Here is a 57,671-nt window from a genome sequence, read left to right on the forward strand (position 1 = left end):
AAAATGGACCATGCCCATCAAAGACTGGAAACAGGCCCTCAATCGCTTCGCCATTCAATTCGAGGGCCGCTTGCCACTCTCACTCCACTAACCAAAACTGCATTTACACAAAAAATTTGACAGACTCGGGACTGGCACGCCAAGGGTCGTACCAACGTCATCGGCGCCCTCCTGGGCTTGCAGCTCCTGGCCGTCGGTTTGTTTGAATCCAGTGTTAACGCTGATGTCTTCCTCGCCTGGGTCCACCAGGTTCTCCTCCCCCAGTTGCCACCGGCCGCCGTGATCGTCATGGATAACGCCGCCTTCCACAAACGCGCCGACATTCAAAACACCCTCCGTCAGGCTGGCCACACCCTCGAATACCTCCCACCCTATTCCCCTGATCTCAACCCCATCGAACACCAGTGGGCACAGGCCAAAGCTGTCCGCAGGCAAACCCACTGCTCCGTCGATGATCTCTTTCGCTCCAAGGCAGCCAGAACATGGCGCTGATTGCACAAGCCACCCGCGCGGCGGGCGGTGAACTGGCCATGCTGGATGAGGAGGACTTATCGGGGCTGCAAAGCGCGCTGGATGAGGCCAAGCAAAAACTCCAGGAACCCCAAGACGAAGCCAACGCGGCACGGGATCGGCTCTCCGAACTCAATGCCGAACTAGCGCGTGAGCAGGGCGATACCGACACCGCCGATCAACTGGAACTCGAACTAGCCAAGCGCCAAGCCCTGGCTGAGGTCGAAGCCAATCTTGCCAAAGCCCGCGCTGAAAACAACCGCGAACTGATCGCCCTCTACGAAGCACATCTGGCCAAAGAGCAGCAACTGTACGACCTGAAAGAAAAGAACCTCAAGCGCGATCAGGAAGAGGCTCGCAGCAGCTGATTTCATCGTGTCAGTTACCCCACAAAGTTACCCCAATGTTACCCCGGATGGCCTTGGAACGCTATGGACGACGACGGAAACAAAGGCGTGAAAAAACCCGCACTTGGCGGGCTTCAGATTCCGTAGTGGACGACTACGGAAGGCTATTTGGCGGAGAGAGAGGGATTCGAACCCTCGTTAGAGTTACCCCTAAACAGCATTTCCAGTGCTGCGCCTTCGACCGCTCGGCCACCTCTCCAAAGCATTACATAACGTCTCAACGAAAAAAGGCGGGTCAATATACTCGAACAGCCATACCGAGGCAAACTCGGTATGACCTGTGTTTCAGTTCAAGCCCCGCATACTTAAGCGGACTCGACCTTGTTTGTCGATTTCCAATACCTTGACCTTGACCACATCACCCACTGCGAGTTTGTCGCTGACGTTTTGCACCCGTTCCTCACAAATCTGCGAGATATGCACCATACCGTCGCGGCCGGGCAAAATCGCTACGAATGCGCCGAAATCCATGATACGCACCACCTTACCCTCGTAGATCTGACCGACTTCCACATCGGCGGTAATCTGCTCAATGCGGCGGCGCGCTTCGTCGCCAGCGGCTTTATCAACCGCAGCAATTTTGATGACGCCATCGTCATTGATGTCGATGGTGGTGCCGGTTTCTTCGGTAATCGCGCGGATCGTGACGCCACCCTTACCGATCACATCGCGGATCTTCTCAGGATTGATCCGTAAAGTGGTATAGCGCGGCGCGTGTTCGGACAATTCTGCGCGCGGTTGGGTAATGACTTCAGCCATCTTGCCCAGAATGTGCAAGCGCCCATCACGGGCTTGCGCCAGCGCCTGCTCCATGATCTCACGGGTAATACCATCGATTTTGATATCCATTTGCAAGGCGGTAACGCCATCGGCGGTCCCTGCCACCTTGAAATCCATATCACCCAAATGATCCTCGTCACCGATGATATCGGTCAGCACTGCAAACCGATCCACATCTTTGATCAGACCCATGGCGATGCCAGCCACCGGCGCTTTGATCGGTACGCCGGCGTCCATCAACGACAGGCTGGCGCCGCAAACCGAAGCCATTGAGCTGGAGCCATTGGATTCAGTAATTTCCGACACCACCCGCACCGTGTAGGGGAATTGTTCCGGCGTGGGAATCATCGCCTGTACCCCGCGCTTGGCTAGCCGACCGTGACCGACCTCGCGGCGCTTGGGGCTACCAATCTGGCCGGTTTCTCCAACCGAATACGGCGGAAAGTTGTAGTGAAACAGGAACGGCTGACGATACTCACCTTCGATGGCATCAATGATTTGGGAATCTTTGTCGGTACCGAGCGTGGTAACCACCAACGCCTGGGTTTCACCGCGGGTGAACAAGGCCGAACCGTGAGTGCGCGGCAGCACGCCAACCCGAACCGTGATCGGACGCACGGTGCGGGTATCGCGACCATCGATACGGGGCTGTCCGGCCAATACGCGACCGCGTACCACTTTCTTCTCCAAGGTCGAAAAGGCGTTGCTGATGGCCGTTTCAGACCAGCGCCCCGGTTCCTGCGCGGTCAATTGTGTGCTCAATTGACTTTGAATTTCCCGCACGCGCTGTTGACGGGCCAGTTTATCGGCAATTTGATAGGCATCGCCCAGTGCCGTCTCGACGGCGCCCACCGCGCCCATTAACGCAGGATCGCCGGCGGGTGGCTGCCAATCCCATGGCCGGATACCGGCTTCGGCTACCAGCTCTTTAATAGCGCGAATTACCACCTGCATCTGTTCGTGGCCGAACATGACCGCACCCAGCATCACCGCTTCAGATAGCTGCTTTGCTTCAGATTCGACCATCAAGACCGCACGTTCAGTACCGGCCACCACCAAATCCAACTCCGAAACTTTCAGCTCGGTACGGCTCGGATTCAGCAGATACTCGCCGTCGAAATAACCGACGCGAGCGGCCGCAATCGGTCCCTGAAACGGTACACCGGATAGCGCGACCGCCGCCGAAGCACCGATCAATGCCGGGATTTCCGGATCGACCTGGGTGTTTAAGGACAACAACGTGGCAACGATCTGGGAGTCGTTGGTAAATCCATCGGGAAACAAGGGGCGCAATGGCCGATCAATAAGCCGTGCAGTCAGTGTCTCACCTTCGGAAGGGCGGCCTTCGCGGCGAAAAAATCCGCCGGGAATCCGACCAGCCGCATAGCTGCGCTCCTGATAATCCACCCGTAGCGGGAGAAAATCCCGACCCTCCACGGTTTCCCTGGTGGCCACCATGGTGACCAACACCACCGTATCGGCCATATTCACCAGCACCGCGCCGCTGGCCTGCCGAGCGATTTCGCCGGTTTCCAGAGTGACTGTGTGCTGACCGTATTGAAATGTTTTCTTAATGGGCGTCACAAAAGCGTCCTATGCGGAGGGAAAACAGCAAAATATTAGCGGCGCAAGCCAAGGCGGCTAATCAAGCCCTGATAGCGCTGTAAATCCTTGCTTTTCAGGTAATCCAGCAGCTTGCGGCGCTGGTTGACCATTTTGAGCAAACCACGCCGAGAGTGGTGATCTTTCTTGTGATCACCGAAATGCGACTGCAAGCCATTGATACGATTGGTCAATAGGGCAACTTGGACCTCTGGCGAGCCGGTGTCGGCGGGACCGCGCTGGAAATCCCGCAGGATCTCGGTCTTTTGTTCAGTAGTAAGCGGCATTTGAGCAAAACTCCAATTCAGATTGCATCAAGCAGTAAAGATAAACGGTAAATATTAACCCCAGCGGGCGAAAATCAACAAGGGAACCTGGTAAGCATTAGGTCATTGCGCCACCAATCGGCGTGGCGCCACTCGACCATCATCCAAGATTTCGCCAATGCCGAGAAACAGCTCGTTGCCCTGGTACAAGCGAACCCAACCAGCGGTGGGCGCACGCGGCACCAGCACCGCCTGGCCTTGGCGCAGATAGAAAGCACTATCACCAAAAACAGTAATCGCTGGCCATTTCGCGACCGGGGTATCCATGGGCAGCAACACCTCATCCAAAGCGGCCAAGCCATGCTCAGCACGCTCGCGCAGCGCATCTAAGCTCACCATGCGTGTTGTATCGTAAGGTTCCACAGCGGTGCGGCGTAGAGTCGATACATGCGCGCCGCATCCCAGGGCTTCGCCGATATCGACCGCCAGCGTACGCACGTAGGTCCCCTTCGAGCAACGCATTTCGCATTCCAGTTCATCGGATGTTTGACGCAACAAACGCAACTCGTGGATGGTCACCTCACGGGGCGTTCGTTCGACCTCAATCCCACGCCGAGCCAGTTTGTACAGTGGCTGGCCATCACGCTTCACAGCCGAATACATCGGCGGGATTTGCTGGAGCGGGCCGATAAACTGTTGCAATACGGCTTCGATCTGTGTACGGCTCCAAGAGCCGACTGGCCGAGCCGTAACCACTTCGCCCTCGGCATCCCCCGTAGTGGTGGTAGCGCCTAAGAGGCAGGTAAAACGATAAGCTTTATCGGCATTTAATAATACGCCGGACAGCTTGGTGGCCTCGCCCAAACAGATAGGCAACAACCCGCTCGCCAAGGGGTCCAAGCTGCCGGTGTGGCCGGCCTTTTGCGCTTGATACAGTCGCTTGACCGCTTGCAGCGCCGCATTCGAGGTCCAGCCATTGGGTTTATCCAGCAATAAAACCCCATTGATCGGACGGCGGTTGGCTTTGATCACACCGGTTTCTCTGCGCCGACCTCATCCGCTGATGAAGGATCATCGTGATGCTTGCGGGCATCATCCGCGACGGCGGTATCAATCAAGGCCGATAGCTGGGCAGCGCGTTCAATCACTTCATCGTAGCGGAATTCCAGTTTCGGCACGGTGCGGATATGCATGCGCCGTCCCAGTTCGCGTCGCAACAACGGCGCGGCGTGATTGAGTTCGGCCACCCGCTCGGCCCGCTCAGCCGGATCGCCGAGCAAAGTGACATAAACGCGCGCATGGGCTAGGTCCCGACTTACATCAACGCTGGTCATTGAAATCAAAGTCAAGCGCGGATCACGCAATTCATCGCGGATCAGCTCCGCCAATTCGCGCCGAATTTGTTCGCCGATCCGACGAGTACGCGGATATGCCTTGATCATGATCTCGAGTCCTTCCTAAAGCACTACAGGGTCCGCTCGACCTGTACCCGCTCGAACACTTCAATATGGTCACCTTCGCGCACATCGTTGTAATTGCGCACCCCCATACCGCATTCCATGCCGGCTCGGACTTCGGCAATGTCATCTTTAAAGCGCCGCAATGAATCCAACGCTCCTTCAAAGATAACCACATGGTTGCGCAAAACGCGGATTGGGTTGTTGCGGCGCACGACGCCATCAACCACCATACAACCAGCCACCACCCCAAACTTGGGCGAACGGAACACGCCACGCACCTCGGCCAGACCGATGATTTCTTCCTTGAACTCTGGCTTGAGCATACCAACCATCGCCCGCTTGACGTGATCGATCAGCTCATAGATGACGCTGTAATAGTGCAGCTTCAAGCCTTCTTCTTCGGCCAGTTTCTTAGCAACACTATCGGCGCGTACGTTGAAACCGATCACGATGGCCTTGGCATTGCGGGCCAGGTTCACATCGGATTCATTGATGCCGCCAACCCCGCTGGCGATGATCTTGACCTGGACCTCATCAGTGGATAAGCGCGTCAGCGCATCGACGATGGCCTCGGCCGAGCCTTGCACATCAGCTTTCATCACCACGTTAAGGACATTGACCTGTCCGGCCTCAAATTGCTTGGAGATGTCGTCCAGGCTGATCGCCGGTTTCTTAGCCTGTTCTTCGCGCAGTTTGTTCTGGCGAAACAAAGCGATTTCACGGGCTTTGCGCTCGTCGGCAACGACGATGACCTCATCACCGGCCCGGGGAGCGCCGGACAAGCCGAGGACTTCAACCGGAATCGACGGCCCGGCTTCGTTGGTATTTTGGCCAGCTTCATTGAGCATGGCCCGGACTCGGCCGTACTCCAACCCACTGAGAATCACATCTCCTTTACGCAAGGTACCGCTTTGAATCAATACGGTCGCCACCGGACCACGGCCCTTATCAAGGCGTGATTCGATCACCACACCCTTAGCCGAACCTTCCACTGGAGCCTGCAATTCGAGCACCTCGGCTTGTACCAAGATTTGCTCCAGCAACTGATCGACACCGGTGCCGGCCTTGGCCGAGACGTAGGAGAACAGCGTATCGCCACCCCATTCCTCGGAAATCACGCCCTGCACCGAGAGCTCGCTCTTAACCCGCTCTGGATCGGCGCTCGATTTATCCATCTTGTTGACGGCTACGACCAAAGGCACCCCAGCGGCGCGGGCGTGCTGGATAGCCTCCAAAGTCTGCGGCATCACCCCATCATCGGCCGCGACTACCAAGACCACCACGTCGGTCGCCTTAGCACCCCGCGCCCGCATCGCGGTGAACGCAGCGTGTCCCGGTGTATCCAGGAAGGTGATCACTCCCTTGGCGGTGCGCACATGATAGGCACCGATATGCTGGGTGATGCCACCGGCTTCACCGGCTGCCACGCGAGTGCGGCGGATATAATCGAGCAGCGAGGTCTTGCCGTGATCGACATGACCCATGATCGTCACGACCGGAGGGCGCGGCAGCGATTCACCACGACTGGTGTCGGCCGTCAATTCTTCTTCAAGCGCATTTTCATTGAGGATCTTGTAAGAATGCCCCATTTCTGAAACAGCGAGGGCGGCGGTATCCTGATCGATGACCTGATTGATGGTCACCATCAATCCCATCTTCAAAAAGACCTTGATGACTTCGGTGGCTTTCACCGACATTTTTTGCGCCAGATCCGCCACACTGATAGTCTCGGGGATAATGACTTCACGCATGACCGGCGCAGTGGGTTTAGCAAAGCCATGCCGAGATGCCGTCATGGGCAAGGAGGGTTTGCCTCCCTTGCCTTTTTTCGGCTTACGGCGATCCGCTTTATCCAATACCTGCTGCAAGTCGCCCCGTCTTGGTGCTGGGAATCGGTCGTCCTGCGGGGCATCGTCGCGACGCGGGAAAAGATCTACCACAGCCCCATCAGTGCGTGCTTTAACGGCCGGCCGTGCCGAAGGCTCAGGGCGTTTTTTGCCAACTTTCGTGTCCGGCGCGGAACCGGGTGGCCTTTTCGCTCTCGCCGCTGCCGATCCGGCCTCGCTGGCATCGGAACGGCGTTTTACGTCATGGCCACTCACAGTCGGCCCCAGTCCGCTAGCCGAAGCAGAGATGGTTTCGGGCACCCGGGCGGGTACCGGCCGCTCCATCACTTTGCGACGACTATCCTGCTCAGCCCGGCGGCGGGCTTCAGCTTCCTCACGGCGGCGGGTTTCAGCTTCAGCTTCTTCACGGCGACGGGCTTCGGCTTCGTTTTCCTCATGGCGATGAGCTTCGGCGCCAAGTTCCTCGTGGCCACGGACCTCGGCTTCAGTCTCCTCCGGGGCGGAAACGTGATCTACAGGCGATGGATCACGCTCAGGTTTTGTTGCCTCGGCCATCTCGGCAGGCTGCCGATCTTCGAGCACTTCAGCGGTGATTCGGGTGACTGGCATTGGCTCAATCACCGGCACCTGGGGTTCACTGGCGCGCGGTGTCTCGTCTTCCACCAAGCTGCGCTTGACATACGTCCGTTTTTTACGGACCTCAACGCTGACAGTCTTGACTTGTCCGGCCATACTGCCGGCCATCTTGATCTCGCTGTGCGTCTTGCGCTTAAGCGTTATCCGCTTGGGTTCAGCCGTCGCTTGACCGAGCTGGCTACCATGAGTCTTACGTAGATGCGCCAATAAATCGACCTTCTGTTTTTCTGTGACCGTGCCATCCGCGTCAGCAACCATAATACCCGCTTCGGCAAATTGCTCTAATAAGCGATTGATCGGTATCCCGACAAAGGCTGCAAATTGTTTGACCGTTACATCCGTCATTTACCACCCCCAGGGCGAGCCGACCCTAATGCTCATTCGAAAACCAAGGCGCTCGCGCCGTCATAATCAGTTTGGCGGCTCGCTCATCATCCAGCCCGGCGATGTCGTTGAGATCGTCCACCGACAGCTCAGCCAAATCTTCCATCGTCAATATGCCGCGGCTCGCCAATAAAACAGCCAATTGCTCGTCCATGCCCTCCATCTGCATCAAATCTTCCGCCGGGTACGGATCATTGAACCGCTCTTCAGCAGCGATGGCGCGTGTCAACAAGACATCGCGTGCCCGTTCCCGTAGAGCGTCGATGATCTCTTGGTCGAATTCCCGGATTTCCAACATTTCATGAACGGGCACATAAGCGACTTCTTCCAATCCGGCAAAGCCTTCACGCACCAAGATTTCGGCGATTTCCTCATCAATGCCTAACTGCTCGACGAACATTTGGCGCAAGTCTTCATCTTCCTGACCGCGCTGGGCCTGGGCCTGGGTCTTGGTCATCACATTCAGAGTCCAACCCGTCAAACGGCTAGCCAATTGCACATTTTGGCCACCTTTGCCGATGGCTTGAGCCAGTTGTTTTTCCTCGGCGACGATGATATCCATGCTATGGGTATCCTCATCGACGACGATGGATTCCACCTCGGCCGGCGACATGGCGTTCATGACAAAGCGGATCGGGTCATCGTCCCATTGCACGATATCGATTCGTTCCCCAGCCAGTTCGTTGGTAACGCTTTGCACCCGAGCGCCCCGCATACCAACGCACGCGCCGACTGGATCGATTCGAGTATCCTTGCTTTTGACGGCGATTTTGGCGCGCGACCCAGGATCACGGGTGGCACCTTTAATCTCAATGATCCCTTGATTGATTTCAGGGACTTCCAGAGTGAACAGGGCGATCAAAAATTCCGGCGCCACCCGGCTGATAAACAGTTGGGGTCCCCGACTTTCGAGACGCACATCCTTAAGGTAACCGCGCACCCGCTCACCAATACGAAAGGATTCGCGAGGATTAAGATCGTCTCGGGCGATTTTTGCCTCGACATTGCCACCAACATCAATGATGACGTCGCCCCGATCCAACCGCTTCACCACGCCACCAATTAATTCACCCTTGCGGTGCAAATAGGCATCAACGATCTGGGCGCGCTCGGCATCACGAACTCTTTGGACAATGACTTGCTTGGCGGTTTGAGCGGCGATTCGGCCCCCAAAGCCGGCATTTTCCAGGGGAATTTCAACATAGCTACCCAACTGGGCATCGGCCTGGATGCCACGGGCTTCGTCTAAAAGGAGTTGTCGGGCCGGATTTTCAACTTGCGCAGCATCCGCCACCACCAGCCAGCGCCGAAATGTTTCATAATTTCCGGTACGCCGATTAATCGTCACCCTCACGTCGGGATCACCCTCATAACGCTTTTTCGCAGCGGATGCCAACGCAACTTCCAAAGCACCGAAAATAACCTCTTTGCTGACTCCCTTTTCATTGGAGACAGCATCTACCACCAGTAGAATCTCTTTGTTGCCTTCTTTGCTGTCTTTCAAGCCCATGTCGTTTTGCCTCCCAGCCGCATCCGCACATCGCCATGCCGCTTCAAAGTTCGGGCACCAGTCGGGCCTTCTCGATTCGCTCCAGGGGCACCCGCCATTCTCGGCCCGCCCCGTCAACGATCACCACATCGTCTTCACGCATTCCGAGTAGGCGTCCTACCAATTTGCGCCTTCCTTCCAATAGCTCTCGTAATTGAACCCGCACCTCCGAACCGGCAAAACGGATGAAATGTTGAGGCTCGAACAAGGGCCGATCCAAACCCGGCGAGGAAATCTCTAGGGTATAACGGCCCACGATCAGATCTTCGACATCCAGCACACCACCCAACTGATGACTGACCCGCTGGCAGTCGTCCAGGGTGATACCCTTTTCGCCATCGATATACACCCGCAATAGAGACCGGTCGGGGCGAGCGTGGAATTCTACGCCGACCAACTCATAACCCATGCCCTCTACTGCAACCGCAAGCAGACGTTTAACTTTCTGCGGATCTCGGTACATGATCTCGCCGACTGAAAATAAAAAATGGGCCAGCGGCCCACTCGTTCACCAAATCCGATCACCTCAACCAGCTACAAACCGTCTCGAAAACCTTATCATCTCAAAGGCGGTACGGTACACTTCCTTTAGGTGTTCACCTTTGAAACCTTTTCCCAGCCTTGAGGCCAAGTGCGATCCCTAAGCTCCATCAAGAAGGTGGTGTGACCATCACATAAAAAAAGCCCTTAACGGGCTTCCCTGAGTATGGTAGCGGGGGCAGGATTTGAACCTACGACCTTCGGGTTATGAGCCCGACGAGCTACCGGACTGCTCCACCCCGCATCTGAGAAAGAAAGCATAACATTAATTATTAAGCCCTTCAAGCATTCTATAAAATAGAACGGGGTTACGTTTTTCTCAATTTTCGCGCTACTTCGGCCAAACGATGGCCCATCGCCCGGCACAGTCGTTTCTCTTCTTGATCGAGGCCACCTCGTGGCGCTGGCCCAGCCCAGTGGCTTGCGCCGTAGGGGGTACCACCAGAGCGGGTATTGTGCAGATCCGCCTCCGTGTAAGGCAGACCCATCAGGACCATCCCATGATGCAAAAGCGGCAACATCATGGTCAATAAGGTGGTCTCATGGCCACCGTGCAGGGTGGCGGCCGACGTAAAAACGGCGGCCGGTTTACCGACAAGCGCACCTGCCAACCAAAGATCGCCAGTAGAATCAAGAAAGTATTTGAGAGGCGCTGCCATATTACCAAAGCGCGTCGGACTCCCCAAGGCAAGGCCATCGCATTCCCAAAGATCATCTAAGCTGGCATAGGGCGGGCCGTCAGGGGGAATATCATCCTCGGTCGCCTGGCAAACAGCCGAAACCGAGGGCACGGTGCGCAACCGCGATATCATGCCGGCCACTTCCCCTACACCACGGGCTATTTGACGCGCCATTTCGGCAGTTGCTCCTGTCCGACTATAATAAAGAATCAATATCTCTCCCATTGCGGTCATTTACCCTGTTGGAAGTACCCGGCAATTGATGTGGACCAACGTATTATACGGATACTAAACCGCCATCTGACCCATTCTAGCCCAACGTTCCACTGTCTTGACGCCTTTGGCAACCGATGCTAGCGTTGGCAGCAACCCCTGATTATTTGCCAATGCCACGGCCTCGTTTTTTTCTTAAAGCCTTGACCACCAAACTCACGTTATTGGTCGCGACGCTCTTGTTGGCTGCTTGTGCGATTGCGCCTGTGCAAGAGATGAGCGATGCCCGGCAAGCTATCCGCTCGGCTGAGATAGCTGGCGCGGCATGGCGCTCACCCGTCAGTTTCGTGACATCCCACCGTCTCCTGCTCGAAGCACAAACCCATTTGCAAGCGGGTGATTACCCCCGCGCCCGCCAGCTCGCCATCGACGCACGCAATCAGGCCATTAACGCACGAGAAAAGGCCATCCAGCCTGTACCCATCCGGCCAGTCTCCCCCTAGACTATTGATCCCCTCAACATTCAGCACGACAAAGACCGTTGACATGCATTTATCAAGCTCTTGCTTGACTGATCAAATCCGGGTCGGGCTGCTCTTCGGCATACTGCTGTTGGCCGCAACATCGCCGACCGGCGCGCAAAACCTGGACTTTTCCTTACCGGGTCTGGACCAGCAGCCAGTGAGGTTGGCCGATTTTCGCGGTCGGTGGGTGATCGTTAACTTTTGGGCGACTTGGTGTACACCCTGCTTACTGGAAATGCCCGAACTGCAAGCATTCCACGAGCAGTATCACAACCGCGCCACGGTCATCGGCGTCAACTATCAGGATCTTGCGGCCAGCGACATCCGCGCCTTTACTGAACGGCTCGCGATTCATTTTCCCATCGCTTTAAGCCACGGCAATCCGCTATCCGGTTTTCCGTTGAAGGGCTTGCCGACCACTTTTCTGATTTCCCCCACCGGTAAATTAGTCGATACGCATCTTGGCACCGTCAATGCCGCCATGCTGGCGGAGCGGTTGGCTGAGTTGGAGAAAATGGGTGAACCGAAACGCTAGGCCATACGCGATCATCGCGCGCAACACATCTCCGGTGTCCTCCCTGCTTAGAGGAATGCCATGAAAACAACCTGTCTACGCTGTTATGTTTCGGGCCGGGTCCAAGGTGTGGGATTCCGCTACGCCACGGCTGAAAAAGCCTCTGGGCTGGGGGTAACCGGTTATGTCCGCAACCTGCCGGATCGACGAGTGGAAGTTTTGGCCTGCGGCGATGAAAGAGCCGTCGCGGCACTGTGTGAGTGGCTTTGGCAAGGCCCCTCACTGGCGCGAGTAAGTGAGGTTCGCCGGGAATCGGCACCCTATCAGGATTTTGGCGACTTCCGTATCGAGTAAATCAGTCCCGCAAAAATTTTCCAAAGCCCCTTGAATTATCCACAGGGTTATGCAGTGTCTCTTTTATAAGGCTTTCGGTCGGTTGCCTAACCAAAAACTGGTCAATATTCCAGTAGTTGTCTACAACTTTATAATAAATATAAAAAAAACAGCCGTTCAAAAAGATATCAATGCCTCACCGTCCCATTGGCGATCCGTCTGTGGATATAGCGTGGAAAAGTTATCCACAGACTTATCCACAGGTTAGCCATACGGCATCGTGCCGCTCTTCCATCAGATGGAACCACCCTGGCCGGTAATAAGACGCTGACGCAACCATTCCACAATATCCGTTCGCCCCACCAGAGTACTATCCGAATCGCACCGTCCACGATACTCCAGTTGACCGGCCGCCAGATTCCGGTCACCGATGACCAGGCGATGCGGGATGCCGATCAACTCCATATCGGCAAACATAACCCCAGGTCGGGCAGCGCGATCATCCAACAGCACATCCATTCCGGCGGTGAGCAATTCTTGATAAACCGCTTCAGCGGTTTCGCGCACGCTGGTGGACCGAGCAGCGCCCAAAGGCAGTAGGGCCACTTGAAAGGGCGCCATCGCGGCTGGCCAGATGATGCCGCGTTTATCATGGTTTTGCTCGATAGCGGCAGCCACGACTCGCGATACCCCAATCCCGTAGCAGCCCATGGTCACCGTCGCTGGCTGGCCGTTTTCACCCAGCACGACCGCGTTCATGGCAGCACTGTATTTTTGACCCAGTTGAAAGACATGACCCACTTCGATCCCGCGCGCGATAGCCAAGGTGCCGCGATCATCCGGACTGGGATCACCTTCAATCACATTGCGCAGGTCGGCCACTTCAGGTTCTGGGCAATCACGCCCAAAATTGACCCCGGTCAAATGCCAATCATCGGCATTTGCCCCCATCGCCATATCCGCCATCCTAGCGACGGTGCGGTCGGCAATAATCGGACCACCAAAACCGACTGGACCAAGCGAGCCGGGACCGGCACCGAATGCCGCCCTGATCGCGTCGGGGCTGGCGAAGGTCAGCGGGGTTTTAATTTGAGGTAATTTCTCGGCCTTGATCGTGTTCAATTCATGATCGCCGCGAATCAAGAGCAATACCGGTTGGCTATCCACCCCTTCGACTACGATGGCTTTGACCGTTCGTGCAATCGGCAGATTAAGAAACGCGCAAAGATCGGCTATCGTCTTGACACCGGGGGTAGAGACGCGAGTCAACGCTTCGCTCGGCAACGACCTCTCACTGGACGGGAATAGCGCCTCGGCAAGCTCGACGTTGGCGGCGTAATCGCTGCCGGTGGAAAACGCAATAGTATCCTCACCGGAATCGGCCAGGACGTGGAATTCCTGCGAGCGATTGCCGCCGATACTGCCCGAATCGGCCAACACCGCCCGAAACTTCAAACCAAGACGAGTAAAAATACGGGTATAGGCGTCATACATGGCCTGATACCCCTCTTGCAGCGATGCCTGATCCAGGTGGAAGGAATAGGCATCCTTCATCAAAAACTCCCGCGCCCGCATCACGCCATAACGTGGCCGGACCTCATCGCGGAACTTGGTTTGAATCTGATAAAAATTGACCGGCAACTGCTTGTAACTTTTGATCTCGCGCCGGAATAGCTCGGTAATGACCTCCTCGTGAGTTGGCCCAAAACAGAAGTCACGCTGGTGCCGATCCACGATTCGCAACAGCTCTGGACCATATTTTTGCCAGCGGCCCGACTCGTGCCATAACTCGGCTGGCTGCACGGCGGGCATTAACAACTCCAATGCACCGGCGCGATCCATTTCTTCACGGACCACCGCCTCGACCTTGCGCAGCACCCGCAATCCCAGCGGTAACCACGTATAAATGCCGGCTGCGAGTCTGCGAATCAGACCAGCCCGCAGCATCAGCTGGTGGCTGATGACCTCGGCATCGGCTGGGACTTCCTTAACGGTGAATAGCGGAAAGCGGGATACGCGCATGAATGGGCCTTGGGCAAGAGCAGGAGGTCACGGATTACAGAAGTAGTCTTGGTCTTTTTGCGCTTTTTTCAGCTCGGCCTCGCGCGCGGCGGGATCGAGAGCGACTTTATTACCTTGCGCGTCGGTTTTTACTACTGGGCTATCGCTTTGCAAGGTCGTGACATTTTTCTTGGCGGCTTCACAGTTTTTTGTGCGCAGATCATCCGCTTCCTTCTGGGCTTCCTCAACTTGCTTTTTCTCTGCCTGCTCCTGCTCAGCGACCTTTTTGGCCAAATCCGCCTGCGCTTTATTGAGATCCTGAGCGGGGGCCGGCCCTTGCTCCAAGCCGGATGACTTACGCACCATCTCGTACTTTACGCCGGAAGGCGGCGCCAGCTCCGTATACTGGACCTGGCCTTGTGCATCGGTCCATTTATAAATTAACTGCTGAGCTTGGGCGACACTCGCCACACCCCAACTTACAATCAGCGCCCATTGCAGCGTTTTTTTTAACATGCGATTCCTCCAAAGGGTTCGGATAACGGGAAAATGGCGCCTGGCTACCAGGATACTCCGGGCGTTGTAACAGGATTTTGCTCGAAATCAATGTCGTGTAGTATAACCAGCCCGCAAGACTCGCGCCCAGCAGGTATTGACCACTTTCACGACGAGTTGTGCCTGCCGGCATACCCCAGCCACAGAGCGGTCATCCCGCCCAGCCGTGGCCCCGGCTAGGCCACCCACCGGCCCCGTCGTCGATACGCCAATCTTCCCGCGTCGATTCGTCTTGTCAAGCCGTAGTCCCTAAACCACTGACCATGAGGAATCAACATCATGGAACTTCTTACTGGTGCCGAAATCCTGATCCGCTGTTTAAAGGAGGAAGGCGTCGAATACCTGTTTGGCTATCCCGGCGGCGCGGTGCTGCATATCTATGATGCCATCTACGTCCAAGATGATGTCAAACATGTGCTGGTGCGCCACGAACAAGCCGCCACCCACGCCGCCGACGGCTATGCCCGCGCCACCGGCAAAACCGGCGCGGTGCTGGTCACTTCCGGCCCTGGCGTCACCAATGCGGTCACCGGTATCGCCACGGCCTATATGGACTCCATTCCGATGGTGATCATCTCCGGCCAGGTGCCCACCCCGTTGATCGGCAATGATGCCTTTCAGGAAGTGGATTCGGTCGGCATCACCCGACCCTGCGTCAAGCATAATTTTCTGGTCAAAGACATCACCAAGCTGGCCGAAACCATCAAAAAAGCGTTCTACATCGCCTCGACCGGCCGGCCCGGCCCGGTGCTGGTCGATATCCCCAAGGACGTGACTATTGCCAAGGCCGAATTCCATTATCCCAAGAAGATCAAGCTGCGCTCTTATAATCCGACCGTGAAAGGCCATGCCGGCCAGATTCGCAAGGCAGTGGATTTGATCCTGTCGGCCAAGCGCCCGATGCTCTATACCGGCGGTGGCGTGATTTTAAGCGAGGGATCATCGGAATTGGTCGAGCTGACGCAACTGCTCGGCTATCCGATTACCAACACCTTGATGGGTTTGGGCGCCTATCCGGCCACCGACAAGCAGTTTATCGGCATGTTGGGAATGCACGGCACCTATGAATCCAACATGGCGATGCACCATTGCGACGTGCTGATCGCCATCGGCGCCCGTTTTGACGACCGGGTAACCGGCAAGATCGACCGCTTCTGCCCGGAGGCGCGCATCGTTCATGTTGATATTGATCCGTCCTCGATTTCCAAGAACGTCCGGGTGGACATCCCCATCGTCGGCTCGGTGGCGCATGTGCTGCGGGCGATGATCAACGTGATCCGCGACGAGAAGCTCAAGCCCGACACCGAGGCGCTGGCCAAGTGGTGGCGGCAAATCGACGAGTGGCGAGCGGTCAAATCTTTGAGTTATCGTAACAGCGATACGGTCATCAAACCCCAGTTTGTAGTGCAAAAGCTGTATGAGGTCACTAAAGGCAAAGCCATCATCACCTCGGATGTGGGTCAGCACCAGATGTGGGCGGCGCAGTATTACCATTTCGACCGGCCGCGCCAGTGGATCAATTCCGGCGGCCTGGGCACGATGGGTTTTGGCCTGCCGGCAGCGATGGGCGCCAAGTTCGCCTTTCCCGATCAGGATGTGGCCTGCATCACCGGCGATGGCAGCATTCAGATGATGACCCAAGAATTGGCGACCATGAAGCAGTATGGTACCCCGGTCAAGATCATCAATCTGAATAACGGCTATCTGGGCATGGTGCGGCAGTGGCAGGAGTTCTTCTATCAGAAGCGCTATTGCATGACCTATTTCGAAGCGCTGCCGGATTTCGTCAAGCTGGCGGAAGCCTACGGCCACGTTGGGATGCAGATCGAGAAGCCGGGTGATGTGGAAGGGGCGTTGCGTGAGGCGTTCGCCCAAAAGGATCGCACGGTATTTCTGGATTTCATCACCGATCAATCCGAAAACGTCTTCCCGATGATCCCCTCTGGGGGCAGTCAGAATGAAATGCTGCTGGCGGAACGCGATGAGATGATCTCGCCTCACGACGAAGGGATGGTACTGCTGTGAACAACAATAACGAACGTCATTTGATCTCGATTCTGCTGGAGAACGAAGCGGGGGCACTGTCGCGGGTCGCCAATCTGTTTTCGGCGCGTGGCTACAACATCGAAAGCCTGACTGTGGCTCCCACCGATGACGAAACCCTGTCACGCTTGACCTTAGTCACCTACGGCAACGAGCAGATCGTCGAGCAAATTGTCAAGCAACTCAACAAATTGATTGATGTGGTCAAGCTGATCGACCTCAGCGAAACCGACGCCATCGAGCGCGAGCTGATGCTGGTCAAAACCAAGGCCACCGGCGAGTTGCGGGCGGAAATGAAGCGGCTGGCCGATATTTTTGGCGGCCATGTGCTCGATGTCACCGATGCGACCTACACCATCGAATTGACCGGAACGGCTAGCAAGCTCGACAACTTCCTGCACGCCATCGACAAAGAGGCGATTCTTGAAGTCGTCCGCTCCGGCGCCACCGGGATTGCGCTCGGCCAAAAATCGTTGCGTGCCTGATCCTTAACCCTCCTTTACACCGTCCCCGTCGCACGTTCTGGTCGGGGGCGGTTGATATTCACCTCCTTCGGAACCTGCCCATGAATATTTATTACGACAAAGACGCTGATCTATCCCTCATCAAAGCTAAAACCGTCGCCATTATCGGCTACGGCTCTCAAGGCCACGCCCACGCGCTCAATCTGCGCGATTCCGGCGTCAACGTCATCGTCGGCTTGCGCGCCGATTCCGCGTCGGCGGTCAAAGCCGAGAAAGCCGGCCTGACGGTCAAGCCGGTCGAGGACGCGGCAGCGGCGGCCGATGTGGTGATGATTCTGGCCCCCGACGAGCATCAGAGCCAAATTTACAAGCAAATCGAACCGAAGCTGAAGAAAGGCGCGGCCCTGGCCTTCGCCCACGGCTTCAATATTCACTTTGGCGGGGTGGTGCCGCGCGCCGATTTGGATGTAATCATGATCGCGCCCAAGGGGCCAGGCCATCTGGTGCGCTCGACCTACACCCAGGGCGGCGGCGTGCCCTCCCTGATCGCGGTGGCGCAAGATGCTTCCGGGCAAGCCAAGGAACTGGCGCTATCCTATGCCTCCGCCAACGGTGGCGGGCGGGCCGGGGTGATCGAAACCAGCTTCCGCGAAGAGTGCGAAACCGATCTGTTCGGCGAGCAGGTGGTGCTGTGTGGCGGGCTGACTTCCTTGATCCAAGCAGGCTTCGAGACCTTGGTAGAAGCGGGCTATGCCCCGGAAATGGCCTATTTCGAGTGCTTGCACGAGGTGAAGCTGATCGTCGATCTGATCTACGAGGGTGGCATCGCCAACATGCGCTACTCGATTTCCAACACTGCCGAGTATGGCGATTTGACGCGCGGCCCGCGCATCATCACCGACCAGACCAAGGCCGAGATGCGCAAGATTCTGAAAGAAATCCAGACCGGCCAGTTCGCCCGCGAATTCATCGCCGAGAATCAAGCCGGTGCGCCGGTGCTGCGCGCCAATCGCCGCATCAGCCGCGAGCACCCAGTCGAGCAGGTTGGCGATAAATTGCGCGGCATGATGCCGTGGATCAAGGCCAACCGACTGGTCGATACCAGCAAGAACTAACGCAATCCTTTGCAAGCAGGGCGCGGTCTGAGCGAACAACACCAAATCGACGCCCTGCTTTCTAAAGGGACTTAAAGGCAATTTCCCAGAATGTTTCAATCGCCCGTGGCCGGGCGAAACCGCATGGCAAAGGTTACGTCTCTCCCATGCACAATGATCCCCCCGAAGAGGGGATTTCAAACTAAAGTTTATTTTCGATGAATGATGATCTACCGAACCAGCGTCGGCTTGCAGTTTTAATCGATGCGGATAACGCACAGCCCAAAATCATCGAAGGGCTACTCAAAGAAGTGGTCAAATATGGGGTTCCTAGCGTAAAACGTATTTACGGCGACTGGACAACGCCGAATTTAGCGGGATGGAAAGCCGCGCTATTAGATCATTCCATTCAGCCCATCCAGCAATTTCGCTATACCGTCGGGAAAAACGCCACCGATAGCGCCATGATTATCGATGCAATGGATTTGCTGTATACCCGTCGCTTTGAAGGTTTTTGCCTCGTCTCCAGTGACAGTGATTTTACCCGGCTGGCCTCCCGCATCCGTGAAGAGGGGTTGTTGGTCTTCGGCTTTGGTGAGGAAAAAACCCCAAAAGCGTTTGTCTCAGCTTGCGATAAATTTATTTTTACCAAGGTTCTCTTGGCTGAAGAAGATCCGGCCGCCATCATCGGCACACAAGAAACCAATAAGCTCAAAAGCGATACCAAACTCGTCAATCTGTTGCGTGGGGCGGTGGATGCCGCTTCAGACGACAGTGGTTGGGCACATTTGGCTGCGGTCGGCCATCATATCGCCAAGCAGGCCGCCGAATTTGATTCGCGCAATTACGGTTACAAAAAGCTGGTTGATTTGGTAGCCGCCTTAAATCTTTTTGAAATCGATAGGCGTTCTCAAGGCACCATTTACCTGCGGGATAAACGTACTAAGTCATCATCCTGATTCTATTGAATCTCCAATGCTCTCCTTTCCTTAAGATCGATCAACGATGAACGAACCCACTCCCGAAACCCGCCGTCCGCGTGGGCTTTATCTCGTTCCTAACCTCTTTACCACCGCCGCCCTATTCTGCGGCTTCTACGCCATTATCGCCGCCTTACACGGCCGCTTCGAACCTGCCGCAGTCGCGGTATTTATCGCGATGGTGCTGGATGGATTGGACGGGTTTGCGGCGCGGATGACCCACACGGAAAGTGAATTTGGCGCCCAATATGACAGCATGGCTGACCTCGTGTCTTTCGGCTTAGCGCCAGCTTTGATCATGTATCAATGGGCGCTGGGGAGCATGATCACCATGGGGCCGTTTCTCTCCAAGCTCGGTTGGCTGGCCGCTTTTTTCTATACGGTGATGGCTGCACTGCGCCTGGCCCGCTTTAACGTCCAATCAGGCAGCACCGACAAGCGCTATTTCATCGGCCTGCCCAGCCCTTCGGCCGCCGCGATTGTGACCGGCTTCGTCTGGTTCGGCACCGACTTGGGCTTTACCGGTATTCAACTCTTATGGCCAGCGCTTATTATTACCGTCAGTGCCGGGGCGCTGATGTTTAGCAAAATTCTTTATTTCAGCCTTAAAAAAATCAATCTGCGCGGCCGGGTACCGTTCATGGCCGCATTGCTGGTGGTATTAACGCTGGTCGTGATTTCCATTGATCCGCCCAAGGTTCTGTTCACCGGTTTTCTACTCTATGTGCTATCTGGGCCAATCCTTTTTCTGGGACGGCTGCGGCAACGCGCCCGCCGCCGTAACCAGCCACCTGCGGAACCGCCCACTCAGAAATAACGGGGCCATTCCCTGTTGGAGACCTTCGCATGAACCCATTGATCATCTTTGATACCACCTTGCGCGACGGCGAGCAGAGTCCCGGCGCATCAATGACCAAGGAAGAGAAAGTCCGTATCGCCAAGAGCTTGGAGCGGATGCGGGTCGATGTCATCGAAGCGGGTTTCCCCATCGCCAGTCCCGGTGATTTCGAAGCGGTACGAGCGGTAGCCCGCGCGGTCAAGGGTAGCGTGGTCTGTGGGTTGGCCCGCGCCGCCGACGCCGATATCGACCGGGCCGGCGAGGCGTTGAAGGAAGCGGCCGCCTGTCGCATCCACACCTTTATCGCCACCTCGCCAATTCACATGCAGATGAAGCTGCGGATGACACCGGATCAGGTGGTGGAACGCGCCATTGCCGCCGTCCAGCGTGCCCGGCGCTGGACTGATGACGTGGAATTTTCTGCTGAGGATGCTGGTCGTTCCGAGTTGGATTTCCTCTGTCGGATCGTCGAGGCAGCCATCAAAGCGGGGGCCAAGACCATCAATATCCCGGATACAGTCGGCTATAACGTCCCCGACCAGTTCGCCCATACCATTCGAAGCTTGATTGAACGAGTGCCGAATGCTGATCAGGCGGTCTTCTCGGTCCATTGCCACAACGACCTCGGCTTGGCGGTGGCCAATTCACTGGCAGCGGTCCTGGCTGGGGCGCGACAGGTGGAATGCACCATCAATGGCCTCGGCGAACGGGCCGGTAACGCCTCGTTGGAAGAAATCGTGATGGCCGTGCGCACTCGCCACGATATCTTCCAGCTCGAAACCCGTCTCGACACCACCCAGATCGTGCCCACCTCGCGGCTGGTTGCCAATATCACCGGTTTTCCGGTGCAACCCAATAAAGCCATTGTCGGCGCCAATGCGTTTGCCCACGAATCCGGTATTCATCAGGATGGGGTGCTCAAGCACCGTGAAACCTACGAAATCATGCGAGCCGAGGATGTCGGTTGGAGTACCAACCGGATGGTGCTGGGCAAGCACTCCGGCCGCAATGCGTTCCGCACCCGGTTGGAGGAGCTGGGGGCCAGTTTCGCCTCCGAGGAGGAGCTAAACGCCGCCTTTGCCCGCTTCAAAGAACTGGCCGATAAAAAACACGAGATTTACGACGAAGATCTACAGGCGCTGGTCACGGACGCCAATTTAGCGGCGGAAAACGAGCGCGCACAACTGCGTTATCTACGGGTTTGTTCGGAAACGGGCGAGACCCCATGCGCCCACATTACCCTGACGCTGGATGGCGAGGAACGCAGCGCGACCGCTGAGGGTGGCGGCCCGGTCGATGCCTCATTCAAGGCTATCGAGAGCATCTTGCAAACCGACACCGATCTACTGCTCTACTCGGTCAACAACATTACCAGCGGCACCGATGCGCAAGGTGAGGTCACGGTGCGAATCGCCAAAGACGGCCGAATCTTCAACGGCCAAGGCGCGGATACTGATATCGTGATCGCCTCCGCTAAAGCGTACATCAACGCGCTCAACAAGATCCTGCAACCAACCGAGCGCGCCCATCCGCAATTGTTGTAAGTGCCGGCGCTATGAATTCCGAGGACCGTCGCCGCTATTATTTGCAGGCGCTGGAGATTTCGTTGTGGTTGCCACGACAGCCATCAGCAATCCAACCCGCGACCGCCGGTCCCTCACCGGCCCTGCCGGAGGACCATGCGACGGCTGATCCGGCGCCAGCCCCAGGTCTGGAGAAATTTGCCAAAACGGTGCCGGTCGAGGCTGCGATGCTGGCTGCACCAGCCAGCACCGAATCCTGGATTGAAGATGATTGGATGCCAGCGATGGACGATGATTGGGAATTACTGACCGATAGCGACGACCCGGCAGAGACCGCCGTAACGGCCATCGATCATCGGGCGGCATGGATCGCCGACTTGGCTTGGGACGCTCTGGCCGAAGCCGTCCAGCAATGCACGGCATGTCATCTGTGTACCTCTCGCACGCAAACGGTCTTCGGCGTCGGCGACCGCCAAGGGGATTGGCTGATCGTCGGTGAAGCGCCAGGCGCTGATGAAGATCGTCAAGGTGAACCGTTCGTCGGTCGGGCCGGCAAACTCCTGAACCCGATGCTCCAGGCTATCGGCCTCCAGCGTGAGCAGGTCTTTATCGCCAATATCCTCAAATGTCGGCCACCGGACAACCGCGACCCCGCACCGGCTGAAGCGGCCCGTTGCCGTCCGTTCCTGGAACGGCAAATCGCCCTGCTTCAACCGCGCATTATCCTGGCAGTCGGCCGGATCGCCGCACAAAACCTGCTCAATACTGACACGCAAATCGGTAAGTTGCGTGGCCAGATCCATCGTTTCGGAACGGCGCAAATTCCGCTGGTCGTTACCTATCACCCGGCCTATCTGCTGCGTTCACCGCGTGAGAAGCGCAAAACCTGGGATGATCTGCGGCTGGCCCGCCGTGCGTTGGCCGGCACCGCACCTTAGTCCGACTGGTGCTACGCGATGAATGCCTTGCGAGAACGCTTCGCCAACCGGCTGCGGCCGATGCAGTTTATCGATCTGAAACAGGTCCTGGCGATTGAGAAGCGGGCTTACGAATTCGCTTGGAGTGAAGGCGTCCTGCGCGATTGCATTCAAGTCGGCTATCAGTGTTGGGTTTTAGAGGTCCCACACAGCGTTATCCAAGGTTACGGAATCATGTCGGTGGCGGCCGGTGAGGCCCACATCCTCAACCTTTGCGTGCGACCAGAACTGCAAGGGCGTGGCCTGTCGGGGCAAATTTTGGATCACTTGCTGGCAGTAGCGAGCGCCATGGACAGTCAAACCGTATTCCTGGAAGTGCGGCCCTCCAATCGGCCAGCACTCCGGCTTTATGCTGGAGCCGGCTTTTGCGAAGTGGGTTTACGGCGCGGCTATTATCCGGCAACCACCGGTCGAGAGGACGCCTTAGTATTGGCCAAAGAGTTAAATACTGGACGCTCTTTCTGAAAAACGCTTAGACGATTGTGCTTGCCCCATTTATCTTCTTGGCATATAGTGCCACGCTGTTAGCACGTATGAAGCTCAAGTTAGTGAATGTGTTCGTCCTCCGTAACCCCCTCGTCGGTCTACAATCCGGTTCGTCATCTTCCCGCACTAGCTTCTTGTACGGCTTTCTCGGGCGTAAGCCCAGCTATTTTCAACATTTGTTTCAGGAAATACGAAAATCTATGGTCACTGGCACCGTCAAATGGTTTAACGAATCGAAAGGCTACGGCTTCATCACCCCCGACAGCGGTGGCGATGACCTGTTTGCGCATTTTTCCGCCATTCAGGCCCGCGGCTTCAAGACACTCAGAGAAAATCAGAAAGTGTCCTTCGACGTCACAACCGGCCCCAAAGGCAAGCAAGCAACCAATATCAAACCGATTGATTAAGTTTTAGTTTCGGTTGGTTCTTAGTCCTAAAGCCCGGTTCGCCGGGCTTTTTGATTCAGATCGCCGGCGCAAAACCCGGTAAAACCGATAATCGCAGCGCGGCACTCGCCGAATCACTCATCTCTCCATAGGGCACAACGCCGACTAACGGTGCCTCCAGCCGATTTTGCAAGCAGGCGAGATTGGCGACAAAGCGCCCCATCGCCGGGTCGATTCGGTTGGCAATCCAGCCGGCCAGATGCAAATTGCGGTACGTTATGGCTTCAGCGGTCAACAGCGCATGGTTGAGACAGCCTAGCCGCATTCCGACCACCAAAATCACCGGCAACCCCAAGCGCTCCGCCAAATCGGCCGTATCGTGCTCCTCATCAAGCGGTACGCGAAAACCGCCTACCCCTTCGACCCAGATGACATCGGCCAGCGTCTGCAACATCTCTAACGCTTGCTGAATCACCTTTAGGTCAATCGGCCGATCCGCTTCTAAGGCGGCGATATGAGGCGCAATGGCCGGCGCATAGAGAAACGGGTTGACCCACTCCAACGGCGGCTGCACGGAACTGGCAGCTAGCAATCGCGCCACATCGCCATTTCGACCATCCGCATCGACTCCGGCGGCAATCGGTTTCATACCGATAGCGCTGAAGCCCAGTCGCTGAGTGGCTCGCAGCAAAGCGCACGTCACATGGGTTTTACCCACGTCGGTATCGGTGCCGGTGATAAAAAATGCCGTCTGCATGGTTTGATGGCTGGTCACAGCTAACGGGTGGCGATGAGCCAGACCGCATCATAGGTCAGCGGCAGCCCGGCTGGTTGGCGTAACCGCTCATAGCGGGCGGTAATCGCCTGCCAGGCAGGGCGGCTCAGCAGCGTCGGACGCCGACGCTCGACTTCATGCGCCCCCACGTCTTTGACGCTACGTAATACCGTGCGCACATCGGGATAATAGCGTTGCACCGGTTGCCGTTGCCAAATGCACACCTGCCAGCCGGTGGCTTGACACGCGGTAAGCAACTGCTCCGAAGAGGGAATGGTCAGGGTATGGCTGTAGCCATCGGTTTCAGCAAACGCTTGGCGCAACTCAGGAAAATTAGCCGTTCCCAGGGTAGCCACTGCCAGGATGCCCCCCGGCTTGAGCACCCGTTCCGCTTCCACCAAACAGCGGCTGGGATCGTTCCACTGCCAGGCCAGACTCGACCAATACAGATCGAATCTCTGAGCGAGCACGGGTAAGGCTTCGATATCCGCGCAAACCAGCTCCGCAGTAGGGCAGCGCGGGCGGGCAGCGACTAACATAGCCGGCGCAAAATCCAGCAAAGTCAGGCGGCTGCGTGGCCAGCACGTTTGCAGCCAGCGAGCGCCATAGCCGGTACCGCACCCGGCATCAAGAATGGCGGTTGGGTCTAGCGGGATGCTGCATTGCCTGAGATACGCGCCCAGGCGGTCGCAGACCTCGCGCTGCACATCGGCGGCTGCATCATAGGTCGCGGCAGCCTGATCGAAGGCTTGGCGAATCCGCTGCTTGGCCGGCCGAGCGGTTACTTGCTCAACATGAGCCATTGACAGCACAATCATGGAGCGCTGTGACCAGCGCATCGATCTGGGTGTCTGTGTGGGCCGCCGACAGCGAAATTCGCAAGCGTGCGGTCCCAACCGGCACGGTAGGCGGTCGAATCGCTGGTACCCAGAGACCGCGCTGAAACAACTGCTCGGACAGTCGCACAGCGGCGCTATTCTTCCCGATGAGCAGCGGCTGAATGGCACTGAGCGAGGGCAACAACGACCATGGCAAGTCAGCAAGACCGGAGCGTAACCGCTCAATCAGCCGACACAGATGCGCGCGCCGGTCATCGCCCTGCTCAATTAAATCAATGCTGGCCAGCAGGGCCGCAGCCGTCAGCGGGCTGGAGGCCGTGGTAAAAATATAAGGGCGCGCACGCTGGATGAGCCAGTCGATAACTCGACGATCACCCGCGACGAACGCCCCGGACACACCGGCCGCTTTACCGAGCGTCCCCATGAGAATCAGGCGCGGTGACGGTGGTAAATCGCAGTGGGCGATGCTGCCTCGACCGCCGGGGCCGAGCACCCCAAAACCGTGGGCATCGTCCACCACCAGCCACGCATCAAAGCGCTCCGCCAGGGCGAACAGCTCCGGTAAAGGTGCCAGATCACCATCCATGCTAAAGACCGCATCGGTCAGAATGAGCTTACGGCGCGCACGGCTTTGTTCGAGCCGTTCTGCTAACGCAGCCATATCGCCGTGCGGAAAGCGGACGTGCTCAGCGCGGGCCAGCAACGCGGCATCAATCAACGAGGCATGATTGAGTCGGTCGGCGAAAATAGCATCGTTGCGCTCGACCAGGGTCGGTACGATGGCCAGGTTCGCCATATAGCCGGTGGTGAAATACAGCGCCCGCTCCCGCCCGACAAACATCGCTAAACGCTCTTCCAGCGCTTCATGCGGGCGCAGATGGCCGCTCACCACATGCGAGGCACCACTGCCAACCCCCCAGCGCTCGGCTGCTGCACACGCCGCCGCGACGATAGCAGGATGATTAGCCAATCCCAGGTAATCGTTGCTGCAAAACGCCACGACCTGCTGGCCATCAACGACCGCTGCCGGGCCGCACGGCGCATCCAAGACGCGACGGCGCCGGTGCAAACCTTCAGTCGCAAGCCGAGCAAGACCCGTTTCCAGTTCGTCCCAGATCATGACAAGGCCGCATCAAGCGCCGCTACCGCACCCTCGGCCAACAAAACGGCTTCCCGATCATCCAAGATATACGGCGGCATGAAGTAAATCGTGGTTCCCAGCGGGCGCAACAAGACTTCGTGGCGCAGCGCCTCACGATAGAACCGCACTCGAAAATCCGGGTCTTCGGTTTCGATATCCACGGCCCAGATCATGCCGCAGCGACGCATATTGCGCACCGCTGAACGCTTGGCCAAGGGTGCCAGCAGCGCACAGAAGCGTTTGCCAAATCGCCGGTTGCGCTTCAGTACATCATCGTCGGCAAAAATAGCTAAGGTGGCCAACGCGGCCCGGCAGGCCAGCGGATTACCGGTATAGGAATGGGAGTGCAGAAAACCGCGCGTCACTGCGTCATCGTAAAACGCTGCGTACACCTCGTCGGTGGTCATCACCACCGATAGCGGCAAATAGCCGCCGGTCAACCCTTTCGACAAACATAAAAAATCAGGGCGAATACCCGCCTGTTCGTAGGCGAACAGCGTGCCGGTACGGCCGAAACCGACCATGATTTCATCGCAGATGAAATGCACGCCGTAGCGGTCACAAGACTCGCGGGCCAGCCGTAGATAATGCGGATCATGCATCACCATCCCACCCGCGCCTTGCACCAACGGCTCGACAATAAACGCGGCGATGCTGTCGTGGTGCTCGGCGAGATAGCTGTCCAGCGCCGCAGCGGCCCGCGCGGCAACATCGGTTGCGGTTTCCCCCGCCTGAGCGGCCCGCGCGTCCGGCGAAGGCACGGCGGTCGCTTGGCGCAACAGCGGCGCGTAAGCGTCCTTGTAAAGCGCAACATCACCCACGCTCAGCGTACCCAGCGTCTCGCCGTGATAGCTGCCGGCCACGCAGACGAACTGATTCTTTTCAGGTTGGCCGTTATTACGCCAGTAGTGGAATGACATCTTGAGAGCGATTTCCACCGCCGAAGAGCCGTCTGAGGCATAAAAGCAGTGGCCCAGTGCTTGTTGGGTCAATGCAGCTAACCGCTCCGACAGTTCGACCACCGGCGCATGGGTGAAGCCGGCGAGGAGGACGTGCTCTAAACGCCCTAGCTGATCCTTGAGGGCCGCGTTAATGCGCGGATTGGCGTGACCGAACAGGTTCACCCACCAGGAGCTGATTCCATCCAGATAGCGCCGGCCCTCATAATCGTATAGCCACGCGCCTTCGCCACGCGCCACCGGCACCAGCGGTAAAACACCGCAATCGTGCTGTTTCATCTGGGTACAGGGATGCCAGACAGCGGCACGGCTGCGGTCGAGCCAGTTGAGGTTGCTCATCGGCGGCTGTTCAAACGCCGTGCAATCCCAGCTTCGCGAACAGCGCGTTATCACCTTCCACGCGCGGGTTGCCGGTGGTGAGCAATTGGTCACCATAGAACATCGAATTGGCCCCAGCGAAAAAGCACAGAGCCTGCTCGGCTTCGCTCATCTGCTCCCGACCGGCAGACAGGCGCACGTAACTGCGCGGCATGGCGATGCGGGCAGCGGCGATGGTGCGCACGAATTCGAAGATATCGACCGGCTCGCTACCAGCCAGGGGCGTGCCGGGGATCGGCACCAGATTATTGATCGGCACCGATTCCGGGGGCGGATCAAGGCTGGCCAATTTGGCGATCAGTCCGGCCCGGTGGCGGCGCGTTTCACCCATGCCGACGATGCCACCGCTACAGACCTTCAGGCCCGCCTCACGGACACCGTGCAGGGTATCGAGCCGATCCTGGTAGGTGTGCGTGGTGACGACATCGCCGTAATATTCAGGCGCGGTATCGAGATTGTGGTTGTAGTAATCGAGTCCGGCATCTTTCAATTGCTCGGCCTGGCCGTCCTTGAGAATGCCCAGTGTGACGCAGGTCTCCAAGCCGAGTGCCTTGACCGCGCGGACCATCTCAGCCACGGCCGCCATATCCTTTTCTTTGGGACCGCGCCAGGCCGCCCCCATGCAAAACCGTCCGGCGCCTTGCTCTTTGGCGGCCTTGGCGGCGGTCAACACGTCTTCGGTTGACAGCAAGCGTTGGGTTTCCAAGCCGGTCTGATGGCGCTTGGATTGCGAACAGTAACCGCAATCCTCCGAGCAGTTGCCGGTCTTGATCGAGAGCAAAGTAGAGCGTTGCACCGCGTTGGGATCAAAGTGGGCGCGTAACGTTTCCTGCGCCCGAAACAGCAAATCCGCCAAAGGTAATTCGAACAAAGCCAGCACCGCATCCACGGTCCAGGCTGGGGCAGAATGAGCCGGCTGAGCCGACGTATGGGGGCGCGCTGCCGGGCGGGCAACGGTCGCTGGAGTTGTCATGGGTACACTCTCGAACTGGTTGAATGCGTGACTAAAAAAGGAGCGATGCGAGGAAGCGACCCAATGCAAGGCGCTGCCGGAACAGTCGCCCGTGTCATCTGGGTCCTTGATCGGCGTCGGCTAAGGATAGTATGGTCGCCCTGGAAAACCAAACTTGCCCGCCAGTACCGACCAACCTGAAGCCGAGTCCGCGCCATAGGGTCATGACCCCAGGGGATCTGCCATCACCGGCTCCGGCTCTTCCAGTACGCGGGTAATCGGCAGCGGTCGGCCCACATGATAGCCCTGGGCGTAATCAATACCATACTCTGCCAGCAAGGCCAGCGTGGCACTATCCTCCACATGTTCGGCAATGGTCTTTTTACCGAACGCCCTGGCAATTTCCGCCATTGCTTTCACCAAAACCTGATCATCGGCCCGCTCACCGAGCTTATGGATAAACGAGCCATCGATCTTGATGAAACCAAACGGCAGCTTTTTCAGATAATAGAACGAGGAAAACCCAGTCCCGAAATCATCGAGCGCAAACTGGCAACCAATGGCATTGATGGATTCCATCAACTGGCGAGTGGCCACAATGTCGGCGAGGGCGGCGGTCTCCGTCATCTCAAAAATCAACTGCTGGGGATCAAGCGCGGTTTCTTGTAGGAGATGTTTGAGCTGCTGTAGCAAGTCTGGATTGTTGAAGGCATGAGCGGATAGATTCACTGTCAGGGTGACCGGCAGCCCACGAGCCAGGGCACGAGCCTGGTAACGAATGGCTTCAGACATCACCATGCGATCAATGGCATGGATCAGCCCGGAGCGCTCGGCGACCTCGATAAATTGGGCTGGTCCGATAATTTCTCCCTCATCACCGCGCATCCGCAGCAAGACCTCATAGTGTGAGACCGAGTGGTTGCAGATATCCAAGATAGGCTGCGCGTACAGTAAAAAGCGCTTCTCCTTAAGCGCAATTTCCACCCGCTGCTTCCAAAATACCCGCTCGCGCATCAGGCGCTGGCTTTGGTCCTGATCCGATAAAAGATGCCAGCCACCGCGCCCACTTTCCTTAACGCGATACATGGCCAGATCGGCCCGCGCCAGTAGCTCTTCAACGGTAATGCCGTGTTGTGGAAACAGCGTAATCCCGATGCTGGCCGACAATCGATGGATTTGCTCATCGACCGAAAAATTGACTTCCTCGATCTGCGTGAGGATTTTTTTTGCGACCTGGACCGCCTCAGTGGCGGTGGTGCGGCTAAGCACCACGGCGAACTCGTCGCCACCCAAGCGGCCGATCACGTCCACCTCGCGCAGGATCGTGCAAAACAGCTCGCCGATCCGTTGCAGTAAGCGGTCACCGGCCTGATGACCGCTGGTGTCGTTGATGTATTTGAACTGGTCCAAATCGACGAACAATAAGGCACCGGAATAACCATAGCGCCTAGCCGCCGCGACGGCTTCTTTCAGTTCCTGGGCGAACCGGCGCCGGTTATAAAGTCCAGTCAGGGTATCGTGATCGGCTAACCAGGCCAGACGCAGCTCGGCTTTTTTCCGGGCGGTGATATCCATACCCACCGACAGGATCACGGCCTTGTCCGTGGATTGCCCCTTTAAGCGGGAATGTTGCCAGACCACGTTGATGGTACTGCCATCCTTACAACGAATATCGCATTCCATTTCGATATGCGCCCGTTCGATGAACCGCAACTCCGCCAGGGCTTGCCCCTTTGTGCCGCTTTCCTCCTCGCTGAGCAAGCTCGCAAACGGCCGACCCCGCAGCTCCCCCAGCGAATAGCCGGTGATGACTTCAGCATAAGGGTTAATCATCAGAATTTCGTTGTCCTGATTCTGCGTCAAAATCAGGGCTTGCGCTGTTTCAAGCACATGTGTGACAAAGTTACGCTGCCGGGTGATTTCATCCATGCGCTCCGATAGATCGCGGGTATGGTTGGCCAATTCGATATGCAGCGCTTCAAGTTGGTGCGATAACGCGATGGCAGTCTCATTGAGGACATCCACTTCGTCACGAAACCAGCGATTCAGCGGCACGTCCGAGATCGCCGCACGCACTTTGCCGAAAGCCCCCTCCGCCAGCCAAGGGAGGTTATCAGCCGCCCGCCGCAACCCTGACATCGGCAGCCACAAGATCGCCAACAGCAAGACCTCCGACAGTACCAAGCCGACGATTCCCAACAGCACATTACGCTGGAACGCGGCATTAATGTGCGCCACCGAATCGGTGATATCGGCAATGATTGCCAGATAGGCCTGCCACCCCTGTTCAAAGCCGGTTAGCGGAAAGAGCCGGACTTCGTACTCACGGTGATCGGCGGTGACATACAGCGGCGCACGCGCGGCATCAGCCAGCGGCTGGCGGTCGGCCGCCTGGCGCAAGATCGCGAGATTGACCCGCGTGTTGAACAAGGCCACCACGCGCATGTTCCAGTTTTTGAGCGACTGCTCGCCATTGCCATTCGCGTAATCCAGCCTGGTACCGCCCACCAGTAAGCCCAGATCAGTGCCGGAAACCTGCCGAAAATCGAGCACCACATCCGCCAGGGAAATACCTATGACCAAGGCATAGCCGGCGTCCAGAATGGGTGTGACCGCATATTGTAAGCAGGTATCCGAGCAATCGATCAGACCAACGGGGGTTTCCGTCGTCAGGGCCTGACGCGCCGCAGCCACCACGGTCGCGGACGGATCGGCGTCGGCATCGGGACCGTGCGCCGCCAAACGCTGCCCATCGGCGGTGATCAGCAGAATTTTTTCCATCCCCATATTCAATTCGAGAATCGCGGCCATGCGCTCAAATTCAGCGATCATGCGCTTTTCCAATGCCTTACCGGTCACGCCCCGCAGATTGAGCGAGGAAGCGATGGTTGCGCTCCATTGCCGCAATGTTTTATCCGCTTGTTCAAGCAAGCCCTGCACTTGATAAGCGTACTGGCTTTGCAATTCCGTGCGCCGCCGTTCGAATTGATTGCGTAACTCGTTATGATTGATAGCGACAAGGGTTCCAGTCACCGCGATGAGCACGAGGCTGCTCAGCAGCAATGCCTTCCATTTCAGGCTGAGAAAAAAACCGGGATGGAGCGAGATCATTCGCAGATCATTCCTTGGCAAGATTCCGTCAGGCACAGACATTTTATGTTGCCCAGCGATCAAGGCGGTAACACTTTACCTATATTTTCTTACTGATATACGACTTAGAACCCGTTTAAGTCGAATATTTCCGTATCATCTGACGACGCGAACCGGTTGGCCGAGCCGATACTCCCGAACATTCTCCGCCAATTGACCCAGCATACGCTGGCGCGACTCACGGCTACCCCAAGCGCTGTGCGGGGTCACGATGAGGTTGGGAATATCAGGCGCCAGTAGTGGGTTGCCAACGGTTGGTGGTTCCAGACTGAGTACGTCTATTCCGGCGCCGCCCAAGGCCCCTTTGCGCAGCGCGTCAGCCAGCACCGCCTCATCCACCAGACCCCCACGGGCGGTATTGAGCAAGATCGCATCGCGGCGCATCAAGGCCAATTCCCAAGCGCCGATCAGGCCACGGGTTTCGGGGGTCAAGGGGCAATGCAAGCTGAGCACATCGACTTGTGGCAGCAGGACCGGCAGCGGTATTCGTCCCTCTTCCGGTTCCACGGTGCCGGGTCGCTGCGCGAGCAAGATACGCATACCGAAGGCGTCGGCTACCCGTGCCACGCCCCGACCGAGTTCTCCATAACCAACGATACCCAGCGTTTTGTCGGCCAGCTCACGAATCGGATAATCCAGCAAGCAAAACTGGCTAGCCTGCTGCCAGCGCCCGGCACGTACCGCTTGGTGGTAATCCGGCAGTCGAATGTAAAGCGCCAAAAGCAGCGCAAATACATGCTGGACGACCGCTGGCGTACCATAGCCTCGGCAGTTGCAAACCGTGATACCCGCCGCCTCGGCCGCTGCCAAATCAACGTTATTAACGCCAGTGGCGGCGATACAAATTAACCGTAACCGGGGGGCTTGCTGAATAGCCGCCGCATTCAACATCACCTTGTTGCTGATGACGACTTCAGCCTGTGCGATGCGCTCCGCCACCTGGTCTGGCGATGTGGCTGGATAATAGGTTAGCTCCGGTAACTCCGTGTCGAGCACGCTGAAATCAAGATCGCCGCAGTCTAGGGAATCCTTGTCGAGAAACGAACCAAGCATGGCAAGGGAACCTCCGCGCAAGAATGAGTTTCATTTAGATTCATTATAGGTCGAACCCATGATCGGCCAGGCACTATCACTGAAAGGAAAACCACCGCACCATGAAATCACCCGCACCCCTATCCTTCACCCATGAGCAACCGGCGCGCGCTGGTGTGCTGCTGACCAATCTCGGCACTCCAGATGCACCCACTCCCGCTGCCGTGCGGCGCTACTTGGCCGAATTCCTGGCGGATACACGGGTGGTCGAAATCCCTCGCGCGCTGTGGTGGCTGATCCTGCACGGTATTATCTTGCCGACCCGACCGGCTCGTTCCGCACGCAACTACCAAAAGATTTGGGCCACCGAGGGTTCACCTCTCTTGGTAATCAGCCAGCGTCAACGAGCGGCGCTCGCCACCCTGCTAGCCGAGCGACACCCCGAACCGATACAGGTCGCGCTGGGAATGCGCTATGGCAATCCGTCCATTGCATCGGCGCTGACCGAATTGCGGGCCGCTGGTGTGCGCCGACTGCTGATCTTGCCGCTGTACCCGCAGTATTCCGCTGCCACCACGGCTTCCACCTTCGATGCTATCGCCGCCGAGTTGCGAACCTGGCGTTGGCTGCCGGAGTTACGCCTGATCACCCATTACCACGATCAGGACGGTTATCTGGATGCACTGGCAGACAGCGTGCGCGCGGCGCGGCGGGTGGAACCAGCGGAGCGCTTGCTGTTCTCTTTTCACGGCCTGCCCAAACGCAACTTACTGGCCGGAGACCCTTACTACTGTCACTGTCAAAAAACCGCCCGGCTGGTCGCAGAGCGGCTGGCATTGCCACCGGAGCAGTGGGCGGTGGCCTTTCAATCGCGCTTCGGACGTGCCGAATGGCTGCAACCGTATACCAGCGTCTTGCTGGCCGACTGGGCCAAAGCCGGTATCAAGCGCGTGGACGTGCTTTGTCCCGGCTTTGCCGCCGATTGTTTGGAAACGCTGGAGGAAATTGCCATCGAAAATCGGCAGGTTTTCCTCAACGCCGGTGGTGAGCAGTACCGTTATATCCCCGCACTGAACGATGCGCCCGGCCACCTTCGCGCGTTAACCGAACTGATTGAGCAGCAGGCTGGCGGCTGGCCGGAATTCGGCACTGGTGGCGAGGCCGCCGCCGAATGTGCCGAGCGCCGCCAGCGAGCATTGGCCCTGGGAGCGACCGCCTGAGACCTCGCCGGTCATCGCCGTTGAGAGTCCGATCCTTTTAAGCGGTGCATGTCACCGCGCGCACTGGCTCGCTGATCGGACTTCATTTGTCAAACTGCCTTCTATACTCACTAAGGGCGGTGCCGAGCCAACTCGGCGGGCCGCTCCTGACCCGTGTTCCTAAACGGCCCATAAACCCGATCCGGCGAGCAAACCATGATCCACGGCGTTCTATTCGACCTGGAAGGCGTGTTGTGCGTCGGCGGCTACCCCCTGCCCGGCGCCCGTGAAGCGATGCTGAGCTTGCGCGCCGCCGGTATCCCGATGCGTTTCATTACCAACGGCACCCGGATGCCCCGCAGCACGGTCATCGACCGGTTGGCCGCCATGGGGCTTGAAGTACCCTTCGAGCATCTATTTACCCCTGTGGTCGCGGCCCGTAATTACCTGCTCACCCGCCAACTGACCCCACACCTGCTGGTTCATCCGCGCATTGAGAGCGAATTCGCTGATTTGCTTGGCCCACCGCCAAACGTGGTCTTGGTCGGCGACGCCGGAGCTGCCTTCGATTACACCGCGCTTAACCGTTGCTTTCGGTTGCTACTGGATGGCCTGCCGCTGCTTGCCATGGGCGCGAACCGCCATTTTAATGACGACGGCCAGCTTAGCCTGGACGCCGGGCCGTTCGTGGCGGCGCTGGAATATGCGGCCGAGATGGAAGCGGTGGTGCTGGGCAAACCAGCCGCCGACTTTTTCCAAGCGGCGGTCGCCGGACTCGAACTGCCCGCTCAAGATGTGATTATGGTCGGCGACGATGCTGAAATGGATGTCTGCGGCGCGCTGGCTGCCGGGTTGCGCGGCATCCTGGTACGAACCGGCAAATACCGTCCCGGTGATGAAGCGAAGGTCACCCCGCTGGGTGGACGGGTCTTCAACGATCTGGATGCCGTCGTCGATTACATTCTTTAGCCACGCTCCGCTTCCCTACCGGGCTATCATCCATTCTGCGTAAAATCTATTTCTATCAGCTTCTCTTTCACCCGTTTCTCAGCGCCGCCCGGAGTTGCCATGCGTGTCCTGTTTCCAGACATTAAACCCTATTCGACCTTCCGGTTTACTGTTGACGAATTGCACGATTTGTATGTGGAGGAATGCGGCAGCCCCAAGGGTTTACCCGTGTTGTTCCTGCACGGTGGGCCTGGGGCCGGTTGTGAGCCGATGCACCGGCGGTTTTTTGATCCAGAACGCTACCGCATCGTGTTGTTCGACCAGCGCGGCGCTGGCCAGTCCACGCCACACGCTGAATTGATCGATAACACGCTCTGGCATCTGATCGCCGATATCGAAAAACTGCGCGAACGGCTGGGCATTGATCGCTGGGTGGTTTTTGGCGGCTCCTGGGGTTCGACGCTGGCGCTGGCTTATGCCGAAACCCATCCTGATCGGGTGCTGGGCCTGATTCTGCGCGGCATCTTTCTGTGTCGGGATGAGGATATTCACTGGTTCTATCAAAGCGGCGCTAACCGCCTGTTTCCCGATCTGTGGGAGCATTTCCTGGCGCCGATTCCGGCGGCGGAACGGAACGATCTGCTGCACGCCTATCATCGCCGCTTGACCAGTACCAACGCATTGGAGCAGCTACGGGCGGCGAAAGCGTGGTCGGTGTGGGAAGGCTCCACCTTAACTCTGGAAAGTAACCCCAGCATCGTTAATCACTTTGGCGAGGCGCGGATGGCGCTCAGTTTGGCAAGAATCGAGTGCCACTATTTCGTAAATCAGTGTTTCATGGAGCCGAATCAACTGTTGCGCGACGCCGGGCGACTGAGCGGGATTCCCGGCATCATCGTTCACGGCCGCTACGATGTGGTGTGTCCGCTGGATAACGCCTGGGCGCTGCATCACGCCTGGCCAGAATCGGACATTCGGATCATCACCCCCGCCGGTCACGCCGCCAGTGAGCCGGGGATTGTCGATGCGCTGATCACCGCCACCCAACATTTCGCTGATCGTTTCAAATGATTGGGTTGTTACAGCGGGTCAGTGGGGCGCGGGTTGAGGTCGATAGCGAGATCGTCGGCGCTATTGGCGCAGGCTTGCTGGTGCTGGTTGGGGTCGAGCGTGGCGATAGCGAAGCGCAGGCCGACCGATTGCTGGAACGCTTGCTGGGTTATCGAGTATTCGCCGATGCCGACGGCAAGATGAATCGCAGCGTGCGCGATATCGGCGGCGGTTTGCTGCTGGTCCCACAATTTACCCTGGCGGCGGATACCCGTAAGGGAATGCGGCCCAGCTTTATCCCTGCCGCGCCACCAGCCGACGGTGAACGGCTGTTCAATTATCTGGTGGAACAGGCCCGACAGCACCCTACTCCGGTAGCTACGGGTCGCTTCGGCGCAGATATGCAAGTCAGTCTGACCAACGATGGCCCGGTAACGTTTTTGTTGCGCAGCGCGCCCACCGAGGGCTAGCGTAGCGACACGGAAAGCAGCGGGTATCCTCGCCTGACCAATCCCGCGCCCTCAGCAGAGCCAAGCCAGCTCTTTCTGCTGGTGCGGATTGCAGAGTGACTTTAGTCATCATGCTGAAATTTAAAATCGTGACTCGATTATCCCTTTTGGCACTATGGCCCCTTAGGGCTATTCCTTAACCTTGATCCCATCGGGCTTCACCAAGTCAGACCGCCAAAAGGGCGAAAGCGCCGGGTCGGTCTGTAACCCGAAACCCAATAAAACTTTGCTATTGAGGACTTAACGATGACAATGCTGCGTAAAATGATGGCTCCCGCTTTTCTGGCGACGACTTTGCTGGTGAGTTCTCTGGCCCTGGCTGTGGACCCTGCCAAAGCGCCTTCTGGGAAGGTTGAGATCGATGAAACCCAGTTCGGTCTGATTGTTGGCGGTAGCACTGGTGGTGGCACCTTGACCTATCACGGTAAAAAACACGATTTCAAAATCGGTGGACTAAGCTTAGGCGCAGCCATCGGCGCAGCTAAGATCAGCGCCGTGGGTGAAGTCTATGATTTGAAAGACCTTTCCAAATTTCCTGGCACTTATACCAAACTGGATGCCAATGTGGCGTTGGGCGGCGGTGTGGGTGGCGTACAGATGAAAAACGAGAATGGCGTCATTATGCGTTTGGATTCGACCACTCAGGGACTGCAATTTAATCTGGGCGTGAGCGGCGTAAAAGTAACGATGGAGAAATAAGTCTTTCTCCGCCTTAGACCCGCTTTGGCGTCAGGGTATTATCCCAGGGGCGCCAAAGCGGGTAACTCCATGAGCAACGGCTCTGCTCAAACCTCCGCCAGATTGCCCTTCGCCTCCAACCAGGTCTTACGGTCCCCGGCCCGCTTCTTGGCCAGCAACATATCCATCAACAGCAGAGTATCATCACCGGTTTCCAACGTCAGTTGCACGAGCCGGCGCGTTGCGGGGTCCATGGTCGTCTCCCGCAGTTGCAACGGATTCATCTCACCCAAGCCCTTGAAGCGGGTGACGTTGATCTTGCCTTTTTTCTTCTCGGCGGCGATCCGATCCAGAATCCCCTGCTTCTCAGCCTCATCCAGCGCGTAGAAAATCTCCTTGCCGACATCGATCCGAAACAGCGGTGGCATAGCAACATGGACGTGACCGGCTGCTACCAAGGGGCGGAAGTGGCGCACAAACAGCGCACACAATAACGTGGCGATGTGCAACCCATCAGAATCGGCGTCGGCGAGGATGCAAACCCGGCCGTAGCGTAAACCGGCCAGATCATCGGAGCCGGGATCGACGCCGATGGCCACGGCGATGTCATGCACCTCTTGCGAAGCCATCACTTCGCTCGAATCCACCTCCCAGGTATTCAAAATCTTGCCGCGTAACGGCATCACCGCCTGAAATTCGCGGTTGCGGGCTTGCTTGGCCGAACCACCGGCCGAATCGCCCTCGACCAGAAACAGCTCGGTTCGTGCCGAATCTTGCGCCGTGCAATCGGTCAGCTTGCCGGGCAGCGCTGGGCCGCTGGTCACCTGCTTACGCACCACCTTGCGGCTAGCCCGCAACCGCTTCTGCGCATTCGTCAACGCCAATTGGGCGATCCGCTCGCCGGTTTCGGGATGCTGGTTTAGCCACAAGCTCAGGGTATCCTTCACCACCCCAGCGACGAACACCGCGCACTCCCGCGAGGACAAGCGCTCCTTGGTTTGGCCGGAAAACTGTGGGTCCTGCATCTTCACCGACAGCACATAGCAACAGCCTTCCCAAACATCTTCCGGGGCGATGCGCAATCCGCGCGGCACCAGATTGCGGAACTCGCAAAACTCGCGCACCGCATCGGTCACACCCCCGCGCAAGCCGTTGACGTGAGTGCCGCCCTGTGGCGTAGGGATCAGATTGACGTAACTCTCGGCCACCGGCTCGCCGCCTTCCGGCAACCAGGTTAAAGCCCAATCGGCCGCCTCACGAGTTCCACTCACATGCCCGACAAACGGCGGATCAGGTAGCAGAGCAGCCTTGCCCAGCGCTTCCTTGAGATAATCGGTAAAGCCATCTTCATAATGCCAGAGAATTTTCTCGCCGCTCGCCTCGTCAGTGAAGGCCACTTTGAGTCCTGGGCATAACACCGCTTTGGCACGTAAAACATGCTTCAAGCGAGAAAGCGAGAATCGAGGCGAATCGAAATAGCGCGGGTCAGGCCAGAAGCGTAGAGTCGTGCCGGTCACTCGCCGCCCAACTGTCCTGATCTCTTCCAGTTCCGATACCTTGTCGCCGCCGGCAAAGGCCATATTGTATTCCTTGCCGTTGCGCCGAACCCACACTTCAAGATGGTTGGAGAGTGCGTTTACCACCGACACCCCAACGCCGTGCAAGCCCCCGGAAAACTGGTAATTACGATCGGAAAACTTGCCGCCAGCGTGCAGGCGCGTGAGGATTAATTCCACACCGGGAATGCCTTCGTCGGGGTGGATATCGACCGGCATTCCCCGGCCGTCGTCTTCCACCGACAACGAACCGTCCGCGTGCAGGATGACGTTGATCACACCGGCATAGCCGGCAATGGCTTCGTCCACGCTATTGTCGATAACTTCTTGCGCTAGATGGTTGGGGCGCGTCGTGTCGGTGTACATACCCGGTCGCTTGCGCACCGGATCTAAGCCGCTGAGAACTTCAATCGCGGCCGCGTCGTAAGAACTGGCGCTCATGCTCGGTATCGGTAAAAGAGGTTTGATCTGACAGAATCGGGAGGCTAACAGCGGGCAAGACGTGGCGCTGATCAGCGCCGACGCTTAGCCAATCGCCACTTCGTCGTCCCGGAACCGCTGGGCAATATCGGCAAATTCAGGAGTAATTTCCAATAGCGCATCGACCACCTGCGGGTCGAAATGACGACCCCGCTCAGCATAGATCATCTCCATCGCTTGAGCATGGGGAAAAGCCGGTTTGTAGACCCGCTTCGAAATTAAGGCATCGTAAACATCCGCTACCGCCATCAAACGCGCCGAGAGCGGGATTCCATTACCGGCCAGCCCTTGTGGATAACCGGTGCCATCCCAGCGTTCGTGATGGCCATGCGCGATTTCGCGGGCATAGCGTAGAAAAATCCCCTCCTCACCCAGCTCCAATGCCGCCCGCTCAATGGCATCGCGCCCATATTCGGTGTGGCGCTGCATCACCTGCCATTCTGACGGTGTCAAGCTCCCTGGCTTGCGCAAGATCGCGTCTGGAATACCGACTTTACCGATATCATGCAGGGGCGCCGAGATATACAGCAGGCGAATGGCATCATCATCAAGTTCCGCCCTATAGGCAGGATAACTGCGCAGGCGCTGGGCCAAGGCCCGTACATAGGATTGGGTTCGGCGGATATGGTTGCCGGTCTCGTTATCGCGCATTTCCGCCAAGGTGCATAGCGCGCTGATAATAGCCCCTTGCGCAGCGATCAGTTGGTGATCGCGCCGGGTTAGCTCCTGGGATTGCCGGGTGATTTCCTGGGCACGTTCCGCCACGAGCCGTTCCAGATCCTGGCTATGCGCCCGTAAGGCGCGGGTAGCCACGCTGAGCTGGAGATGATTACGCACCCGCGCCAGCACCACAGCCGAGGAAAAAGGCTTGTGGATAAAATCAACCGCCCCCAACGACAGGCCATACTCTTCGTCGGTGTGGCTATCGAGGCTGGTCAAAAAGATCACTGGGATTTCAGCGTAACGGGGTAATTGCTTGATTTGACGGCAGACTTCGAAGCCGTCGAGGTTTGGCATGATCACGTCCAACAAAATCAGATCAGCACTGCCACCGGTACTCAAATAATCCAGTGCTTGCGATCCACCCGTAGCGATATGCAAGATATATTGATCACGCAACAGCTTATCGAGCATCAACAGATTGCTCGGTCGATCATCGACCGCGAGAACATGGTGCTTCGATTCCATTACTTTCCTCCCGCTTCAATAGCGGCGAGCGCGGGTTCGAGATAGCTCAGCGCCACGGCAAACTCCAAATCCAGTGCGGCTCGAATCGCCCTTTCTAAGGCAGGCCACAATTCATCATCCGCAAGATGGGTTTGCAGGCGCTCTGCCAAATGGTATGCCGCCATCTGGCGTCCGCGCAATGCTTCAGCAAAGGCGTGCAGCTCACTGACAAGATCAATCGCCGCCGCCGGATCTGGTGTTTGGGTCACAACACCGCGATACGCGGCCAGTACGCCCATCAACTGGTCGGTGCCGGTGGCCAGTGCCCGCGCCAACTGCGGCGCGGTCGGTTGCCGCTCACGAGCCGCTCGCTCGGTGGTCTTGGCCAATTCTACCAATGCCCACACTTGAAAATGGCCGCTGAGGCTTTTTAGATCATGGGCACTTCGCGCCATGCCTTCCCAGTCCAATCGGTCTGCTGCTTGGCCAAGTTGAGAGGGTATTTCTGCTTGGGTTCGCAAGGTTAGATCGATCAATTGCTCGATCAAGCCTTCGTTACCCTCAAAATGACGGGACAAGCTCACCCAATCGATCATCGGTTCGGGGACAGCAACATTTTCAGCATCCTGCGACGACAAGCTGGAATCGGGTTTCACATCACTCTCATGTCTGGATCACTAATCAAGGAAAAGACAGGAACTCGCCATTATACGCACAGTATATGAGGTTTCAGCTTTGCCACAACGAGCGCCGCCAATAGTTTACCCTAGTCATGACGGATAGGGGGCCTGTTAAAATTCGTGCTCAGCCTATCGCTTATTTTGGGGGCGGCTGTCATCAAACACTATGGGTTTTATAAAAGCAGCCTGAATACTGGAAAATGTAAAACAGCTCAGGCAACCAAAAATACCCCACAAGAGACAGGCTATCCCTTAGAAATACAAATAAATAGGTGATACCCACTACCAAGTTTCTAAACCCTCTTATTATGTGTCCACAAGAAACCAAATGCTGAACTAAGAAAGCATGGTAATAAGCTATTTTACATTTCTTAGGAATCCACTCAACTTTTTTGATCGACTAATCTATTAGCATTAGATCCATCAAAAATCCCAATAAAAGCATATTGTATTTCACCAGACTCTTAGCTATTAGACTTTATATCGAGGCCAACCCATAAAAGATTTAACACGCTTATTTTGTCAAATTTCGCTAAAAACTTATCTTTGATCATGAGTAGATTTGAGATTATCCATCCATTTGAAAAAAGCTCAGGCGACTAAAAAATAATAAGGAAGGCCCCTTGATCAAACCACTAAATTAACTGTAAATTTTTCTGGAATCAATACTCTGATATGTGGTTTTTTCTATTAAAATTCAGGAGATAACTGAGCAGGATAAGGACTTTGCAATCAGCCATGGGCTGGCGGAGAAATTCACTTCAGCGCATCTGGCAACCAAATCATTGACTCGGCATCAGGCTCGTGTGAAACTAAATTAATCGGGCCTGCGCTCGCGTGTCTGATACAAGAATTTTGCCAAAATCCTACCGAGGAGCTTGTGAATTGGGTAAGAAACTGTATGTTGGTAACTTGAGCTATAATATTAGCAATAGTGACTTGGAGAATCTGTTCACCGCTCACGGTACAGTGCGATCCGCTCAAGTGATCATGGATCGTGACACTGGCCGCTCCAAAGGATTTGGCTTTGTGGAAATGGGCACTGACCAAGAGGCTCAAGCAGCAATCTCCGCACTGAACGGTAAACCGATTGAGGGCCGTAATTTGACAGTCAACGAAGCGCGCCCGCCCCAGCAAGGATCTGGTGGTGGCGGCGGCTACGGTGGTGGCGGTGGCGGCGGTGGCGGCAAACGCGGTGGTGGCGGTGGTGGCTACGGTGGTGGCTACGGTGGTGGCGGTGGCGGCGGACGGCGCTATTAACATCTCGTTCTTGCGATAACGTGCTCAAGGATTGAACAGCCTGCAAAGCTTCTCGCGCGGATAATCGTAGCTGACACGCATTCAAAAAAACGCATCGGCGCTTTGGCTATTTTGCCATCAGTTTTTAAGCGCTAATAAATGTCCTGGGCATGAAGGGCCCTTATAAAAACAGGATCGAGCTTTGTACTATCGCCCGCTTCCTCGGGCCAGAGATAACGCTTAACCTATAAAGAACGGGCGACCCATGGTCGCCCGTTTCTATTCGTGCAATCCGCTGAGGCTAACTAACCGTTGGCCCGCGACTCCAGAATTTCAACCGCAGGTAACACCTTGCCTTCCAGGAATTCCAGGAATGCACCCCCCGCCGTCGAGATATACGACACTTTGTCGTAGATATCGTATTTCTGAATCGCAGCAATGGTGTCGCCACCGCCGGCCAGCGTGAACGCCTTGGTGTTGGCAATCGCCATGGCGACGGTCTTGGTGCCCGCGCCGAACTGGTCAAACTCGAATACGCCCACCGGGCCATTCCACACCACAGTGCCCGCCTTCATGATGATGTCGGCCAGTTCCTGGGCGCTCTTGGGGCCGATGTCGAAGATCATGTCATCGTCAGCCACTGCGCCAGCGTCTTTCTGCACAGCGGGTTCAGCGGCGTCAAATTTCTTGCCGGTGACGACATCGACGGCGATGGGAATGTTCGCACCGCGCTTTTTCATCTTCTCGATCAGCGTCTGAGCGGTCGGCACCAGATCATGCTCGCTCAGCGACTTGCCGACATTCTTGCCCACGGCCTCCAGGAAAGTGTTGGCGATGCCGCCACCGACCACCAGTTGATCGACCTTTTCCGACAGGCTTTCCAGCACGGTCAGCTTGGTCGAGACCTTGGAACCACCGACGATGGCGACTAGCGGGCGGGCCGGTTTGGCCAGCGCCTTGGTCAGCGCATCCAGTTCCTCGGTCAGCAGGATGCCGGCGCAGGCGACGGGTGCGAATTTGGCGACACCGTGGGTGGAGGCTTCAGCGCGGTGAGCGGTGCCGAAGGCGTCCATCACAAAAATATCGCACAGCGCTGCGTATTTTTTGGCAGTCTCTTCGACGTTTTTCTTTTCGCCCTTGTTGGTGCGGCAATTTTCCAGCAGTACCACTTCACCGTTGGCGACTTCAAAACCGCCGTTCACCCAGTCACGGATCACCCGCACCGGCTTGCCCAGCTTGGCCGACATGACATCGGCGACTGGCTGGAGTGAATCCTCTGGATTAAACTGGCCTTCAGTCGGGCGACCCAGGTGTGAGGTCACCATCACCTTGGCTCCGGCCTTCATCGCATGTTCGATGGTCGGCATCGACGCAGTGATACGGGCATCGGAAGTCACTTTGCCATCCTTGACGGGCACATTGAGGTCGGCGCGGATGAATACTCGCTTTCCGGCCAAATCCAGATCGGTCATACGCTTGAATTGCATTTTTCTCTCCTCCAAATAAAACCCCCGTCAGTCCTGGCGTGGAGCCAGAGCGGCGGGGGCGAGTGGTTTCAGCTCAGCAAGGAACCGCCACGGCGTGGCGACCGCTTACTTGGCCATGACGCGAACCATTTCCAGCACTTTGCAGGAATAACCCCATTCGTTGTCGTACCAGGCCACGACCTTGACGAAGTTGTCGTCCAGGGCGATACCGGCGTCGGCGTCGAAGGTGGAGGTGTTGCTCTCACCACGGAAATCGGTGGCGACCACTTTATCCTCGGTATAGCCCAACACGCCCTTCATCGGGCCTTCGGAGGCGGCCTTCATGGCGGCGCAGATGTCCTTGTAGGACGCGGGCTTGTTCAGTTCCACCGTCAGATCGACCACCGACACGTCGGAGGTCGGCACGCGGAACGCCATGCCGGTGAGCTTTTTGTTCAACTCGGGGATGACTTTGCCCACCGCCTTGGCGGCGCCGGTGGAGGACGGAATGATGTTTTCCAGAATACCGCGGCCGCCGCGCCAATCCTTGTTGGAAGGACCATCGACGGTTTTCTGGGTGGCGGTGGCGGCGTGAACGGTGGTCATCAGGCCGCGCTTGATCCCCCAGGAGTCATTCAGCACCTTGGCCACGGGCGCCAGGCAGTTGGTGGTGCAAGAGGCATTGGAGATGATCGCTTGGCCGGCGTATTTGTCGTGGTTCACGCCGTAGACGAACATCGGGGTGTCATCTTTGCTGGGCGCGCTTTGGATGACTTTCTTGGCGCCGGCGGCGAGGTGCTTCTTGCAGGTTTCTTCGGTCAGGAACAGGCCGGTGGACTCAACAACGATATCGGCGCCCACCTCGTTCCACTTCAGCTCGGCCGGGTCTTTGACGGCGGTCAGGCGAATTTTCTTGCCGTTGACGATCAGGGTGTTGCCTTCGACCGCAACCTTACCCTCAAACTTGCGATGCACCGAGTCGTATTGCAGCATGTAGGCCAGATAATCGGGTTCGAGCAGGTCGTTGATGCCGACGATCTCGATATCGGGAAAATCCTTCACCGCCGCGCGAAACACCATGCGACCGATGCGGCCAAACCCGTTGATGCCAACTTTGATAGCCATGCTTTCCTCCAACTGTGTGGTGAGCGAAACGTGTGGTTATGAAACAAGGGCGGATGTCATCATCCACCCGGAAAGACTACAAAGATATAGTATAAACCTTAAGCGTTGACCGACAAAAATTAACGTCAGCACGCAGGCTTAAATTTAGAACAGCGCCGTCACAGCGGCAGCCACCCGTTCGACGGTAAAACCGAAATGTTGGAAGATGATTTCCGGTGGCCCGGATTCGCCAAAACAATCGATACCGATCACAGTGCCTTGCGGCCCTGCGTATTTATACCAAGGTGCAGTGACCCCCGCCTCGACGACGACCCGCCGGGTTACTGCGGCCGGTAGCACCGACTCACGATACGCGGCATCTTGGGCGTCAAACACATCCACCGAGGGCATGGACACAACACGAATCCGCCGCCCCTGGCCATTCAACTGCTTGGCTGCTTCGACCGCCAATGGCACTTCGGAACCTGTGGCAATGAGGATGGCCTCCGGGTTGCCGCCGCAGTCCAGCAGCACGTAACCGCCGCGCGCAATGGCCTGCACCTGCTCTGGCGTGCGATCCTGATGCGGCAATTTCTGGCGGGTGAAAATCAGCGCGGTCGGCCCGTTAACCCGCTCCAGCGCCATCTTCCAGGCCACGGCGGTTTCCGTGGTATCGCAAGTCCGCCAGACCGAGAGATCAGGGATGATCCGCAAGCTGGCCACATGTTCAACCGGTTGATGCGTGGGGCCATCGCCGCCCACGCCGATAGAATCATGCGTCAGCACAAACATACAGCGAATCTTCATCAACGCCGACATGCGGATCGCGCTGCGGCCGTAGTCGGCGAACATCAGGAAGGTGCCACCGAACGGGATATAACCGCCGTGTAGCGCCAAGCCGTTCATGATGGCGTTCATCGCGAATTCCCGCGCGCCATAAAAAATCAGGTTACCGTCAGGATGTTCAAAATCCACTGGGCGCGATCCGGCCCAAGGAATGCCGGTCGATTCCGCCAGATCCGCCGACCCCCCAACCAGACTCAGGAAGTGCGGGCCATAAAACTCCAGTACCCGTTGCGAAGCAGCGCGCGTGGCGAGATCTTCATGGCGTTGCTGGGTTTGGTGGATGAACTCCCAGGCAATAGTCTGCCAATTCTCAGGGAAACCGCAGGCCAACCGCCGATCAAATTCGGCCGCCCGTTCCGGAAACTCAGCACGATACCGGGTGAGCAGCACATTCCATTCGTCTTCCGCCGCCTCACCTCTGGCGCGCGCGTCGAAAACGCGGTAAATCTCCGGCGGGATAACGAAAGGTTCATGCTGCCAGCCCAACGCTTCACGGGTTGCAGCCACTTCGGCGACACCCAGCGGCGCACCATGCGATTTCTCGCTGCCGCCCTTGTTGGGCGAACCTTTGGCAATAGTGGTTTTACAACAGATCAGGGTGGGACGCTCATGAAAGGCGCGGGCCTTTTCGATGGCCGCATGGACGGCATCGGCGTCGTGGCCATCCACATTAGGAATGACATGCCAGCCCATGGCCTCAAACCGCAGCGCCACATTATCGCGGAACCAGCCCTGCACTTTACCGTCAATGGAAATCCCATTGTCATCATAGAGGCAGATGAGCTTGCCTAGACCCCAGATACCGGCCAGCGAGCAGGCTTCGTAGGAAATGCCTTCCATCAGGCAGCCATCGCCCAGAATGACGTAGGTATAGTGATCGACGATGGGAAAGCCGGGCCGGTTAAAGCGGGTCGCCAACGCCCGTTCGGCCAAGGCCATGCCCACGCCGTTCGCCAAACCCTGCCCCAACGGCCCGGTGGTGGTTTCCACCCCCGCCGTGCGACCGTACTCTGGATGCCCTGGCGTGCGGGAACCCAGTTGGCGGAAGTTGCGCAGGTCTTCAATGGTAAGATCGTAGCCGCTCAGGTGCAGGAGCGAATACAACAGCATGGAACCATGGCCGTTGGAAAGAATTAAGCGATCCCGGTTAAACCATTTAGGGTTGGCCGGGTTGTGCCGAAAAAAATCGTCCCAAAGCACCGCGCCAAAATCCGCCATTCCCATCGGCGCTCCAGGATGACCGGATTCGGCTCGTTGCACCGCGTCCATGCTCAACGCGCGAATGGCGTTTGCCATGTCCCGGCGAGTGGGCGGTAAGAATTCCTGGCCGGTAGGGCCGATCACGGCCACCGCTTCAGTCGGGTTGTCCGACAAGCGTCGGGCGGCCAATTCGCTACGCGAGGGCATCAACTCTCTCTCCTACATCAGCATCAAATATCGGGGAAATACAGGAACAACGCGCGGTTACTTCGGAAAACGCGCATCGCGCCCTGACTGCGCGCGTCGCTCTGCTGGGACGTTCACCGGAGAGATCACGAGGGATGTCCGGTCGCGCCAAACCCCCCTTTGGGATTCAGTTCGGCCGAAAAATGGCGGCGATTATAGGAAAAATCCCTGAGCGCGCCAAATCATTTATTCCCGAACGGAGACCACCCCAACAGAATGACCGTCAAGAAAAAGGTGCGCTAGCGATGTCCGGTTACAGAAAGTAGGTTTTTAGTGGCGGAAAGCCATTGAACTCAATGGAGCTATACGAGGTGGTATAAGCACCGGTAGAGAGCCAATACAACCGATCCCCGCTTTCCAGCGAAAGCGGCAGTTGATATTGGAAATCCTCATAAAGGATATCCAGGCTATCGCAAGTCGGCCCCGCCAATACCACGTCGCCTTCTTCACCGGTCTTCTCGGTATAAATCGGGTATTTGATCGACTCGTCGATGGTTTCCATCAAGCCATTAAAAACCCCAACGTCGGTATAGACCCAACGCTTGCGGTCGGTTTTGGATTTTTTGGAAATCAAGACGACCTCGCTGACCAGCACGCCCGCTTCACCGACTAGCCCGCGCCCCGGTTCCAGATAGATCACCGGTGCCGAATCCCCAAAATAGGCTTTGACGTAGAAATTGATTTCTTCCGCATAAATCGACAACGGATTGGATTTAACCAGGTAATCGGCGGGAAACCCGCCACCCATATTCATGGCTTGTAGCCGAATATGTGCTTTATCCAACCATTCGAACAGCGAATGCGCCTGAGCGATGGCGGCGTCCCAGGCCGAGATTTCGCGTTGCTGCGAGCCAACATGAAAAGAGATCCCGTAAGGTTCCAAACCCAAATGCGCGGCCAGCATCACCAGATCAATAGCCATCCGCGGCTGGCAACCAAATTTGCGCGACAGCGGCCAATCCGAATCCGAGGTCACAGCGTCCATCAAGAGCCGGAAGAACACCCGCGACCCCGGCGCTTCCTTGGCCAAATTACGGATATCCGCTTCACAGTCGCTGGTGAAAAGCCGGACACCTTTCTCGTAGGCTTCACGAATATCCTTGGCCTTTTTGATGGTGTTGCCGTAACTGAGCCGCTCTGGCGTCACACCCAAATCCAACATCCGGTCGAGTTCGTGAATCGAAGCGATATCGAAATAAGACCCAAGATCCCGCAACACGGCAAGCAACTCCACGCCGGGGTTGGCTTTTACTGCATAGTAGATCTTGGCGGCGGGAAAATGCGTCCGAAATTCCCGATATTTCTCCTGGACTCGATCCAGCAGCACCACCAGAAACGGCGTCTCCTTCTCTTTGGAAAACGCCATGATTTTTTCCCAATCAGCCGGAGGGTAATAATTGCGGTACATAGTTTTTCCTGGTGAGAATGTCGCAAGAAATTCGTTTGCAATCTTACAGTAACGATTCAATCCGCCAAGGCACGATGGCGGGTCAAATCCATCAGCCAAGCGTGCGTCCCCAATGCAGCGGGTCCGGTGGCTTCGGCCGAGGGTTGACTTTGCACGTAGCTGCCATCGGGTTGCATCAGCCAGGCCTGGCGCTCATCGCGCAGACAAATATCCAAAATCTCCCATAAACGCTCGCGCGCCGTCCGGTCCTCGACCGGCGTGGCGGCCTCGACGCGCCCAGAAAGATTGCGGTGCATCCAATCGGCTGAGCCGATAATGAACTCGCCCTCCAGCGGGTCTTCCTGGCCATTGGCGAAGTGGAAAATCCGCGAGTGTTCCAGAAAGCGGCCAATAATCGAGCGGACTCGCACCGTCTCCGTCCAACCCGGCACCCCGGCAATGAGGCAGCAAAAACCGCGCACAATCAGGTCGATGGGAACGCCGGCCTGAGACGCAGCCGCCAAAGCTTGCCCCATGGCTAAATCCTCAACCTGGTTCATCTTGGCGACGATGCGGGCAGGCCGACCGGCACGATGGTGCTCGATTTCCCGCTCAATGGCGGCCAGAAAACGCTGCCGCATATTGATAGGGGCAATCAACAGTTTTTTGAACTGTGGGGTCCGCGAGAAACCGGTGAGATAGTGAAACAGATTCACCACATCGGTGGTGATGAGCGGATCGCATGTCAAGAGGCCGACATCGGTGTACAGCCGTGCGGTCTTGATGTGGTAGTTACCAGTACCGATATGGGCGTAGCAGCGCAACCCGCCGCTTTCCTTACGCACCACCAGCGCCACCTTAGTGTGGGTTTTGAGGCCAAGCACCCCATAGGTGACATGAGCACCCACCTTTTCCAGATCCTTAGCCCAGCGTAAATTGCGTTCCTCGTCAAAACGGGCTTTCAGCTCAATGACGCAGGCCACCTGTTTACCGGCTTCGGCAGCGCGAATCAGCGATTGGACGAATGGCGTGTCATCGCCAATCCGATAAACCGTCATCTTGATAGCGACGGTTTGCGGATCGGTGGCGGCATCACCGATGAAATCCTCAACGCTGGTATCGAAGCATTCGTAGGGGTGATGCAGCAGCAGATCACCGGATCGAATCACCGCGTAGATATCCACCTCTTCGTTAGGTATACGGATCGGCGGCAGCGGGTTCCATACGGGGTCGCGCAGAGCGGGCACATCGAGGCCGGCGATTTGGAACAAGCCCGTATAATCCAGCAGGCCGGGCAGTGCGTAAACCTCGTCGCTTTCCAATTCAAAGCGTTCCATCAGCCCTTGACGCAGAGCCGGGTGGGCGTCCGGCGCCAGATCCAACCGCACCACCGGCTCAAAACGGCGCTGTTGGAGCGCTTCCGCCACCACTTCCCGTAAGCTGTCATCGTCTTCCTCGTCGAGTTCGACCTCGGCGTTGCGCAGGATGCGAAACAGCGTGGCGTTCACCAATTCCATGCCAGGAAACAGCTTATCGGCGCTATGCCGAATCAAGTCTTCCAGCCGTAAAAATCGATGCTCTCCCTCGCCGGTATCCGCCTTGAGCGCAATCCAAGGCGGCAGAATGGTCGGTATTTTGACCCGTACCGGCACGTATTCGTCGGTGTCGGGATTGCGCAAGATAAAGCCCCAGTTGGTGGAGAGGTTCGACATGAACGGAAAGGGATGGGCTGGGTCCATGCCGAGCGGCGTCAAAGCCGGTGAGACGTTATGATCGAAAAGCGCCCCCGCCTCCTCGCGCTGTGCTTCGGTAAGCTGCTGCCATTCCAGCAAAAAGACCCCATGTTCAGCCAGGCGAGGCAGCAGATCTTGATAACACTGGGCCTGCCGCTTCAGTTGTTCAATCACCTTGGTACGGATTTCCACCAGCCGTTTACGCGGCAACAAGCCAACCCGCTTCATGTAAAACTCATCAAGGTTAGAGGTAAAGATCGCCAGGAATTTGAGTCGTTCGAGCAGAGGCGTGCGCTCATCCAGCGCCTCATGCAGCACCCGTCCGTTAAAATCGAGCCAACTCAAATCCCGGTCGATCCAGGCATGGGCCAGCAAGCCCTCACGAGAGGCGAGGATTTGCCCGGCGTCAGCCGCTGCTGGATGGGCTTTCTTACCGCGCTTGGGCTTGACGCGGGTCAAGCTCAGACCCGTCTTGGTTTCTTGATGTTTGGCGGACATAAGACATTCACCTTTGACAGCGGCGCTGAAGGATGGCCAGCCACATTATGGAGTCGTCGGGCGCATTGGCAAGGTGTGGCAGTCGGAAATTCGTCGAGCGCCTGTGCTTGCAACAGCGGTGGAGGTCAATGCGGGTAGACAGGGCAGACAGGGGGATCAACGTGGGTCGGTTGTGGCTTAATCCAAAGTGATTGACAAGCGTTTACCCAAAGCTGCCGCTGCTCGCTCCAGTTGCTTGAGTGTGGGATTAGCCGTCGCTTGTTCCAAACGCTGAGCTGAAGGCCAAGAGGTTTGGAGGGCACGGGCCATTTCAGCCAGTGTTCGGCCCTGTTCCTCGCGTGTCTTTCGCAAAAGCAGCGCAACTTGGACACGGGCTTGTGGATAGGCGACTGAGCGACCTTCACCCGGCGACGGTAACGGAATTGCCCGACCGTCTGCCAAGCGCTGTTCGATCACCAAGGAAAGTACTTCTGCGGCATTAAAAGCGGCTTCTTCTTCCGTGCTGCCTTCAGTAAAACCCTCCTCGAAATCAACCAACTGCACCACATAGCCACCACCTTCTTGCGGTTCGAGGGTGTAGGGATAGGCAGTATTCATATCAGTTTGACTCCCGTCTATTGCTCGATTTTCTTGAGTAAGCCGATTCCCAAGTCATGGTGACCATGCACTGGAACAGGGACCGTCACGCTACCTTTCTTGAGCATGTGATGGCTACCGTTGATTCGAGTCATCGACCAGCCAGCCGCTTGCAGGATTTTGATCGCTTGTTTGCCATTCATAAATAAGACTATCTATGGCAAAGAACCCAAATCACTCTCCTCCCAGCCAACACGAGCGTAGAGTACGTCGGCTGATCGGAGGGTGATCGGTGCCCGAAACTAATGCGCCAGGACTTGATAGACGCCCTCGGTATAAGCCGCCATGGTATCCCAGTTGAATTGGGATGCCACCGCCAGACGGCCGTTGGCCCCAAGCGCGCGGCAATGGTCGTGATCGGCTAGGAGCGAACCGATGCCGTGCGCCATGCCGCCGGCATTGGCGTCCACCAGAAAACCATTCACGTTATGCCAGACAAACTCTCTGGGGCCACCGGCGGTGGTAACGACCACCGGTTTACCGGCCGCCCAACCTTCCAGCACTACAATGCCAAACGGTTCGTTGCGGCTGGGCACCGCCACGATATCGCACGCCCGCATCAAATCGATATATTGCCAGCGCGGCATATGGCCCAGGAACACGATGGCGTGGGCCGCGCCAACCTCATCGGCTCGCCGCATGACCATCTCTTTTTCCGGTCCTTCACCCGAAATGATAAAGCGCGCTTTGGGATAAGACGCAAGCACCATAGGCACGGCTTCGACCAGCATATCCATACCCTTCTGTGCGGTCATTCGACCAGGCGAGAAGATAGTGGGCGCCAGCGGCGCAATCCCATAACGACTCTTCACTTCGGCCGGATTGATATAGCCGTCAAACGCATGGTAATTCACGCCATTGTGAACGACGTGAATCTTCTCCTTGGGGACGTGATAAATTCGGCACAACTCATCATCCAAAAAGTGGCTGACCGCAATCACGATATTCGCGTTGTGGCAACCCGCCGCCTCGGCATCCCGCACCCAGCGCGCGAAACCCTTATAAAACACGTTACCGTCACGGCCGTACTCGGTGGAATGCATGGTCAATACGCTCGGCGTGCTGAAACCGTCCATCGCGTATTTCATGGCGTTGGCGGTCAGCCAGTCATGAGCGTGCACGATTTCAAACTTGCCCACCATAGAGGTAATTTCATGAAAACGGTGAGCCATGGCTTTGCACATGTAGTCCATGCACTCGACATCATTTTCACTTAAACCATGATCAATGCGATGGTAGTGAACACCATCAATCCAGTCATAATGGTTTTGGTTTTCTTGCCGCCGAGTGATGACATAGAGATCATGACCCCGGCGCTGCAAGCCGGCCGCCAATTCCGTGACATGGACCCCAAGGCCCCCGGAAGCAATGGAATGCAAAGATTCCGAAGTAAACATGGCGATGCGCATTATTTTAACCCTCATTAGCCGGCCAAACCGGCTTGCTCTTTATCCCAAAACAAACTTGCGCCCGCCCCCTGACGAGGACCGATGCCAGACACCAGCCGTTGGGGCGAAGTCGGCAGCACCTCGGTTCGGCGCTGTATTGTTGCAATGCAATATAGGGATTATGCGCGCTGATCGTCTCAATTTACAAACAGGATTGCTCGCTCACTGCAATCTGGCGTCGTATCTTTAGCTAACAAGGCGAAAGCAAAGAGGACCGTAAATTGATGTGTTGTGCCCTTGTTCGGATCGCTACGTCCTTGCTCGTCATCGGTTTAGTGGTCACTGGGTCACCGGGCCATACCGCCTCAGCCATCAATGCCACCATTGATCTAACCACAGGGCCACGAAGGATTTTTACTCCTGCCGTGGCGCTGGGAGCGGGGATAGACGGTCACTCGCAGGGAGATAGCGCAGCGATCTATCGGCCGGAGATCCTGCGCGCCATGCGCTCGGCTGGTTTGGGGCCATTGAGTTATCGATTGCGCACCGAACTGGCCATAGAGGCCTGGCATTGGAACCCGCGCGGCCAGTGGAGCGATCCAGCGCGCCGGGAAGGCTATTGGGCATCGGACGATCAGTCTGATACGCCGATTCTGGCCTCTTACGGCTATCGTTTGCCGCGCCGTGGCAACACCATCGACCAGGCGGAAAACAATGGCTATTCGCGTCTGGTCGATGGCGATGTAACCACGTTCTGGAAAAGCAATCCTTACCTGGATCAGCGCTATACAGGCGAGGATAACCGCCGTCACCCGCAATGGGTGATCGTCGATTTTGCGAAACGGACCCCAGTGAACGCGCTACGCATCGCCTGGAGCAACCCCTATGCTGTCCGCTACAGGGTCCAATATTGGGCTGGCGAAGATCCCCAAGATCCCGATGAATATCCCCAAGGTCACTGGCAAAACTTTCCTACAGGCCAAATCTCGGCTGGCCAAGGTGGCAATGTCACTCTCCGGCTAAGTCAACGCGCCATCCGGCTACGCTTTATGCGGATCTTGCTGGAAGAGTCATCCGCGAGCGCGCCGCCCGCCGCCAAAGATCCGCGCGATGCACTCGGTTATGCCATCTGGGAACTCCATGGCGGTACGCTCAACGCTTCAGGACAATTGCACGATGTCATTCGCCACGGCAAGAAGGCGGACCGGCAAACGCGGCTGTTTGTCTCGTCCACCGACCCTTGGCATCGGGCCATCGATATCGATAAAGAGGTGGAGCAGCCGGGTATCGACCGCGTGTTCTCCAGCGGAATCCGCCAGGATTTACCGGTCCTGATGGCGGTGGGCGCCCTGTACGACACACCCGACAACGCCGCCGCCCTACTCCGCTATCTAAAACGGCGTGGCTATCCGCTACGGGGCGTGGAAATCGGTGAAGAGCCGGATGGCCAGTACGTGGCGCCGGAGGATTACGGTGCGCTTTACTTGCAAATAGCCGATGCGCTGCGGGCGGTCGATCCAGCCATCACCTTAGGCGGCCCTTCTTTTCAATCCCTCTGGGATCAACCGATGATGGCTTGGTCAGGCACTGAGGTGGCCCAGGATCAGCCTTGGCTGGCTCGTTTCTTGAGTTATTTGCAAGCACGCGACCGTCAGGCAGCCCTGGGTTTTTTGTCCTTTGAGTGGTATCCCTTTGATGAGGTGTGCGCACCACCCGCACCAAAACTGCAACAAGCCCCTGTTTTACTCCGGTCAGCGCTAGATGAACTCTACCGGCAAGGCTTGCCGCGCGCGGTTCCCCTCTATATGACGGAATACGGTTATTCGGCGTATTCGACCCAAGCGGAAGTCGATTTAACCGGCGCGTTATTTAACGCCGACACGGTAGGAACCTTCCTGGAATCCGGCGGCGCGACCGCCTATTTGTACGGCTATGAGCCTAGCCCCATTTACCGGGCGCCAGACTGCAATACCTGGGGCAACAATACCTTGTTTTTATCCGATGAAAGTCGGCGTATCCTCGCACCCACCGCGACGTACCACGGCATCGCTTTGCTCACTCAACAATGGCTGGGGAACCCGAATCAGCCCCACGCAGTCTATTCGGTACGGTTGACCAAGGGTCGCGCGGCTGGCCGGCTGCCAGTCAGCGCCTATGCCGTCAAACGCCCCGATGGGCAGTGGGCGATGCTGTTGCTTAACAAAGACTCAAAGCAGGATCAGGTGGTGGCATTACACTTCTTGCAGCCTTTGGCAAGGATCAGTGAACCTTTTCTCGGTCCCGCCGACCTTTATCAGTTCTCAGCCGCTCAATATCGGTGGCAAGCCAACGGCGAACACGGTCGCCCACTGCGGAGTCGGCCACCTGCCCATAGCCGATTAGCAAGCCATCAGCCCGTTAAGGTGCGGTTACCCCCTGGGTCATTAACCGTGATACGTAGCCACCAACAACCCTGACGGCAGCGGCATTTGATCAGGCCCGTTAGCCTGACCGTGGATTAATGACTTCTAATGATCAATTGTTTCAATGCGGTATTCCGCTGCTCTATCACCTGCGAACCACGATATGCCACAGCCATCGCCCCCACTTGCCCAAGCTGATTCCACTACTTTAGCGGAATTCCCCGACTCTCCTGAGATCAAGCCGGTATTTTTTGATCCCACCAACAAGCGATGGCCACGGTTGCGCGCAGGCATGACGCTGGTCGCTGTGGTATTGACGGTACTGCTGGGCGGACTCCTTTTCAGCATACTCGCCAGCCCGGCGCTGCCTACTCTGAACTTGCCTGGCGCCAGTTTCTTGCCGCAGGGCGCTCACGCCGTACCTCCGATCCCTGCGCTAGCACCGGCCCGAACGCTGACCCACCGGGAGCGCGCTTTCGAAAAAACCAAGATCAAACTGGCCCGAGCACGCGACCGCGATTTGCGACAACTGCTGGCACAAGCCCCCCAAGCCGACCCGTTGGCCGATAAGAAACAACTGGCTATCGGTTTTTTCGTCAACTGGGACGATTCGAGCATGACCTCGCTCAAGCAAAACCTGGGCAGTCTGGATATGGTCATCGCCGAATGGTTGCATCTGGTGGATGAAGACGGTTTACTGCGGGAAGATGACCCAACCCGGCAGACACATGCCACCCAATACATCCGCGACCGGCGTCCCGACTTTGCCATCGTGCCGTTGGTCAATAACTGGAACGGCAAGGAGTGGGAAGGGGCCAAGCTGGCCAACATGTTGGCAAAGCCTGCCGCGCGGGCGCATGTCATCGAGCAGTTGACCGATTACGTGGAACGCCATCGCTTCGCTGGCGTCAGCATCGACTTCGAAAACATTCCTGCCAAGGCTCAGCCCAATTTTCAACGCTTCATAGCGGAACTGTACGCCGCGTTTAAGCCGAAGAACTGGTCGGTTTCGGTCAACGTGCCTGCTAGCGATCCGAGCTTTGACTACCGCAAATTAACCGCGAGCGCCGATTATCTGATCCTGATGATTTATGACGAACACTGGTCAACAGGCACACCGGGACCTATTGCCAGTCTACCCTGGTTCGCCAAGGCGCTTCGCCAGCGCCAGCACGATATCCCTGCCGACAAGATGATCGTCGCAATCGGCAATTACGCCTACGACTGGCAGGCTGGCGGCCATCCCGCCGAGGAGCGCACCTACGAAGAAGCGGTGCTGATCGCCAAGGAATCGGAAGGGGTCATCCACCTCGATCCAGTCTCACTCAATCCCACGTTCAATTACGCCGATGATAATGACCGTATCCATCATGTGTGGATGCTGGACGCAGTGACCGCCTTCAATCAGTTGGTGGTAATCCGCTCGGTACAGCCGCGCGGCATCGCGCTATGGCGCATGGGTAGCGAAGATCCCGCCTTATGGCGCGTATTTGGGAAAGCGGCCCCACTGGATACGGCGCTCGCTAGCGAGTTGGGCCAAATCCAGTTTGGCTACGGCCTGGACTATGAGGGCCAGGGCGAAATCCTTGAAATCACCGCGCGCCCGCAGACTGGAAACCGGACCATCACCTTTGATCCAAAACGCAACCTCATCACGGCGGAGCACTACACCCAATTTCCTTCGCCCTACATGATCACGCGCCATGGCGGCGCAACGCGCAAGGTCGCGTTGACCTTCGACGACGGCCCCGATGCGCTTTATACCCCGCAGATTCTCGATGCGCTCCACCAGGCCGGCGTACCAGGCACCTTCTTCATCATTGGCGTCAACGGCGAACTGAACCCGGATTTGTTGCAACGCGAGGTTGCGGAAGGGCACGAAATCGGCAATCACACCTTTACCCACCCGAATATCTCCAATATCTCCGCGACTCAGTTTCAGCTTGAATTGTCGGCGACCCAACGCTTGCTAGCCAGTGCGGTCGGGCGCCATTCGCTGTTGTTCCGGCCCCCCTACGCGGTGGACGCGGAGCCAGAAACCATCGATCAGCTTCGCCCGGTCGAATGGGCGAGCGAGCAAGGCTATCTGGTGGTGGGAATGCAGATCGATCCCGATGATTGGCAGCGGCCAGGAGTCGATGAGATCGTCCAGCGGACAGTGGCCGAAGCCGAACGTGGGGAAGGCAATATGATCCTGCTACACGATGCGGGCGGCGACCGTAGCCAAACGGTCGAAGCCATCCCCAAGATCGTCGAGGCACTGCGGGCCAAGGGGTTCCAGTTCGTGACCGTCTCGGACTTGCTGGGGCGCAGCCGCGATGCGGTGATGCCGCTGGTGGCGCCGGATAGCCAATGGCAGACTTGGTGGGACGGTGCAGCGTTCGGCTTTCTTAACTGGTCGAGCAGCTTGATTCATTGGCTGTTCTTATTAGGCATCGTCC

At 57.1% G+C, this 57,671-nt stretch carries 49 protein-coding genes, 2 tRNA genes and 1 pseudogene (1 of these 52 running past the window's edge); 22 read left to right on the forward strand and 30 right to left on the reverse strand.

Annotated elements, in window-relative coordinates; all coding sequences use genetic code 11:
- Positions 1 to 150: 150 nt before the first annotated feature.
- Together BN873_RS19480 and BN873_RS10550 are read left to right on the forward strand one after the other, a co-directional pair.
- Positions 151 to 492: pseudogene (locus BN873_RS19480) on the forward strand (transposase); the annotation flags it as partial.
- The gene (locus BN873_RS10550) at positions 483 to 878 is read left to right on the forward strand and encodes a hypothetical protein (protein WP_048673559.1); all 396 of its coding nucleotides are present in this window, start codon (positions 483 to 485) and stop codon (positions 876 to 878) included. The pseudogene BN873_RS19480 and the gene BN873_RS10550, both read left to right, overlap by 10 nt.
- A gap of 148 nt (positions 879 to 1,026) precedes the next feature.
- Here BN873_RS10550 and BN873_RS10555 read toward each other — a convergent pair.
- The 10 genes from BN873_RS10555 to wrbA form a co-directional block, all read right to left on the reverse strand.
- Positions 1,027 to 1,116, reverse strand: a tRNA-Ser gene (locus BN873_RS10555).
- An 86-nt stretch (positions 1,117 to 1,202) separates the two neighbouring features.
- Entirely contained in the window at positions 1,203 to 3,281 is a 2,079-nt protein-coding gene (pnp, locus tag BN873_RS10560) for a polyribonucleotide nucleotidyltransferase (protein ID WP_048673560.1), read from the reverse strand.
- A gap of 35 nt (positions 3,282 to 3,316) precedes the next feature.
- Positions 3,317 to 3,586 carry a 30S ribosomal protein S15 gene (gene rpsO / locus BN873_RS10565; RefSeq protein ID WP_048673561.1) on the reverse strand — a complete coding sequence of 90 codons (270 nt, stop codon included), beginning with the start codon at positions 3,584 to 3,586 and terminating at the stop codon, positions 3,317 to 3,319.
- Between the two features lie 102 nt (positions 3,587 to 3,688).
- On the reverse strand, positions 3,689 to 4,594 hold the full coding sequence (gene truB / locus BN873_RS10570) for a tRNA pseudouridine(55) synthase TruB (RefSeq protein WP_082161227.1): 906 nt from the start codon (positions 4,592 to 4,594) through the stop codon (positions 3,689 to 3,691).
- On the reverse strand, positions 4,594 to 5,007 hold the full coding sequence (gene rbfA / locus BN873_RS10575) for a 30S ribosome-binding factor RbfA (RefSeq protein WP_048673563.1): 414 nt from the start codon (positions 5,005 to 5,007) through the stop codon (positions 4,594 to 4,596). Before rbfA ends, truB begins: the two co-directional genes overlap by 1 nt.
- 23 nt (positions 5,008 to 5,030) lie before the next feature.
- Positions 5,031 to 7,853, reverse strand: a complete 2,823-nt coding sequence (gene infB / locus BN873_RS10580) for a translation initiation factor IF-2 (RefSeq protein WP_048673564.1) — start codon at positions 7,851 to 7,853, stop codon at positions 5,031 to 5,033.
- Between the two features lie 25 nt (positions 7,854 to 7,878).
- Complete coding sequence (gene nusA / locus BN873_RS10585; protein ID WP_048673565.1) at positions 7,879 to 9,402, reverse strand: transcription termination factor NusA; 1,524 nt, start codon at positions 9,400 to 9,402, stop codon at positions 7,879 to 7,881.
- A 43-nt stretch (positions 9,403 to 9,445) separates the two neighbouring features.
- A complete protein-coding gene (gene rimP, locus BN873_RS10590; RefSeq protein WP_048673566.1) occupies positions 9,446 to 9,904 on the reverse strand; it encodes a ribosome maturation factor RimP in 459 nt (152 codons plus the stop codon).
- 244 nt (positions 9,905 to 10,148) lie between these two features.
- Positions 10,149 to 10,225 (reverse strand) — tRNA-Met (locus tag BN873_RS10595).
- 64 nt (positions 10,226 to 10,289) lie between these two features.
- Positions 10,290 to 10,886 carry an NAD(P)H:quinone oxidoreductase gene (wrbA, locus tag BN873_RS10600; protein WP_048673567.1) on the reverse strand — a complete coding sequence of 199 codons (597 nt, stop codon included), beginning with the start codon at positions 10,884 to 10,886 and terminating at the stop codon, positions 10,290 to 10,292.
- 161 nt (positions 10,887 to 11,047) lie between these two features.
- Here wrbA and BN873_RS10605 point away from each other — a divergent pair, with 161 nt between their 5' ends.
- From BN873_RS10605 to yccX, 3 genes are all read left to right on the forward strand, one after another.
- A complete protein-coding gene (locus tag BN873_RS10605; RefSeq protein ID WP_048673568.1) occupies positions 11,048 to 11,377 on the forward strand; it encodes a DUF4398 domain-containing protein in 330 nt (109 codons plus the stop codon).
- A gap of 64 nt (positions 11,378 to 11,441) precedes the next feature.
- Positions 11,442 to 11,933, forward strand: coding sequence for a TlpA family protein disulfide reductase (locus BN873_RS10610; RefSeq protein ID WP_171820455.1), 492 nt, complete (start codon positions 11,442 to 11,444; stop codon positions 11,931 to 11,933).
- A gap of 60 nt (positions 11,934 to 11,993) precedes the next feature.
- Positions 11,994 to 12,266 carry an acylphosphatase gene (gene yccX, locus BN873_RS10615; protein WP_048673570.1) on the forward strand — a complete coding sequence of 91 codons (273 nt, stop codon included), beginning with the start codon at positions 11,994 to 11,996 and terminating at the stop codon, positions 12,264 to 12,266.
- A gap of 273 nt (positions 12,267 to 12,539) precedes the next feature.
- On the opposite strand, the gene BN873_RS10620 is transcribed toward yccX, so the two are convergent.
- Entirely contained in the window at positions 12,540 to 14,267 is a 1,728-nt protein-coding gene (locus BN873_RS10620; RefSeq protein WP_048673571.1) for a proline--tRNA ligase, read from the reverse strand.
- Positions 14,268 to 14,294: 27 nt separating this feature from the next.
- Positions 14,295 to 14,762 (reverse strand): DUF4124 domain-containing protein, encoded by a 468-nt coding sequence (locus tag BN873_RS10625; protein ID WP_048673572.1) that lies wholly within the window; start codon positions 14,760 to 14,762, stop codon positions 14,295 to 14,297.
- A 318-nt stretch (positions 14,763 to 15,080) separates the two neighbouring features.
- Between BN873_RS10625 and BN873_RS10630 the strand changes: the two genes are divergently transcribed.
- The 9 genes from BN873_RS10630 to BN873_RS10670 all read left to right on the forward strand — a co-directional run bounded on the left by BN873_RS10630 (position 15,081) and on the right by BN873_RS10670 (position 23,613).
- Complete coding sequence (locus tag BN873_RS10630) at positions 15,081 to 16,826, forward strand: acetolactate synthase 3 large subunit (protein WP_048673573.1); 1,746 nt, start codon at positions 15,081 to 15,083, stop codon at positions 16,824 to 16,826.
- Positions 16,823 to 17,329, forward strand: coding sequence for an acetolactate synthase small subunit (gene ilvN / locus BN873_RS10635; protein ID WP_048673574.1), 507 nt, complete (start codon positions 16,823 to 16,825; stop codon positions 17,327 to 17,329). Before BN873_RS10630 ends, ilvN begins: the two co-directional genes overlap by 4 nt.
- A gap of 80 nt (positions 17,330 to 17,409) precedes the next feature.
- Positions 17,410 to 18,423: a ketol-acid reductoisomerase gene (ilvC, locus tag BN873_RS10640; protein WP_048673575.1), complete on the forward strand. Its 1,014-nt coding sequence runs from the start codon at positions 17,410 to 17,412 to the stop codon at positions 18,421 to 18,423.
- A 197-nt stretch (positions 18,424 to 18,620) separates the two neighbouring features.
- Positions 18,621 to 19,361 (forward strand): NYN domain-containing protein, encoded by a 741-nt coding sequence (locus BN873_RS10645; RefSeq protein WP_048673576.1) that lies wholly within the window; start codon positions 18,621 to 18,623, stop codon positions 19,359 to 19,361.
- 46 nt (positions 19,362 to 19,407) lie between these two features.
- The gene (gene pssA, locus BN873_RS10650) at positions 19,408 to 20,199 is read left to right on the forward strand and encodes a CDP-diacylglycerol--serine O-phosphatidyltransferase (RefSeq protein ID WP_048673577.1); all 792 of its coding nucleotides are present in this window, start codon (positions 19,408 to 19,410) and stop codon (positions 20,197 to 20,199) included.
- 29 nt (positions 20,200 to 20,228) lie between these two features.
- Positions 20,229 to 21,764 (forward strand): 2-isopropylmalate synthase, encoded by a 1,536-nt coding sequence (locus BN873_RS10655; RefSeq protein WP_048673578.1) that lies wholly within the window; start codon positions 20,229 to 20,231, stop codon positions 21,762 to 21,764.
- Positions 21,765 to 21,775: 11 nt separating this feature from the next.
- Entirely contained in the window at positions 21,776 to 22,681 is a 906-nt protein-coding gene (locus BN873_RS10660; RefSeq protein ID WP_048673579.1) for a uracil-DNA glycosylase, read from the forward strand.
- Positions 22,682 to 22,699: 18 nt separating this feature from the next.
- Positions 22,700 to 23,185: a ribosomal protein S18-alanine N-acetyltransferase gene (gene rimI, locus BN873_RS10665; RefSeq protein ID WP_048673580.1), complete on the forward strand. Its 486-nt coding sequence runs from the start codon at positions 22,700 to 22,702 to the stop codon at positions 23,183 to 23,185.
- A gap of 221 nt (positions 23,186 to 23,406) precedes the next feature.
- The gene (locus BN873_RS10670; RefSeq protein WP_048673581.1) at positions 23,407 to 23,613 is read left to right on the forward strand and encodes a cold-shock protein; all 207 of its coding nucleotides are present in this window, start codon (positions 23,407 to 23,409) and stop codon (positions 23,611 to 23,613) included.
- A gap of 55 nt (positions 23,614 to 23,668) precedes the next feature.
- Here the strand turns inward: BN873_RS10670 and bioD are convergent, their stop codons facing one another.
- The 7 genes from bioD to BN873_RS10705 form a co-directional block, all read right to left on the reverse strand.
- Positions 23,669 to 24,349: a dethiobiotin synthase gene (gene bioD, locus BN873_RS10675; RefSeq protein WP_048673647.1), complete on the reverse strand. Its 681-nt coding sequence runs from the start codon at positions 24,347 to 24,349 to the stop codon at positions 23,669 to 23,671.
- Between the two features lie 20 nt (positions 24,350 to 24,369).
- A complete protein-coding gene (bioC, locus tag BN873_RS10680; RefSeq protein WP_048673648.1) occupies positions 24,370 to 25,170 on the reverse strand; it encodes a malonyl-ACP O-methyltransferase BioC in 801 nt (266 codons plus the stop codon).
- Positions 25,157 to 26,326 carry an 8-amino-7-oxononanoate synthase gene (bioF, locus tag BN873_RS10685; protein WP_048673582.1) on the reverse strand — a complete coding sequence of 390 codons (1,170 nt, stop codon included), beginning with the start codon at positions 26,324 to 26,326 and terminating at the stop codon, positions 25,157 to 25,159. Before bioF ends, bioC begins: the two co-directional genes overlap by 14 nt.
- On the reverse strand, positions 26,323 to 27,645 hold the full coding sequence (locus BN873_RS10690) for an adenosylmethionine--8-amino-7-oxononanoate transaminase (RefSeq protein ID WP_048673583.1): 1,323 nt from the start codon (positions 27,643 to 27,645) through the stop codon (positions 26,323 to 26,325). Before BN873_RS10690 ends, bioF begins: the two co-directional genes overlap by 4 nt.
- 10 nt (positions 27,646 to 27,655) lie before the next feature.
- Positions 27,656 to 28,657 (reverse strand): biotin synthase BioB, encoded by a 1,002-nt coding sequence (bioB, locus tag BN873_RS10695; protein WP_048673584.1) that lies wholly within the window; start codon positions 28,655 to 28,657, stop codon positions 27,656 to 27,658.
- A gap of 201 nt (positions 28,658 to 28,858) precedes the next feature.
- Positions 28,859 to 31,747, reverse strand: coding sequence for a bifunctional diguanylate cyclase/phosphodiesterase (locus tag BN873_RS10700; protein WP_048673585.1), 2,889 nt, complete (start codon positions 31,745 to 31,747; stop codon positions 28,859 to 28,861).
- Positions 31,748 to 31,882: 135 nt separating this feature from the next.
- Entirely contained in the window at positions 31,883 to 32,839 is a 957-nt protein-coding gene (locus tag BN873_RS10705) for a 2-hydroxyacid dehydrogenase (RefSeq protein WP_048673586.1), read from the reverse strand.
- A 101-nt stretch (positions 32,840 to 32,940) separates the two neighbouring features.
- Here BN873_RS10705 and hemH point away from each other — a divergent pair, with 101 nt between their 5' ends.
- The 5 genes from hemH (at position 32,941) to BN873_RS10730 (ending at position 37,223) form a co-directional block, all read left to right on the forward strand.
- On the forward strand, positions 32,941 to 34,038 hold the full coding sequence (hemH, locus tag BN873_RS10710) for a ferrochelatase (RefSeq protein WP_048673587.1): 1,098 nt from the start codon (positions 32,941 to 32,943) through the stop codon (positions 34,036 to 34,038).
- Between the two features lie 195 nt (positions 34,039 to 34,233).
- Positions 34,234 to 34,986, forward strand: a complete 753-nt coding sequence (locus BN873_RS10715) for a TIGR01458 family HAD-type hydrolase (protein ID WP_048673588.1) — start codon at positions 34,234 to 34,236, stop codon at positions 34,984 to 34,986.
- A gap of 99 nt (positions 34,987 to 35,085) precedes the next feature.
- The gene (gene pip / locus BN873_RS10720; RefSeq protein WP_048673589.1) at positions 35,086 to 36,036 is read left to right on the forward strand and encodes a prolyl aminopeptidase; all 951 of its coding nucleotides are present in this window, start codon (positions 35,086 to 35,088) and stop codon (positions 36,034 to 36,036) included.
- Positions 36,033 to 36,485 carry a D-aminoacyl-tRNA deacylase gene (gene dtd / locus BN873_RS10725; RefSeq protein ID WP_048673590.1) on the forward strand — a complete coding sequence of 151 codons (453 nt, stop codon included), beginning with the start codon at positions 36,033 to 36,035 and terminating at the stop codon, positions 36,483 to 36,485. The genes pip and dtd overlap by 4 nt, the downstream gene beginning before the upstream one ends.
- A gap of 285 nt (positions 36,486 to 36,770) precedes the next feature.
- Entirely contained in the window at positions 36,771 to 37,223 is a 453-nt protein-coding gene (locus BN873_RS10730; protein ID WP_048673591.1) for a hypothetical protein, read from the forward strand.
- An 86-nt stretch (positions 37,224 to 37,309) separates the two neighbouring features.
- On the opposite strand, the gene parE is transcribed toward BN873_RS10730, so the two are convergent.
- The 3 genes from parE to BN873_RS10745 form a co-directional block, all read right to left on the reverse strand.
- On the reverse strand, positions 37,310 to 39,199 hold the full coding sequence (gene parE, locus BN873_RS10735) for a DNA topoisomerase IV subunit B (RefSeq protein WP_048673592.1): 1,890 nt from the start codon (positions 39,197 to 39,199) through the stop codon (positions 37,310 to 37,312).
- An 84-nt stretch (positions 39,200 to 39,283) separates the two neighbouring features.
- Complete coding sequence (locus BN873_RS10740; protein ID WP_048673593.1) at positions 39,284 to 40,426, reverse strand: HD domain-containing phosphohydrolase; 1,143 nt, start codon at positions 40,424 to 40,426, stop codon at positions 39,284 to 39,286.
- On the reverse strand, positions 40,426 to 41,061 hold the full coding sequence (locus BN873_RS10745; RefSeq protein WP_048673594.1) for an Hpt domain-containing protein: 636 nt from the start codon (positions 41,059 to 41,061) through the stop codon (positions 40,426 to 40,428). Before BN873_RS10745 ends, BN873_RS10740 begins: the two co-directional genes overlap by 1 nt.
- A 909-nt stretch (positions 41,062 to 41,970) precedes the next feature.
- Between BN873_RS10745 and BN873_RS21175 the strand changes: the two genes are divergently transcribed.
- Complete coding sequence (locus BN873_RS21175) at positions 41,971 to 42,345, forward strand: RNA recognition motif domain-containing protein (protein ID WP_048673595.1); 375 nt, start codon at positions 41,971 to 41,973, stop codon at positions 42,343 to 42,345.
- A 284-nt stretch (positions 42,346 to 42,629) separates the two neighbouring features.
- On the opposite strand, the gene BN873_RS10755 is transcribed toward BN873_RS21175, so the two are convergent.
- The 8 genes from BN873_RS10755 to BN873_RS10785 all read right to left on the reverse strand — a co-directional run bounded on the left by BN873_RS10755 (position 42,630) and on the right by BN873_RS10785 (position 52,849).
- A complete protein-coding gene (locus tag BN873_RS10755; protein WP_048673596.1) occupies positions 42,630 to 43,811 on the reverse strand; it encodes a phosphoglycerate kinase in 1,182 nt (393 codons plus the stop codon).
- Positions 43,812 to 43,916: 105 nt separating this feature from the next.
- The gene (gene gap, locus BN873_RS10760; RefSeq protein WP_048673597.1) at positions 43,917 to 44,915 is read right to left on the reverse strand and encodes a type I glyceraldehyde-3-phosphate dehydrogenase; all 999 of its coding nucleotides are present in this window, start codon (positions 44,913 to 44,915) and stop codon (positions 43,917 to 43,919) included.
- 144 nt (positions 44,916 to 45,059) lie between these two features.
- Positions 45,060 to 47,036, reverse strand: coding sequence for a transketolase (tkt, locus tag BN873_RS10765; protein ID WP_048673649.1), 1,977 nt, complete (start codon positions 47,034 to 47,036; stop codon positions 45,060 to 45,062).
- Between the two features lie 403 nt (positions 47,037 to 47,439).
- Positions 47,440 to 48,594: a type III PLP-dependent enzyme gene (locus BN873_RS10770; RefSeq protein WP_048673598.1), complete on the reverse strand. Its 1,155-nt coding sequence runs from the start codon at positions 48,592 to 48,594 to the stop codon at positions 47,440 to 47,442.
- A 56-nt stretch (positions 48,595 to 48,650) separates the two neighbouring features.
- Positions 48,651 to 50,804, reverse strand: a complete 2,154-nt coding sequence (ppk1, locus tag BN873_RS10775) for a polyphosphate kinase 1 (protein ID WP_082161221.1) — start codon at positions 50,802 to 50,804, stop codon at positions 48,651 to 48,653.
- 177 nt (positions 50,805 to 50,981) lie between these two features.
- The gene (locus BN873_RS10780; protein WP_048673599.1) at positions 50,982 to 51,401 is read right to left on the reverse strand and encodes a helix-turn-helix domain-containing protein; all 420 of its coding nucleotides are present in this window, start codon (positions 51,399 to 51,401) and stop codon (positions 50,982 to 50,984) included.
- Between the two features lie 17 nt (positions 51,402 to 51,418).
- Entirely contained in the window at positions 51,419 to 51,583 is a 165-nt protein-coding gene (locus BN873_RS19485; protein ID WP_082161222.1) for a type II toxin-antitoxin system HicA family toxin, read from the reverse strand.
- A gap of 99 nt (positions 51,584 to 51,682) precedes the next feature.
- Positions 51,683 to 52,849, reverse strand: coding sequence for a glycosyltransferase family 4 protein (locus tag BN873_RS10785; protein WP_048673600.1), 1,167 nt, complete (start codon positions 52,847 to 52,849; stop codon positions 51,683 to 51,685).
- A gap of 263 nt (positions 52,850 to 53,112) precedes the next feature.
- Here BN873_RS10785 and BN873_RS10790 point away from each other — a divergent pair, with 263 nt between their 5' ends.
- Positions 53,113 to 55,284, forward strand: coding sequence for a discoidin domain-containing protein (locus tag BN873_RS10790; RefSeq protein WP_139031689.1), 2,172 nt, complete (start codon positions 53,113 to 53,115; stop codon positions 55,282 to 55,284).
- Positions 55,285 to 55,393: 109 nt separating this feature from the next.
- Positions 55,394 to 57,671, forward strand: the 5' portion of a protein-coding gene (locus BN873_RS10795) for a trifunctional glycoside hydrolase family 18/polysaccharide deacetylase/glycosyltransferase family 2 protein (RefSeq protein ID WP_082161224.1). The gene runs 1,214 nt beyond the window's last position; the window shows 2,278 of its 3,492 coding nt (coding positions 1–2,278); the start codon lies at positions 55,394 to 55,396; its stop codon lies beyond the right edge, outside the window.

Origin of the sequence: Candidatus Competibacter denitrificans Run_A_D11 (assembly GCF_001051235.1) — a bacterium.
In the GTDB taxonomy this organism is placed as follows: Bacteria; Pseudomonadota; Gammaproteobacteria; order Competibacterales; family Competibacteraceae; genus Competibacter_A; species Competibacter_A denitrificans.

Coding starts and splice junctions, on each gene's coding strand:
- BN873_RS10550 (WP_048673559.1), top strand. CDS start 483: ATGGCGCTGATTGCACAAGCCACCCGCGCGGCGGGCGGTGAACTGGCC.
- rpsO (WP_048673561.1), bottom strand. CDS start 3,586: ATGCCGCTTACTACTGAACAAAAGACCGAGATCCTGCGGGATTTCCAG.
- rbfA (WP_048673563.1), bottom strand. CDS start 5,007: ATGATCAAGGCATATCCGCGTACTCGTCGGATCGGCGAACAAATTCGG.
- infB (WP_048673564.1), bottom strand. CDS start 7,853: ATGACGGATGTAACGGTCAAACAATTTGCAGCCTTTGTCGGGATACCG.
- nusA (WP_048673565.1), bottom strand. CDS start 9,402: ATGGGCTTGAAAGACAGCAAAGAAGGCAACAAAGAGATTCTACTGGTG.
- rimP (WP_048673566.1), bottom strand. CDS start 9,904: ATGTACCGAGATCCGCAGAAAGTTAAACGTCTGCTTGCGGTTGCAGTA.
- wrbA (WP_048673567.1), bottom strand. CDS start 10,886: ATGGGAGAGATATTGATTCTTTATTATAGTCGGACAGGAGCAACTGCC.
- BN873_RS10605 (WP_048673568.1), top strand. CDS start 11,048: ATGCCACGGCCTCGTTTTTTTCTTAAAGCCTTGACCACCAAACTCACG.
- yccX (WP_048673570.1), top strand. CDS start 11,994: ATGAAAACAACCTGTCTACGCTGTTATGTTTCGGGCCGGGTCCAAGGT.
- BN873_RS10620 (WP_048673571.1), bottom strand. CDS start 14,267: ATGCGCGTATCCCGCTTTCCGCTATTCACCGTTAAGGAAGTCCCAGCC.
- BN873_RS10625 (WP_048673572.1), bottom strand. CDS start 14,762: ATGTTAAAAAAAACGCTGCAATGGGCGCTGATTGTAAGTTGGGGTGTG.
- BN873_RS10630 (WP_048673573.1), top strand. CDS start 15,081: ATGGAACTTCTTACTGGTGCCGAAATCCTGATCCGCTGTTTAAAGGAG.
- ilvC (WP_048673575.1), top strand. CDS start 17,410: ATGAATATTTATTACGACAAAGACGCTGATCTATCCCTCATCAAAGCT.
- BN873_RS10645 (WP_048673576.1), top strand. CDS start 18,621: ATGAATGATGATCTACCGAACCAGCGTCGGCTTGCAGTTTTAATCGAT.
- pssA (WP_048673577.1), top strand. CDS start 19,408: ATGAACGAACCCACTCCCGAAACCCGCCGTCCGCGTGGGCTTTATCTC.
- BN873_RS10655 (WP_048673578.1), top strand. CDS start 20,229: ATGAACCCATTGATCATCTTTGATACCACCTTGCGCGACGGCGAGCAG.
- BN873_RS10660 (WP_048673579.1), top strand. CDS start 21,776: ATGAATTCCGAGGACCGTCGCCGCTATTATTTGCAGGCGCTGGAGATT.
- rimI (WP_048673580.1), top strand. CDS start 22,700: ATGAATGCCTTGCGAGAACGCTTCGCCAACCGGCTGCGGCCGATGCAG.
- BN873_RS10670 (WP_048673581.1), top strand. CDS start 23,407: ATGGTCACTGGCACCGTCAAATGGTTTAACGAATCGAAAGGCTACGGC.
- bioD (WP_048673647.1), bottom strand. CDS start 24,349: ATGCAGACGGCATTTTTTATCACCGGCACCGATACCGACGTGGGTAAA.
- bioC (WP_048673648.1), bottom strand. CDS start 25,170: ATGGCTCATGTTGAGCAAGTAACCGCTCGGCCGGCCAAGCAGCGGATT.
- bioF (WP_048673582.1), bottom strand. CDS start 26,326: ATGATCTGGGACGAACTGGAAACGGGTCTTGCTCGGCTTGCGACTGAA.
- BN873_RS10690 (WP_048673583.1), bottom strand. CDS start 27,645: ATGAGCAACCTCAACTGGCTCGACCGCAGCCGTGCCGCTGTCTGGCAT.
- bioB (WP_048673584.1), bottom strand. CDS start 28,657: ATGACAACTCCAGCGACCGTTGCCCGCCCGGCAGCGCGCCCCCATACG.
- BN873_RS10700 (WP_048673585.1), bottom strand. CDS start 31,747: ATGATCTCGCTCCATCCCGGTTTTTTTCTCAGCCTGAAATGGAAGGCA.
- BN873_RS10705 (WP_048673586.1), bottom strand. CDS start 32,839: ATGCTTGGTTCGTTTCTCGACAAGGATTCCCTAGACTGCGGCGATCTT.
- hemH (WP_048673587.1), top strand. CDS start 32,941: ATGAAATCACCCGCACCCCTATCCTTCACCCATGAGCAACCGGCGCGC.
- BN873_RS10715 (WP_048673588.1), top strand. CDS start 34,234: ATGATCCACGGCGTTCTATTCGACCTGGAAGGCGTGTTGTGCGTCGGC.
- pip (WP_048673589.1), top strand. CDS start 35,086: ATGCGTGTCCTGTTTCCAGACATTAAACCCTATTCGACCTTCCGGTTT.
- dtd (WP_048673590.1), top strand. CDS start 36,033: ATGATTGGGTTGTTACAGCGGGTCAGTGGGGCGCGGGTTGAGGTCGAT.
- BN873_RS10730 (WP_048673591.1), top strand. CDS start 36,771: ATGACAATGCTGCGTAAAATGATGGCTCCCGCTTTTCTGGCGACGACT.
- parE (WP_048673592.1), bottom strand. CDS start 39,199: ATGAGCGCCAGTTCTTACGACGCGGCCGCGATTGAAGTTCTCAGCGGC.
- BN873_RS10740 (WP_048673593.1), bottom strand. CDS start 40,426: ATGGAATCGAAGCACCATGTTCTCGCGGTCGATGATCGACCGAGCAAT.
- BN873_RS10755 (WP_048673596.1), bottom strand. CDS start 43,811: ATGCAATTCAAGCGTATGACCGATCTGGATTTGGCCGGAAAGCGAGTA.
- gap (WP_048673597.1), bottom strand. CDS start 44,915: ATGGCTATCAAAGTTGGCATCAACGGGTTTGGCCGCATCGGTCGCATG.
- tkt (WP_048673649.1), bottom strand. CDS start 47,036: ATGGCAAACGCCATTCGCGCGTTGAGCATGGACGCGGTGCAACGAGCC.
- BN873_RS10770 (WP_048673598.1), bottom strand. CDS start 48,594: ATGTACCGCAATTATTACCCTCCGGCTGATTGGGAAAAAATCATGGCG.
- ppk1 (WP_082161221.1), bottom strand. CDS start 50,804: ATGTCCGCCAAACATCAAGAAACCAAGACGGGTCTGAGCTTGACCCGC.
- BN873_RS10780 (WP_048673599.1), bottom strand. CDS start 51,401: ATGAATACTGCCTATCCCTACACCCTCGAACCGCAAGAAGGTGGTGGC.
- BN873_RS19485 (WP_082161222.1), bottom strand. CDS start 51,583: ATGAATGGCAAACAAGCGATCAAAATCCTGCAAGCGGCTGGCTGGTCG.
- BN873_RS10785 (WP_048673600.1), bottom strand. CDS start 52,849: ATGCGCATCGCCATGTTTACTTCGGAATCTTTGCATTCCATTGCTTCC.
- BN873_RS10790 (WP_139031689.1), top strand. CDS start 53,113: ATGTGTTGTGCCCTTGTTCGGATCGCTACGTCCTTGCTCGTCATCGGT.